The sequence below is a fragment of the Methylobacterium sp. AC832 genome (assembly GCF_979256025.1).
This window is the reverse complement of sequence record NZ_CEEDMV010000010.1, coordinates 54,547-110,801: the sequence shown is the minus strand read 5'-3', so window position 1 is coordinate 110,801 and position 56,255 is coordinate 54,547. Positions and strand designations below refer to the sequence as shown.

49 protein-coding genes, 1 tRNA gene and 1 pseudogene (1 of these 51 running past the window's edge) are annotated in these 56,255 nt (G+C 66.1%); 28 read left to right on the top strand and 23 right to left on the bottom strand.

Features of this window, described 5'->3' with window-relative positions:
- Positions 1-15: 15 nt before the first annotated feature.
- On the bottom strand, positions 16-252 hold the full coding sequence (locus tag AC0IXR_RS23215) for a DUF6894 family protein (protein WP_056422073.1): 237 nt from the start codon (positions 250-252) through the stop codon (positions 16-18).
- A 241-nt stretch (positions 253-493) separates the two neighbouring features.
- Positions 494-1,459 (bottom strand): calcium-binding protein, encoded by a 966-nt coding sequence (locus tag AC0IXR_RS23210; RefSeq protein WP_471762325.1) that lies wholly within the window; start codon positions 1,457-1,459, stop codon positions 494-496.
- A gap of 388 nt (positions 1,460-1,847) precedes the next feature.
- On the opposite strand from AC0IXR_RS23210, the gene AC0IXR_RS23205 reads away from it, so the two are divergent.
- Positions 1,848-2,120 carry a hypothetical protein gene (locus AC0IXR_RS23205; protein WP_207413372.1) on the top strand — a complete coding sequence of 91 codons (273 nt, stop codon included), beginning with the start codon at positions 1,848-1,850 and terminating at the stop codon, positions 2,118-2,120.
- A gap of 103 nt (positions 2,121-2,223) precedes the next feature.
- On the opposite strand, the gene AC0IXR_RS23200 is transcribed toward AC0IXR_RS23205, so the two are convergent.
- Entirely contained in the window at positions 2,224-2,583 is a 360-nt protein-coding gene (locus AC0IXR_RS23200; RefSeq protein WP_056422068.1) for a hypothetical protein, read from the bottom strand.
- A gap of 294 nt (positions 2,584-2,877) precedes the next feature.
- Between AC0IXR_RS23200 and AC0IXR_RS23195 the strand changes: the two genes are divergently transcribed.
- Together AC0IXR_RS23195 and AC0IXR_RS23190 are read left to right on the top strand one after the other, a co-directional pair.
- A complete protein-coding gene (locus AC0IXR_RS23195) occupies positions 2,878-3,765 on the top strand; it encodes an MBL fold metallo-hydrolase (RefSeq protein ID WP_471762324.1) in 888 nt (295 codons plus the stop codon).
- 266 nt (positions 3,766-4,031) lie between these two features.
- A complete protein-coding gene (locus AC0IXR_RS23190) occupies positions 4,032-4,925 on the top strand; it encodes a hypothetical protein (protein ID WP_471762323.1) in 894 nt (297 codons plus the stop codon).
- Between the two features lie 106 nt (positions 4,926-5,031).
- On the opposite strand, the gene AC0IXR_RS23185 is transcribed toward AC0IXR_RS23190, so the two are convergent.
- Together AC0IXR_RS23185 and AC0IXR_RS23180 are read right to left on the bottom strand one after the other, a co-directional pair.
- Positions 5,032-7,086: a PAS domain-containing hybrid sensor histidine kinase/response regulator gene (locus AC0IXR_RS23185; protein WP_419953014.1), complete on the bottom strand. Its 2,055-nt coding sequence runs from the start codon at positions 7,084-7,086 to the stop codon at positions 5,032-5,034.
- Complete coding sequence (locus AC0IXR_RS23180) at positions 7,083-8,600, bottom strand: ATPase domain-containing protein (RefSeq protein WP_471762348.1); 1,518 nt, start codon at positions 8,598-8,600, stop codon at positions 7,083-7,085. The genes AC0IXR_RS23185 and AC0IXR_RS23180 overlap by 4 nt, the downstream gene beginning before the upstream one ends.
- Positions 8,601-8,913: 313 nt before the next feature.
- Between AC0IXR_RS23180 and AC0IXR_RS23175 the strand changes: the two genes are divergently transcribed.
- Positions 8,914-9,825, top strand: a complete 912-nt coding sequence (locus AC0IXR_RS23175; protein ID WP_461222162.1) for an NAD(P)H-dependent oxidoreductase — start codon at positions 8,914-8,916, stop codon at positions 9,823-9,825.
- A gap of 169 nt (positions 9,826-9,994) precedes the next feature.
- Here the strand turns inward: AC0IXR_RS23175 and AC0IXR_RS23170 are convergent, their stop codons facing one another.
- The gene (locus tag AC0IXR_RS23170; protein ID WP_207413364.1) at positions 9,995-10,735 is read right to left on the bottom strand and encodes a 3-oxoacyl-ACP reductase family protein; all 741 of its coding nucleotides are present in this window, start codon (positions 10,733-10,735) and stop codon (positions 9,995-9,997) included.
- A gap of 81 nt (positions 10,736-10,816) precedes the next feature.
- On the opposite strand from AC0IXR_RS23170, the gene AC0IXR_RS23165 reads away from it, so the two are divergent.
- Together AC0IXR_RS23165 and AC0IXR_RS23160 are read left to right on the top strand one after the other, a co-directional pair.
- Positions 10,817-11,464 carry a TetR/AcrR family transcriptional regulator gene (locus tag AC0IXR_RS23165; RefSeq protein WP_056422058.1) on the top strand — a complete coding sequence of 216 codons (648 nt, stop codon included), beginning with the start codon at positions 10,817-10,819 and terminating at the stop codon, positions 11,462-11,464.
- Between the two features lie 218 nt (positions 11,465-11,682).
- Positions 11,683-11,865: a hypothetical protein gene (locus tag AC0IXR_RS23160; RefSeq protein ID WP_471762322.1), complete on the top strand. Its 183-nt coding sequence runs from the start codon at positions 11,683-11,685 to the stop codon at positions 11,863-11,865.
- 459 nt (positions 11,866-12,324) lie between these two features.
- On the opposite strand, the gene AC0IXR_RS23155 is transcribed toward AC0IXR_RS23160, so the two are convergent.
- The 6 genes and pseudogenes from AC0IXR_RS23155 to AC0IXR_RS23130 all read right to left on the bottom strand — a co-directional run bounded on the left by AC0IXR_RS23155 (position 12,325) and on the right by AC0IXR_RS23130 (position 19,695).
- A complete protein-coding gene (locus AC0IXR_RS23155) occupies positions 12,325-12,594 on the bottom strand; it encodes a DUF6894 family protein (RefSeq protein WP_471762321.1) in 270 nt (89 codons plus the stop codon).
- Between the two features lie 235 nt (positions 12,595-12,829).
- Positions 12,830-13,048 (bottom strand): annotated as a pseudogene (locus tag AC0IXR_RS23150) (nitrate ABC transporter substrate-binding protein); the annotation flags it as partial.
- A 131-nt stretch (positions 13,049-13,179) separates the two neighbouring features.
- A complete protein-coding gene (locus AC0IXR_RS23145) occupies positions 13,180-15,756 on the bottom strand; it encodes a TonB-dependent siderophore receptor (RefSeq protein ID WP_471762320.1) in 2,577 nt (858 codons plus the stop codon).
- Between the two features lie 119 nt (positions 15,757-15,875).
- Entirely contained in the window at positions 15,876-16,820 is a 945-nt protein-coding gene (locus AC0IXR_RS23140) for a FecR family protein (RefSeq protein ID WP_471762319.1), read from the bottom strand.
- A gap of 96 nt (positions 16,821-16,916) precedes the next feature.
- Complete coding sequence (locus tag AC0IXR_RS23135; RefSeq protein WP_471762318.1) at positions 16,917-17,426, bottom strand: RNA polymerase sigma factor; 510 nt, start codon at positions 17,424-17,426, stop codon at positions 16,917-16,919.
- A gap of 328 nt (positions 17,427-17,754) precedes the next feature.
- The gene (locus AC0IXR_RS23130) at positions 17,755-19,695 is read right to left on the bottom strand and encodes a methyl-accepting chemotaxis protein (protein ID WP_471762317.1); all 1,941 of its coding nucleotides are present in this window, start codon (positions 19,693-19,695) and stop codon (positions 17,755-17,757) included.
- Between the two features lie 577 nt (positions 19,696-20,272).
- Between AC0IXR_RS23130 and AC0IXR_RS23125 the strand changes: the two genes are divergently transcribed.
- A complete protein-coding gene (locus AC0IXR_RS23125; RefSeq protein WP_471762347.1) occupies positions 20,273-20,539 on the top strand; it encodes a hypothetical protein in 267 nt (88 codons plus the stop codon).
- Positions 20,540-20,800: 261 nt separating this feature from the next.
- On the top strand, positions 20,801-21,139 hold the full coding sequence (locus tag AC0IXR_RS23120; RefSeq protein ID WP_056422045.1) for a hypothetical protein: 339 nt from the start codon (positions 20,801-20,803) through the stop codon (positions 21,137-21,139).
- Positions 21,140-21,273: 134 nt separating this feature from the next.
- On the opposite strand, the gene AC0IXR_RS23115 is transcribed toward AC0IXR_RS23120, so the two are convergent.
- Positions 21,274-21,423 (bottom strand): hypothetical protein, encoded by a 150-nt coding sequence (locus AC0IXR_RS23115; RefSeq protein WP_471762315.1) that lies wholly within the window; start codon positions 21,421-21,423, stop codon positions 21,274-21,276.
- Positions 21,424-21,954: 531 nt separating this feature from the next.
- On the opposite strand from AC0IXR_RS23115, the gene AC0IXR_RS23110 reads away from it, so the two are divergent.
- The 8 genes from AC0IXR_RS23110 (at position 21,955) to AC0IXR_RS23075 (ending at position 27,047) form a co-directional block, all read left to right on the top strand.
- Positions 21,955-22,464, top strand: coding sequence for a ferritin-like domain-containing protein (locus AC0IXR_RS23110; RefSeq protein ID WP_056422041.1), 510 nt, complete (start codon positions 21,955-21,957; stop codon positions 22,462-22,464).
- A gap of 176 nt (positions 22,465-22,640) precedes the next feature.
- The gene (locus tag AC0IXR_RS23105; RefSeq protein ID WP_471762314.1) at positions 22,641-23,795 is read left to right on the top strand and encodes a zinc-dependent alcohol dehydrogenase; all 1,155 of its coding nucleotides are present in this window, start codon (positions 22,641-22,643) and stop codon (positions 23,793-23,795) included.
- A gap of 11 nt (positions 23,796-23,806) precedes the next feature.
- A complete protein-coding gene (locus AC0IXR_RS23100) occupies positions 23,807-24,328 on the top strand; it encodes a hypothetical protein (RefSeq protein WP_471762313.1) in 522 nt (173 codons plus the stop codon).
- A 269-nt stretch (positions 24,329-24,597) separates the two neighbouring features.
- Positions 24,598-25,458 (top strand): SDR family oxidoreductase, encoded by an 861-nt coding sequence (locus AC0IXR_RS23095; protein WP_471762312.1) that lies wholly within the window; start codon positions 24,598-24,600, stop codon positions 25,456-25,458.
- A 312-nt stretch (positions 25,459-25,770) separates the two neighbouring features.
- Positions 25,771-25,956, top strand: a complete 186-nt coding sequence (locus tag AC0IXR_RS23090; RefSeq protein WP_246748098.1) for a hypothetical protein — start codon at positions 25,771-25,773, stop codon at positions 25,954-25,956.
- Positions 25,956-26,174 carry a hypothetical protein gene (locus tag AC0IXR_RS23085; RefSeq protein ID WP_056422031.1) on the top strand — a complete coding sequence of 73 codons (219 nt, stop codon included), beginning with the start codon at positions 25,956-25,958 and terminating at the stop codon, positions 26,172-26,174. Before AC0IXR_RS23090 ends, AC0IXR_RS23085 begins: the two co-directional genes overlap by 1 nt.
- Positions 26,175-26,219: 45 nt before the next feature.
- Positions 26,220-26,540 carry a hypothetical protein gene (locus AC0IXR_RS23080; protein WP_056422029.1) on the top strand — a complete coding sequence of 107 codons (321 nt, stop codon included), beginning with the start codon at positions 26,220-26,222 and terminating at the stop codon, positions 26,538-26,540.
- A 147-nt stretch (positions 26,541-26,687) separates the two neighbouring features.
- Positions 26,688-27,047: a hypothetical protein gene (locus tag AC0IXR_RS23075; RefSeq protein ID WP_056422027.1), complete on the top strand. Its 360-nt coding sequence runs from the start codon at positions 26,688-26,690 to the stop codon at positions 27,045-27,047.
- Between the two features lie 37 nt (positions 27,048-27,084).
- Here AC0IXR_RS23075 and AC0IXR_RS23070 read toward each other — a convergent pair whose 3' ends face one another.
- Genes AC0IXR_RS23070 through AC0IXR_RS23060 form a run of 3 tightly spaced genes read right to left on the bottom strand, consistent with a single transcriptional unit; the run spans position 27,085 to position 29,529 of the window.
- Positions 27,085-27,579 (bottom strand): DUF2243 domain-containing protein, encoded by a 495-nt coding sequence (locus tag AC0IXR_RS23070; RefSeq protein WP_471762311.1) that lies wholly within the window; start codon positions 27,577-27,579, stop codon positions 27,085-27,087.
- Between the two features lie 27 nt (positions 27,580-27,606).
- Entirely contained in the window at positions 27,607-28,554 is a 948-nt protein-coding gene (gene egtD / locus AC0IXR_RS23065; protein ID WP_471762310.1) for an L-histidine N(alpha)-methyltransferase, read from the bottom strand.
- An 18-nt stretch (positions 28,555-28,572) separates the two neighbouring features.
- Positions 28,573-29,529, bottom strand: coding sequence for a methyltransferase (locus tag AC0IXR_RS23060; RefSeq protein ID WP_471762309.1), 957 nt, complete (start codon positions 29,527-29,529; stop codon positions 28,573-28,575).
- Positions 29,530-29,998: 469 nt separating this feature from the next.
- Between AC0IXR_RS23060 and AC0IXR_RS23055 the strand changes: the two genes are divergently transcribed.
- The 4 genes from AC0IXR_RS23055 (at position 29,999) to AC0IXR_RS23040 (ending at position 35,620) form a co-directional block, all read left to right on the top strand.
- Positions 29,999-32,005 carry an OPT family oligopeptide transporter gene (locus AC0IXR_RS23055; RefSeq protein ID WP_471762308.1) on the top strand — a complete coding sequence of 669 codons (2,007 nt, stop codon included), beginning with the start codon at positions 29,999-30,001 and terminating at the stop codon, positions 32,003-32,005.
- Positions 32,006-32,457: 452 nt separating this feature from the next.
- Positions 32,458-32,976, top strand: coding sequence for a Ros/MucR family transcriptional regulator (locus AC0IXR_RS23050; protein WP_471762307.1), 519 nt, complete (start codon positions 32,458-32,460; stop codon positions 32,974-32,976).
- A 206-nt stretch (positions 32,977-33,182) separates the two neighbouring features.
- Positions 33,183-33,869 (top strand): YoaK family protein, encoded by a 687-nt coding sequence (locus tag AC0IXR_RS23045; protein ID WP_471762306.1) that lies wholly within the window; start codon positions 33,183-33,185, stop codon positions 33,867-33,869.
- Between the two features lie 494 nt (positions 33,870-34,363).
- The gene (locus AC0IXR_RS23040) at positions 34,364-35,620 is read left to right on the top strand and encodes a sensor histidine kinase (protein WP_471762305.1); all 1,257 of its coding nucleotides are present in this window, start codon (positions 34,364-34,366) and stop codon (positions 35,618-35,620) included.
- 318 nt (positions 35,621-35,938) lie between these two features.
- Here the strand turns inward: AC0IXR_RS23040 and AC0IXR_RS23035 are convergent, their stop codons facing one another.
- From AC0IXR_RS23035 to AC0IXR_RS23025, 3 genes are all read right to left on the bottom strand, one after another.
- Positions 35,939-37,522 (bottom strand): UdgX family uracil-DNA binding protein, encoded by a 1,584-nt coding sequence (locus tag AC0IXR_RS23035; RefSeq protein WP_471762304.1) that lies wholly within the window; start codon positions 37,520-37,522, stop codon positions 35,939-35,941.
- Positions 37,522-38,736 carry a putative DNA modification/repair radical SAM protein gene (locus AC0IXR_RS23030; RefSeq protein WP_056422010.1) on the bottom strand — a complete coding sequence of 405 codons (1,215 nt, stop codon included), beginning with the start codon at positions 38,734-38,736 and terminating at the stop codon, positions 37,522-37,524. Before AC0IXR_RS23030 ends, AC0IXR_RS23035 begins: the two co-directional genes overlap by 1 nt.
- A 307-nt stretch (positions 38,737-39,043) precedes the next feature.
- Complete coding sequence (locus AC0IXR_RS23025) at positions 39,044-39,709, bottom strand: RecX family transcriptional regulator (RefSeq protein ID WP_471762303.1); 666 nt, start codon at positions 39,707-39,709, stop codon at positions 39,044-39,046.
- 89 nt (positions 39,710-39,798) lie between these two features.
- Here AC0IXR_RS23025 and AC0IXR_RS23020 point away from each other — a divergent pair, with 89 nt between their 5' ends.
- A complete protein-coding gene (locus tag AC0IXR_RS23020) occupies positions 39,799-41,229 on the top strand; it encodes a TAXI family TRAP transporter solute-binding subunit (protein ID WP_471762302.1) in 1,431 nt (476 codons plus the stop codon).
- Positions 41,230-41,510: 281 nt separating this feature from the next.
- Complete coding sequence (locus AC0IXR_RS23015) at positions 41,511-43,757, top strand: beta strand repeat-containing protein (protein WP_471762301.1); 2,247 nt, start codon at positions 41,511-41,513, stop codon at positions 43,755-43,757.
- A 407-nt stretch (positions 43,758-44,164) separates the two neighbouring features.
- Here AC0IXR_RS23015 and AC0IXR_RS23010 read toward each other — a convergent pair whose 3' ends face one another.
- Genes AC0IXR_RS23010 through AC0IXR_RS22995 form a run of 4 tightly spaced genes read right to left on the bottom strand, consistent with a single transcriptional unit; the run spans position 44,165 to position 47,162 of the window.
- The gene (locus AC0IXR_RS23010) at positions 44,165-44,383 is read right to left on the bottom strand and encodes a SlyX family protein (RefSeq protein ID WP_018045441.1); all 219 of its coding nucleotides are present in this window, start codon (positions 44,381-44,383) and stop codon (positions 44,165-44,167) included.
- 13 nt (positions 44,384-44,396) lie between these two features.
- Complete coding sequence (gene trhO / locus AC0IXR_RS23005) at positions 44,397-45,146, bottom strand: oxygen-dependent tRNA uridine(34) hydroxylase TrhO (protein ID WP_471762300.1); 750 nt, start codon at positions 45,144-45,146, stop codon at positions 44,397-44,399.
- 28 nt (positions 45,147-45,174) lie between these two features.
- Positions 45,175-46,185, bottom strand: coding sequence for an AprI/Inh family metalloprotease inhibitor (locus tag AC0IXR_RS23000; protein WP_471762299.1), 1,011 nt, complete (start codon positions 46,183-46,185; stop codon positions 45,175-45,177).
- Complete coding sequence (locus AC0IXR_RS22995) at positions 46,182-47,162, bottom strand: 2-hydroxyacid dehydrogenase (RefSeq protein WP_471762298.1); 981 nt, start codon at positions 47,160-47,162, stop codon at positions 46,182-46,184. The genes AC0IXR_RS23000 and AC0IXR_RS22995 overlap by 4 nt, the downstream gene beginning before the upstream one ends.
- Positions 47,163-47,433: 271 nt before the next feature.
- Here AC0IXR_RS22995 and leuC point away from each other — a divergent pair, with 271 nt between their 5' ends.
- The 6 genes from leuC to AC0IXR_RS22965 all read left to right on the top strand — a co-directional run.
- On the top strand, positions 47,434-48,849 hold the full coding sequence (leuC, locus tag AC0IXR_RS22990; protein WP_471762297.1) for a 3-isopropylmalate dehydratase large subunit: 1,416 nt from the start codon (positions 47,434-47,436) through the stop codon (positions 48,847-48,849).
- Between the two features lie 104 nt (positions 48,850-48,953).
- Positions 48,954-49,038: transfer RNA gene (locus AC0IXR_RS22985), tRNA-Leu, on the top strand.
- Between the two features lie 1,008 nt (positions 49,039-50,046).
- Positions 50,047-51,039 carry a TIR domain-containing protein gene (locus AC0IXR_RS22980; protein ID WP_471762296.1) on the top strand — a complete coding sequence of 331 codons (993 nt, stop codon included), beginning with the start codon at positions 50,047-50,049 and terminating at the stop codon, positions 51,037-51,039.
- 529 nt (positions 51,040-51,568) lie between these two features.
- Complete coding sequence (locus AC0IXR_RS22975; RefSeq protein WP_471762294.1) at positions 51,569-52,549, top strand: hypothetical protein; 981 nt, start codon at positions 51,569-51,571, stop codon at positions 52,547-52,549.
- 203 nt (positions 52,550-52,752) lie between these two features.
- Complete coding sequence (locus AC0IXR_RS22970; RefSeq protein WP_471762293.1) at positions 52,753-55,881, top strand: hypothetical protein; 3,129 nt, start codon at positions 52,753-52,755, stop codon at positions 55,879-55,881.
- A protein-coding gene (locus AC0IXR_RS22965) for an SWIM zinc finger family protein (protein ID WP_471762292.1) crosses the window boundary here: on the top strand, positions 55,878-56,255 show its beginning. Its footprint extends 1,287 nt past the window's final position; the window shows 378 of its 1,665 coding nt (coding positions 1-378); the start codon lies at positions 55,878-55,880; its stop codon lies off the right edge, out of view. The genes AC0IXR_RS22970 and AC0IXR_RS22965 overlap by 4 nt, the downstream gene beginning before the upstream one ends.

Below are 56,255 nucleotides of genomic sequence, written 5' to 3'. Positions count from 1 at the left end.
ACCGGGGGAGGGCCGCTAATCCAGCTTCAGGGCCTCCTTGAACGGCACGACGGCGCGCAGTTCACCCGAATCGTCCATGATCTCGAAGCACTGCCCGTCCACGAGCCGCCCGGCCCGGACGAGTTCGGCGAGGATGTCCCGTGCTGATGCCAGCGCTTCCAGGCGAGCCGCATCGACATCGACGAGAACGCTCCCCTCCTGATCTTCGATGAGATCGTCGCCGTCGCGAATGTTGAGGTAAAAACGAGGCATACCAGTCAACGGCAGGCTCTAGCCCAAGTTGCTGTATGAAAGAAGACATAGCTTCCTCCAGTCCGATGCTTTTGCGTCGCCGCACCGGATGCGAATGTCGGGATTCGGGCACGCGCCTCTCGAAAATCCTCCCGTCTCGCGCGGACAGGCCTCGATGAGGCGGGCTCACCGAGGCCAAGCGTCATGTCACAAGTCTCACATCACGAAAGCGGCCGGCCGTGGACGGACGCTCGTATGCCGATCACACGACATGCACATCCGTGTGGGTGAGCGTGGCGAGGTTCTCCAGCGTGGCGAATTGCTGTTGGGCCTGGCTGCCGCTGCCATCGGAATCGTAGTAAAGGGCGCCGGTGTTGCTGTCGTAGAGAACCCGGTCGTCCCCATCGACGGTCGAACCCGCCGTACCGATGTCCTTGAACGCAGACTCGGTGAGTTCGCCGGGGGCCAGCGCCTCGAAGATCTCCTGCGACAGGCTGATCGTATCCAGGTCGTGGGTGAAATCGGTGATCCGATCGACATTCGTCGAGCCCAGTCCCGTATCGAAGACGAAGGTGTCGTCGCCGCCGCCACCCGTCAGGATATCCCTGACCTGACCGCCCGCGAGCACGTCACGGCCCGCACCGCCTTCGAGCTGATCGAGGCCGGCGCCACCGAGGAGCTCGTCCCTGCCGGTGCCACCGAACAGCTTGTCGTTGCCGGCATCGCCGAACAGGACGTCGGAGCCGTCGCGACCGTACAGAATGTCGTTGCCGGCGTCACCGTCGACCAGATCATCGCCCTCGCCCCCGTCGAGACGGTCGACGTCAGCGCCGCCGGTGACGAAATCGTCGCCGCTGCCTCCGAGAACGGTGTCTCGCCCCAGCTCTCCGACAAGGAAATCATTGCCGGAGCCGCCGCTTATGTAGTCGTCACCCGCATTGCCGGCGATGTAATCGTCACCGAAGATACCATACAGGATATCGTTGCCGTCTTCTCCGATGATCTGGTCGTTACCGGCGTTTCCTCTGATCACGTCGTTGCCGAGGCCACCGGCTATGTAGTCGATACCGTCACCGCCCGTGATCCGGTCGTTGCCGTCCTGGCCGTCGATGCGATCGAACCCGCCATTACCATTGATGACATCGTCGCCTGAGAGACCAAGGATGATATCTTCATCATCCGTACCATTCAGAACATCACTTCCAAGAGTACCGTTCAGCTTAGCCATGGCGTTTGCCTCCGCTTCATGCGTGATCGCAGGGTTTTTATAGAGGTAGCTGAAAGATCGTCCATTGCTCATCATGGAAACAATTGTTTGCGGCGCCGCAACATGCTTTGCAGTATGGATGGATATTTAACTTCCATTTTTCTCATAGTATAAAGAAATATTGGGAATTCGACCTGTCTGGGAGCACATCGCTTCGCGCCATTCGAATGCCTGCGACAATTCATCCCGCATAGACTTCGATGATGCGCTCTACGTATTTCACCTTGGGACGATGGCACGCATCCGGGGAGCGTGACTTACGGTTATTCTGTTCGGACGGATCTTCACCGCAGGAACATTCGCCGTCGAACCGGATTGATGCGTCACTCTCGGAAAACAAGGACGTTCGATGAATAGCCTACGCATCGTCGTGAGCGCGGGAGCGCTCGCATTGTCGGTCATGCCCGCTTTCGCACAGGGGTTGATGTCTCCCAACGGGGAACGTGGCGTGGTGATCCAGAACCAGCCGAACACGACCGGCAACAGCCGCGATCGCGTCATCTCCTATGGGGCGACGGGGGCCGATACCGTGACGACCAATTCCGCCGCGGGCGGCAATGCGAGCCGACCGGAGCAGGCCATTCCGAATGGCAGTGCCGGTGGGGGTCAGGGCGGCCGCTGAGAACCGGCGACGCCCACTCCCTCCACGGTCTTTCAGGCCGCGTATCGGGGATCGGCGCTGAGGCGACCGGTCGCCGGTCGGGCCACCATCACCGAGCTTGGCATCAGCCCTTGGTCCCCTTGAAGGGGCGGAACAGCCAGGCCAGGCGCTTGGCGTCCGCCTCCTCGCCTTCGGCGGGTTCAGGCACGGCCTCCTCGTCTTCGCGGTCGGCCACCGGTTTTGCCGAATCCTCGTCCTCGAGCTTGCCGATCATCTGCTCCAGCAGCGGCGGCAAGTCCCGTTCGTATTTTTCGAGGATGATGGCGGCATCGAGCAGGGCGTGAATATGCGCTTTGGGAATGGGTTGACTGGCGATCTGTGCGCTGAGGACGCGGTCGGCCAGAAGACTGGCGAGCCGCGAGACTTCGGACAACCGACCGATGGGATCCGTGGCGTTGGCGGACGGGTCCGGGCTCTCGTTCATGACAAATGTTCTCCCCCCTCAGATGTTTAACCCATTATCCGCCGTCCCCCTACATGCGCCAAGCACTTCTGCCCCGGTCGACTATGCCGTGGTCGAGTGGGAGGCGCTGCCGGTGCCCTAGAGCGCTCACCGCCGAAGGGGATGCCGGTTCGGCGAAAAAGAGCGCGGCAAAACAAAGGCCTAGAGTTGCACCCGACCCAACGTGGTCGGGCGCAGCTCTAGGGGAACCGGCATCCGCGGGATCGATTGGCCTATCGACCGGGCAGCGATGCAAACCCTTTTACGAGGTGCCCCATGGCGCAACAGGTTCCCGTCGACGCGACTGCGCAGATCGAAACGCCTCTGGGTGCGGACGGTACCCACACCATCACGGAGGATCTCGTCTACCAGCGCCATGCCATCGTGAATGTGATCTTCCATGGTCCGCCGGGAGCGGGCGACCGTGGCTGGACGCTGATCGATGCCGGGATCATGGGGTCTAAATCCGCGATCCGGAAAGTGGCGGGGCAACGCTTCGGCCCGAATGCCCGTCCGGCGGCCATCGTGTTGACCCATGGCCATTTCGACCATGTCGGAGTCGTGGAAGACTTGGCTCGCGAATGGGACGTGCCGGTCTGGGCCCATCCGCTCGAACGTCCGTATCTCGATGGGTCCGCCGCCTACCCGCCGCCGGACCCCTCCGTCGGCGGCGGCCTGATGGCCCGGCTCTCGCCCCTCTATCCGCTCGCGCCGGTCGACGTGTCCGCCCATCTCCGGGACCTGCCGGAAGACGGTTCGGTGCCCTCCATGCCGGGCTGGCGCTGGATTCACGTGCCGGGCCATTCGGTGGGTCAGGTCGCCCTCTGGCGGGAGGCGGATCGCACGCTGATCGCGGGCGACGCCTTCGTGACGACCGCTCAGGAATCGGCCTACGCGGTCATCGTCCAGGAGCCCGAGATCCACGGTCCGCCGATGTATCTCACCACCGATTGGGAGGCGGCGGGCCGTTCGGTGGCGATTCTCGCGGCTCTCGAGCCGGAGCGGGCGATCACGGGCCATGGGCGCCCGCTGGAAGGGCCGGCCCTTCGCGAGGCGCTTCATCTGCTGGCGGATCGTTTCGATGCGGTCGCGATGCCGAGGCAAGGAATGTATGTCGATGAGCCGGCCCGAGCCGAGGACGGATCAGCCTACAAGGAACCCTGACGCGCCTGCGTGGCCGCGTCGGGTGACGGATCGGCGATGCGGGCTCGGCCCCATGCTGCTTGGGCGGTCGTGCCCGCGCGATCAGGGAGGACCGGGCCGGCACGACGAATCCCCACGTCTTATTCCCTCGAAAAAGCATTCGACCGGACCAGAAGCGTCTTTTCGCGCGTCCTGTGGCAGAACAATCGCAGTCATGGACCGGCTCGGCATGGTCTAACGGCCGAGCCCATTCGGCTCATGCAGCGTTGAGTTGCCAAGACATCATCATGCGACTTTCAATCTATTGCCTGCTGGCGGCCTGTTTGCTGGCGCAGCCCTCGCTCGTCGACACAGCCTCTGCCGAGGAGGTGGACACCGAACATCTGTTCGGCTTCACCGAAGGGGCCGATGTGGGCAAGAAGGGCGAACAGGAGGTGGTGCTCGACACCGTCACCCGTATCGGCAAGCGGCGGGCCGGACCGGGTCCGTCATCCTATGACGCGGTCGGCACGAAGCTCAGCTATCAGATCGATCTCGTCGACGGTTTCAGCGTCCAGGTCGGGCTCTTCGGCGACCACCATCGCGTTCGCAACATCCTCGATCTCGACGATAGGAACGCGGGCAATTTCGACGGCGTCTCGGTGGAGTTCAAGTATCAGCTCGTCAAAAGCACGCCCGAGCAGCCCTTCGGCCTGGCCCTGGAATCGCGGCCGCGTTTTGCCCGCGTTCTGCCCATCGAGGGGCGCGGAGCCGACATCTTCGACTTCGAGAATGTCGTGCACGTCGATTGGCAGATCGTGCCGAACAAGCTCTGGTATGGCACAAACATCAGCTTCGATCCGGCCGCCGGACGCCAGCGCGGCTCCGGGGAGGGATACCGCTCCTCGACATTCCTGTGGTCGAACGCCCTCGTCGGGGAGGTCGCGGACAAGACCTATCTCGGACCGGAACTGCGCTATCTGCTCAGCTATGAGGGAATTTTCCTGAACGGGCTGCAGAGCGAAGCTCTGACCCTCGGCCCCGCCCTGCATCACCGCTTCACCGAAAAGGCCTGGATCACCGTCGCCTATGCCGGTCAGGTCTGGGGCCGGGACACCGACAAGGCCCTCGCTAACCGGGGATTGGGTCTGAACCAGTTCGAACGCCATGCCCTTCGGGTGAAGCTGGGCATGGAGTTCTAGGGGGCGGTCCCGCGCCCTGGTGATGGCCGTACGGTCGCCGGTTCGTCGCGCGCGCTCGTCAACGAACCGCCTCTCGGATCGCCGGAATGACCCTGGCCCGGCTGGATCAGCCGGTTCCGCCCGTCAGGACCAGGCGCAGGGAGCGGGCGAGTTCATCGCGGCGGTACGGCTTGTTCAGGACGGTGAGTTCGCCCTTGCCGATGATCTGTCCCTCGTCGAGGTTGGCGACGTAGCCGGAGGTGAGGAGCACCTTCAGGCCCGGTCGCAGGCGCTGCGCCTCGACCGCCAACTGCGAACCGTTCATGCCGCCCGGCATCACCACGTCCGAGAACAGGATGTCGATGCGCTCGACCCCTCTGAGATGCTCCAGCGCTTCGGCGGCGTTGCGCGCGACGATCACCCGGTAGCGCAGTTCCTCCAGGCTCTCGACCGCCATGCCGAGGACCTGCTCGTCATCCTCGACGAGCAGGACGGTGTCGCCGTCCCCCGCCCGCTTGAGCGGGAGCGCGGTGCCGGAGCCCGTCCCCGCTTCCTCGCCGACCGGGTCCGAGGACCGCGGGATGAGAAGTCGGAACGTGGTTCCGGCCCCGACGGTGGATTCGATGGCGACGTAACCGCCGGCGCTGCGGGTGAAACCATAGACCTGGGAGAGCCCGAGACCGGTGCCCTTGCCCACCTCCTTCGTGGTGAAGAACGGTTCGAACACCCGGGCCAGGGTCTGGGGCGGGATGCCGCTGCCGGTGTCGGCGACCGAGACCTCGACGTAGTCGCCGGGGGGCACGCCTTTGTCGGCGACGGCGGCGGTGTCGAGGCGGACGTTGCGGCTGCGTACGTCGATGCGGGCCGCGCGGTCGCTGCCCTCCATCGCGTCGCGGGCGTTGACGACGAGGTTCAGCACCGCGGCCTCGAACTGGGCGGGGTCGATGCGGATCGGATCGAGCGCCGGGTCGAGATCGAACGTCATCTCGATGGCGCCGCCGGCCGCGCGCTGGGCCAGGGGCCGGAAGTCGAGGAGCAGGCGGTTCGGGTTGAGGGTCTGGGGTCGCAGCATCTGCCGCCGCGAGAAGGCCAGAAGCTGCTGGGTGAGCTGCTCGCCCCGGCGCGCCGCGTTCATCGCGGCCTCGGCCAGGCGCACCACCCGCTCGGTGTTCTCCGGCTTGCGGATCACCATGTCGAGGCCGCCGACGATGACGGTGAGCAGGTTGTTGAAATCGTGCGCCACCCCGCCGGTCAATTGCCCGATGGCCTCCATCTTCTGGGCCTGGCGCAAGGCGTCCTCGGTCGCCCGCTGGTCGGTGCGGTCCATGACGATGCCGGCGAGGCGGACGGGATTTCCCTCGCGACCGTATTCGGCGCGGCCCCTCGCGGCGATCCATCGGATCGCGCCGTCCGGACGCCGGATCCGGCATTCCATGTCGAGGTTTCCGGTCTCGACCGCCTGCGCGAAGGCCGCCGCGACGATGGAATGGTCCTCCGGGACGACGTGATGGAGGAAGTCCGCCCATCCCCAGGAGGGCAGAGGCTCGTCGTAGCCGAAGATGGCGTCGTGGCGTCTCGAACGCCGGGAGGTGTCGTGGACGAGGTCCAGGTCCCAGGAGCCCATGCCGGCGGAATCGAGGGCGAACAGGAGGGTCTCGCGCGCCGCATCGACTTCGCGGGTGCGCTCGGCGACCCGGCATTCCAGCGTCTCGTTGGCGTGCCGGAGGCGCTCCTGCGCCTGTTCCCGCTCCAGGATGTGGCCGCGGGCCTGATATTGCCGGCGCCGGCCCCGAAGCGCCGACGCGACGGCGCTCGCCAGAGTCTCGGCGTTGATGGGCCGTTCCAGCAGCACGACGTTGCCGAGCCGCTCGATGATCGCGGCCGCACGCGCGGGACGGCGACCGACCTGTCGGGTCGCCAGCATGATGAACGGGAAGTCCGACCAGGGCGGCTGGGTCTCGACCCAGGCGTCGAGGGCGGCCGTATCGGCCTCGGCCAGGGCCTCCTCGGTGACGAGGGCCGCGGCCGCGCCCGCGCGCAGGCCGGCGATCAATGCCGGCGCATCCGCACAGATGGCGGCCGGCGTGCCCGATTTGGCGAGCAGCTGCTGGACGACCCCGGCGTCGCGCCCGCGCGGCGCCAGGATCAGCACCCGCTCCTCGATCTCCGACGATGGCGTCACGCGGCGGGTCCGGACGTCTCGGCATTGCCGTCCAGCATCGCGACCTTGCCGCCATAGGCCGGCAGCCCGGTGAGCACGCCCTGGAAGTCGCTCAAGGCCTCGCCGACCTGCAGGCCGGTCGGGGAGATCCGCAATTCCCGGATGGTGCGCTCGTGTGCGTTGACCCGGCTCTTCACTACGGAGATCGCGGTCCGGACTGCGCCTTGGGCCTCGAAATACCGGAACAGCACGATGCCGTCGCTGAGATAGCTCAGGTCGACGTCGGTGCGGACCTCGCCGATGACCCCGTGCTGGCCCAGCACGAGGACGGTCGTGGCGCCCTTCTGGTTGAGGTAGCTCAGGAGCTCGTGCATCTGCAGGACGAGATATTGCTCGCCCGGCATGGCGTGGACGTAGGCGTTGAGGCTGTCGATGGCCACGAAGGACGATCCCTGCGCCTCGACGGCCTCGCGCACCCGGCAGGTGAACTCGCCCGGCGAGATCTCGGCCGGGTCGATCTGCATCAGGTCGAGCGCGCCGCTCGCGATATGGGGACGCAGATCCATGCCGAGGAGCGCGGACCGGGCGAGCAGGGTCGCCCTGCCCTCGTCGAACAGGAAGTAGGTCGCGCGCGATCCGCCCTCCAGGGCGGTGAGCATGCAGCGGATGGCGGTGGTGGTCTTGCCGGCGCCGGACGGCCCCATCAGCAGCGTGTTGGTGCCCGGCACGAGGCCGCCCCCGAGAAGCAGGTCGAGCTCCACCAAACCGGTCGAGGTGGTGCCCGGGTCGAACTCGTCCGCGTGCTCGGCCGCGACGAGGCGCGGGAACACGGTAAGGCCGCCGGTGCGGAGCACGAGGTCGTGGAAGCCGCCACGGACCTTGACGCCGCGCATCTTGACGACGCGGATGCGCCGACGCTCCGACCCGAACTCGCGCTCGATCTGCTCCACGACGATGACGCCATGGGCGATGCTGTGGAGCTGGACGTCCGCCGTGTTGTCGTCGAGCAGCAGAACCGTGCAGCCGCGCGACGCGAAGAACTGCTTCAGGGCAAGGATCTGACGCCGGTAGCGCAAGGGGTTCTGGGCCAGGAGCCGGAGCTCGGACAGGCTGTCGAACACGATCCGGGCCGGCTGCAGCGCGTCGACGCGTTCCATGACCTCGCGCACGGTCTCGCCGAGCTCCACATCCGACGGGTGCAGGATCGACTGCTCGCTGTCGGGGTCGAGGCCGAGTTCGCTGACGAGTTCGTAGACGTCGATGCCATCCAGGGACCAGCCGTGGGACGCCGCACCGGCCCGGAGCTCGTCGGCACTTTCCGACAGCGTGACGTAGAGGCCCTTCTCGCCCCGGGCGACGCCTTCGAGGAGGAACTGCAGCGACAGGGTCGTCTTGCCGGTGCCGGGCCTGCCCTCGACGAGGTAGAGCCGGTCACGGGTGAGACCGCCGGCGAGGACGTCGTCGAGCCCGGATATGCCGGTGGAGAGCGCGTTGCGGGAGCCGGTCGGGGCGGTAGGCTGACTGTCGTCTGGCATGGTCACCATGATGCGGGAGAGGCGCATCGGGCGGCCGCCCATCGAGGGGGCGGCCCATGGCCTTCTGTCGGAATCCATCATGCATCAGCCCGTGTCACCGCGATAGGTCGGATTGGACACATCGCCCGGAACAATGGTGGAGGCTCTGTCGTCCTTCACACCAGGACATGGCGTCGGCACGTCGAAGATCAGGCATAGGTTGAAGGCGATCAGGAACCTGCCATTGCGCCTCCTGTTTTTGTTGGACGGGGTCGCGGCTCGGTGCCGGGACCGTATGGACACTTCAGCCGGTGAGCGGAAAACGTTGGATAACTTGCAAGCCGAAGTCGAAACGTTGCCACTGGAGACGCGCCCATTCCAGGTTCTGGTGGTCGCCGGATCGGCAAGGCGGCTCGATGGATGCCCCGGCATGGACGGCAAGGCCCGGTTTCTGATGCACCGGATGCTCGGGCGCCTGCCGGCGCGCTGGCAGGTCGACCACGTCGATATCGGTAACGAGCACGGCAAGCCCAAGATCCAGGGCTGCAATGGCTGCGTCGGCTCCTCGATGGCGCTCTGCGTCTGGCCCTGCAACTGCTACGGGCCGGACAGCGACCACCAGCCCGACCTGATGTGGAACGAGAAGCTCTACCAGCGCCTCGCCCGTGCCGATGCCTGGGCGATCATAGGGCCGGTCTGGTGGTATGGTCCCTCCACCAACCTCAAGGCGATGTTCGACCGCCTCGTCTGCATGAGCGGCGGCAACCCGCGCCCCGACCTCATCGACAAGAAGAGCACCCTGAAGGCGCAGGCGCTGGAAAAATCACCGCTCTGGAGGGAGCTGACCCGGAACCACCTGGAGGGACGCACGGCCGGGTTCTTCTGCTACGGCAACGAGGGCGGCAACGAACTCGACGACGATCGCCGCCCCCGCATCCTCCGGCAGAAGGACTGGTTCGACCCGGCGCGGGAGCCTTATCAGGGCGATGAGCGCAAGGCTTACCAGGGCCTGGTCTGGCAGTGCCGCTACAGCGGCATCGAGGTGCCGGACGAGCTCTGGCGGCATGCCTCGGTCGGTCTGGAGCGGCCCTATGCCGACGATCAGGCCGACGACATGGTTCAGGAACGCGACGCCATGGCCTGCTTCGACTCATGGGTCGACGCGTTCGTGCGGCACGTCTCGGCCAAGGGCATCGTGCCGGGGACGACCGAGGCCGAACGGGGCGCGCGATCCACGACGGATTGATGCCGGCGGCCTCGGTCTTTCCGCTAGAGCTGCGCCCGACCACGTTGGGTCGGGACACATCTGCAGGCCTTTGTTTTGCCGCGCTCTTTTTCGCCGAACCGGGATCCACTTCGGCGGAGAGCGCTCCAAGGCCGTGTCTCGGATGCGCGAGGTGGGGTCGGATCCCCGCTCAGGCGTTCACGCCGCCATCCACGGTGACGACCGATCCGGTGATCTGCCGCGCGGCCGGGCTCGCGAGAAAGCCCACGGCGGCGGCGACGTCCTCCGGCGTACCGTAGCGGCCGAGCGGCGTCAGCGCGCGGATACCGTCGGATTGGGGACCGTCGGCGGGGTTCATGTCGGTGTCGGTTCCACCCGGCTGGACCAGGTTCACGGTGATGTCCCGAGGCCCGAGTTCGCGGGCCAGCCCCCGGGTGAAGGCGAGAAGCGCCGACTTGGTCATCGAGTACACGGTCACGCCGGGAAACGGGACGCGCTCGGCGAGGCACGAGCCGATCGAAATGATGCGCCCCCCTTGTCCGAGATGCGGAATCGCAGCCTGGGAGGCCAGCACCACCGACCGTACGTTGACGTTCAGGAGCGCGTCGATGTCGACGAGGCCGATCTCCGCGACCGCGCCGTAGCGGGCGATGCCGGCATTGTTGACGAGGATGTCGAGACCGCCCAGTCCCGCCACGGCCTCGTCGACCGAGCGTTTCACGGCCGCCGCATCGGCGCTGTCGGCCTGAATCGCGAGCCCGTGCCGGCCTTTCGCCTCGATGGCGCGCACCAGCTCGGCCGCGCGGTCGGCCGACCGCTCGTAGGTGATCGCCACGTCCGCCCCTCTGTCCGCGAGATCGAGCGCGATGGCGGCGCCGATACCTCGTGAACCACCCGTGACGAGTGCGCGCTTTCCAGCCAGTTCCTGCATCACTCAACCTTTATGTATCGATCGACACAAAAATACCTAGGCGTGTTGGTGATCGGGGTCAAGAGATTTATATATCGATCGATGCAGAAATCAGAGCAGAAACCGGGACGCGTCGCGGCAGGGTCGGTCCGGGGGCGCGGACGCCCTCGTGCCTTCGACCGCGAGGCCGCCCTCACGCAGGCGACCCACCTGTTCTGGCGCAAGGGCTACGAGGCGACGTCCATCGCCGACCTCACCGAGGCGATGGGGATCGGATCGCCCAGCCTCTATGCCGCTTTCGGATCGAAGGAGGCGCTCTTCACCGAGGCCCTGCGCCACTACAACACGACCTACGAGGCGCTGGTCTGGGGCAGGTTCCGATCCGCCGGGACGGCGCGTGAGGCGGTGCTGTCCTTACTCATGGACTCGGCCGCGGCCCTGACCGGATCGCTCGCCGACAATCCCCTCGGCTGCATGGTGACGCTCTCGTCCGTCGGCGGCGAAGGGCGATCGGACCTCGGCGATCTGGTTCGGTCGGCGCGTGCCGTGACGCTGGAGCGTCTGGAGGCGTGCCTGGCCGGGGCCGTGTCCTCGGGCGAGCTTGCGGGCGAGACCGACATTCACGCCCTCGCCCGCTTCGTGCAGACCGTCCAGAGCGGCATGTCGATCCTGGCCCGCGACGGCGCGAGCCGGGCCGAACTGGAGGGCGTGGCGCAGGTGGCGATGCTGAGATGGGACGCCTGCGGCTGAACTTCGCCGGACCGTGCCAGGGCTGCGCCCGACCGCGTTGGGGCGGGGCACAGCACAAAACCTTTGCTTGGCGATCGTACCGTTCGCCCATACGGCCTGACGGTCTGGCTTCCTCTTCATAGAGTTGCCCCGATATCCGCCCATTCCGCCAAGTTCTTTCACGACGAGGCCGCAGCTTTCGAGACGCTGGAGGGACTCTTTTAGGCGGAAGGCCCCGTGTGACCTCATCACGGCGGCATGTCGGCAGCGGTGGCGGCCTTGTCGAGGGCGATGAGACCTTCGTCGGCAACGACGGCACCGTGAAGCCGAAGGGCGAGAAGACGGGCCGTGGCTACGCTGGCGGGCACAGGGCGACGAGCCAGGCTCGCCGTAACGTGTCCTCCCGAGGCGGCACGTCATGAATCGCGGAACGCGGATACTGCAAATGCGGGGCTGCCGGATCGGGTGCGGAGGCTTTTTGCTGTCCGCCGCGTTGGCTCTACATTCCTCGACGATGCAGGAGCCACTGTCATGACCGCCGACACCCCCCCCCAAAGCCGGGACGGCCAGGACGCCCGCTGACGCCAGGACAGGCCATGCAAGTCAGTGACGCCGAGTTCCTCGACTTCATCGTGCAATCGGCTGCGGACGCCCGACAGTCTGTCGCGAGATCCAAAGCGGTGGTCGAAGAGACGAGGGCGATTCTGGACGAGCCTGAGACCGCACCAAAACCGCCCGCAAAGCGGGGCGGGGTCGTCGACGCGTGAGGAACGGAGGCGCCGCTTCATCGAAGCCGCCCGTGACGCCGGGGCGAGCGAGGATGAAGCGGACTTTGTTCGTTTGTTGAAGCCGATATCGAAGCCGTGCAGATCAGATGAAAGTCATGATTGATAGCTTGGCCGTCTTCTCATGGTTTCGACGATGGGCGACTCGATCATCGTAAAATCCAGCCAGATCAGCAAAAGCCCATTTTCATCCGCGACCTTGAGGCGCCACTCATCGCTCGAGCAAATGTGCTTGAAGTTTTCGAGAATGATCCTGCCGGCTAGGCACACTGCCGCAAACTTGGCTTCCTCGAAGCTATTGAGCTCTGTCCCATCCTGATCGAGGGTGCTCTTTCCATCGTACACGTTGAAATGATAGCGCGGCATATCCCGCCTCGTCCTGGTGGAGGCGGGAGCGATGACGCTCTCACTCACGGGCATGCCTAGGATAGGGCGCGCGATTGCCCTGACATTAAGCAACTATATTTGTTGCTGCTATTTCTTGCGTTATTTTTTGACGGCGCTCGACCACATGTCGCACCCGTCTGTGCGATCCGACCATGCCGATGGGGATGATCGGGGGGACGATTCCGGCGCGGGGCGGGAGGGAGGCTTTCATGGCTCAGCCCGCCCGCTTGATCGCGAAGGAGTTCAGGTACTCCTCGGGTTTGGCCGGATCGAAGGCCTTGCCCATCACCGAGAAAGTCTTGGTGGTCGCCGTCGGCGGGGTGAGGCCGGCCTTCGTCATCCATCTCGCGGCATCGGTGGCGAGATAGACCTTCTCGGCCACCGCCTTGTCATCGACATCGCCCTTGATCTGACCCCAGCGCTTCATCTGCGTTCATCGGTCACGCGGTGCACCTCGGATTCGTGATCGACCGCCCGACGGTTTGCAAGCTTCGTACACATTGCCCGACGCGCCGACGCGCCGACGCGCCGACGCGCCGGCGCGTCGAGCAAAGGGCACGGCCTCTAGAAATCGACGGAGGCGGAGACGATGACGGTTCGGGGTGCGCCGACGGCGAGGAATCCGCGTGCGGCGGAGGCCCAGTACGAATCGTCGAACAGGTTCTCGACGGTGGCCCGCAGCACCACGGGTTTGCCCGAGACGCCCTCGAAGGCGTAGCGCAGGCCGGCATCGAAGCGGGTCCAGTCGGGGACCGACTGGGTGTTGGCCTGATTGTAGAACTGGCGGCTGGTATGGATGGCCCGCCCGGTGAGGGTCAGGCCCGGGGCCAGCCACGGCGGCAGGTCGTACTCGCCGTAGAGGTTGATCGCCATGTCGGGGACGCCGGGAGCGGCGTTTCCGTCGAACTGCCCTCCGAGCGTCCTGACCAGTTCCGCGTCGATGAAGGCGATGCCGCCGAGCAGGCGGATCCCCGCGACGGGCTCGCCGAACACGGTGAACTCGGCGCCCCTGTTGCGCTGCAGCCCGCTCACGGAGAAGCGCCTCGTGCCGGGATCCGTGAAGGCGCTCGGCTGCTCGATCTCGAATAGCGAGGCTGTCACCGAGACGGTGCCGAAATCGTATTTGGCGCCGACCTCCTTCTGCCGGCTCACGGTGGGGGCGAAGATCTCGTTGGCATTGACCGCGGTGACCGGCGCGCTCGGGCCTGCGTCGAGGGACTCGATGTAATTGCCGTAGAACGACAGGTTCTCGAAGGGGCGGATCACCAGGGCGATGGCGGGGCTGAACCGGCCCTGGTCGTAGCTCGATGCCAGCGACCCCTGATTGGCCACCGGGCGGGTGACGTAGCTGTTGACCGCGATGTCCTGGAAGCGCCCGCCGAGCGTCAGCATGAAGCGATCCTCACCCAGCGACAGGGTGTCGGCCACGGCCACGCTGCGTGCGCTCAGCTCCGTGAAGAGGGGTTGCCGGCTGGAGCGGGGATAGACCCCCGTGGCGACCGATCCGAACGGCAGGTAGGTCGGAGCGTAGATGTTGGTCTGGAAGCTCGGGAGGCTCGGGGGGAAGTAGCCGCGCGAGAAGTTCTTGTTCACGGCCTCGGTCGCCGAGACCGAGACCTGGTGCCCGATGAAGCCGGTGTGGAAATGCGAGCGCAGCCCGATCTCGCCGGTCAGGCCCTGCAATTCGAGGGGAGCGATGGCGAGCGTGTTGGTGGCCTGCCCCGAGGCTCCCGTGATCAGGTAATAGGAACTCAGCGAATCCTCGCGGTAGCGGCTGATGCCGCCCGCGGCGTAGATCGTCGTCTCCGGCAGGATGTCGAATTCGACCCGGCCGGCGGCCATGCCGTAGGTGGTGTCGATATATTCGTTCGTGTTCGCCGTGTTGCGCCGGTTGTTCGGGGCGCGGGGCACCGCGATGTTCGGTGCGGCCGCGTTGAACAGCGATGTCGGCGCCGTGATGTTCTGGTTGGAATGGTTGAGGTCGAGCGAGGCGCGGAACCGGTCGCCGCGATAATCGAGGCCCAAAGCCGCGATGCCCACCTCGATGGCGTTCTTGTCGAGGGGCGTGCCCCCGTTGCGGTAGGCGCCGTTGAAGCGGATGCCCCATTCCTTGGCGGCGCCGTAGCGGCGTCCGAAATCCAGATGGGTTCCGACCTGGGAATCGCTGAAATAGCTCGTCGTGATCCGCGTGAGCGGTTCGTCGAAGGCGCGCTTCGGGATGAGGTTGATGGTGCCGCCGACACGGCCGACGCCGCCGTTGAGGAAGGCGGTGGGGCCCTTCAGCACCTCGACGCGCTCGAGGCCTTCGGTGAAGGTTCGGCGCGCATTGGCGATGTAGAACAACCCGTCGAAGGCGGTGTCGAGGTTGGTGACCGAGAAGCCGCGGATGAAGAAGGAATCGCGTTCGCTATAGGGCGGCGCGTCGTTGCGCACCGAGGGATCGTTCTGCACGACGTCGCCGACCGTGCGCGCCTGCTGATCCGTGATCAGCTTTTCCGTGTAGCTCGTCACGTTGAAGGGCGTGTTCAGCACGGAGCGGTTGCCGAGGAGGCCGAGCCGGCTTCCCGTCGCCACCTGGCCGCCGGCATAGGGAACGGGAGGCTGGCCCACCGTTCCGCTCGACGGGGGCAGCCCCGCGAGCGACGCGCGGTTCAGGCGCTGGGCCTCGACGCTCAGCTCGGCGAGGGTCACCGCCCCGGCCGGCTCCGGGCCGAGCTGGACGTAGCTCGGATTGACGAGGGTGATGGTGGAAGGGCCGACCGCCCGGTGGGTCAGGCCGGTGCCTTCGAGGATCCTGGCCAGGCCGTCGAGGGGCAGGAACGCGCCGTCGACGCCGTTGGTGTTCAGTCTCGCCGTCAGCTCGGTGGCGTAGACCAGCTTGACCTTCGCCTGTTCGGTGAAGGTGACCAGGGCCGTTTCCAGAGGCCCTTTCGGAATCGACAGGGACACGCTGTCCCCCTGTCGCGGGGCCGAGGCTTCGGGAGCGAGGGCGATGATGCTCGCCTTTCGGTCCTTGGCCGATGGCGGGCGCTTCGCCTCCTGGCTCTGCGCGGCGGCGGGGACCATCACCAGCATCGACACGCCGGCGAGGAACACCCTCGTGCGCCGCTCCCCTGCAAACCCAAGCTCTCGCGCCGCCATTGCACGCCCCATCCGTCAGTTGAACAGGACGGTGCGCTTCGCGCTCTCTCGTCCCTTACCGATTGAGATCAACGGGCCCGCGATCTCCTGACGTCCGAGAGCGGAATTATTTCGGCCTCCTATAGCGGCGACCCGACCAGGACGAGGAGGGGCGTGAGACGGGTGACGCGCACGTTCATCGTCGTCGCGATCACGTCCAACGCCTCGTCCGTATTGTGGGGGTCGAAGGCCCCGGTGACCCGCCGCTCGCCGGCCTTGGCGTCGATGAGGACGACGCGGCCGTGGCGGTAGCGGTCGAGTTCCCCCAGGACGGCGGAGAGCCGTTCGCCCGAGAAGACGAGGCGCCCATCCCGCCACGCCACGCTCCGGCTCGGATCCGCCTGGACCACGCCGAAGGGCGCCCCGTCCTCGCGGCGCACCGCCTCGCCCGCCGATACCAGCATGTGCCGGTGCTCATCCGCCACATCGACGCGTCCTTCGGTGACCCCGACGGGGCTGTCCGCACCGTCCGCGCGGACGAAGAAGCGCGTGCCGATCGCCCGCACGCTCAAGCCGTTGCCGCGCACCACGAAGGGGCGCCGGGAATCCGGGACGACGTCGAAGAACGCCTCGCCGCGCAGGAGCTCGATTCCGCGTTCGGTGTCCGTGAACCGCAGCGCCACCGCCGTGTCGGTATTGAGGTCGATGCGGCTCCCATCGGCCAGGACGGAATGGCCGATCTCGCCGACGCCGCTCCAGAGGTCGGAGCGGAACCGGTCGATGAGGCCGAGTTGATGGATCAACGCCGCGCACAGGATGGCCGCCACGGCGAGGGCGGCGAGTCCTGTCGGCGAGGTGCGGCGTCTGCGTGGGTCGGGCACATGGCCGAGCCTGCGCCAGAGCGCATCCATCTCGGCGTGAGCCTCGGCATGGGCGGGGTCGGCATCGCGCCATTCCGTGAAGGCGTCGCGGTCCTCGTCCGTCGCATCGGGGGAGGAGAGCCGCGCGACCCAGCCGGCCGCGGCCTCGAAGACGGGATCCTCGTCGTCGCGCGCGTCCGCGTCTGTGGTTTTGTCCTTGGTCACGGTTCTGCTCTCCGGACCCGATCCCGGCTCGGATCGCCGAGCCGTGTGTCCCTACCGTCTCAGATCAACGAGGCGGCCGATCCCTGACGTCGCGTGTCACGAACGTTCGCGGCTCCGGCTGCGGCAATGCAGGAGGGCCTTGATGAGGTGCTTCTCTACCATGTTGCGGCTGATGCCCAGGCGCGTGGCGACCTCGCCGTTGGAATGGCCGTCGATGCGGACGAGGAGGAACACCTCCCGGCACCGGGGCGGCAACGCGTCGATATCGGCGGCGAGCCGCCAGAGCTCCTGGCGCGCCATCACCTGCCGTTCCGGCAGCGCATAGGCATCGACGATGTCCGACATCTCCGCGTCGCTGACGGAATGGAACAGCGTCCCTTCCAGCCGCTGCCGGTTCCGCATCCGCAGGGCGACGTTGTTGGCGACCTGGAACAGGAAGGCGGAGGGGTTCTCGACGCTGGTGCGCGAGAGCGCCGCGAGCATGCGCAGGTAGGTCTCCTGGTGGGCGTCGGCCGCGTCGGCGGAATTGCCGAGCAGGCGCAGGAGGAAACGCTGAAGCTTCGCGCCTTGGCTACGATGCAGCGCATCCATCGATACCGGCTGCATAAAACCAGCTCCCACCACCTTGGGATCACCGCGGGACCGCACGATCTCTTGGCGTTGAAACAAGCGGGTGGATTCAAAATTATGCAAGCACGTCAATAGTTTATATGATTTCTAAAATGTCCTGCCCCCGACGGATCAAGCCCTTGTGTTTCTGTCGGAAACATCTTGCCGGCCGGCCTTGCCCGCCGGGACACCGTACTTCTCACTGGGCGCGAAAGCCCCCGTCCTGTTGCGCTGCGGACACAGATATTGGCCACCCGCCGCCGGACGGGCCCCCGAAGCGTGTCGGGATGGCCGGCCCGGCGAGGAACGCCCTGAGGCGTCGGCGTCACGCCACGCGGTCGAGGCTCGTCTCCGTGACGTCGCGGAACTGAACGTTCAAGCCCGCGCCCGAGCGATGCCGGACTTCACAGTCGAACCGGCGTCCGTCCTCGTCGATGGTGACGGCGAACCGGTCGGGAACGTCGGCGCGTCGCGACACATGCAACCGCGCGCCTCCCTCCGACAGGTCGCGGACCGAACACGCGATGCGTTCGCCGCCGGGGAGGTGGATATGGGCCGGCAGCAGGACGCGCCTCCGGCGCTCTCCGCGGCGTTCCTCCATGCCGACGGTCCAATTGTCGAGGCCCGTGCTGATGCTCGACACGCCATCGGCTGCCTGCCGCATGCTGACCAGGATGTCCCCCGTCGTCCGTGCCTGCTCATTCACCGACTCGGTGACTCCGGCCACATGCGTGCTGATCGTCCCGATCGCCTGCGTGATGGAGGCCAGGGTCGCCGCCACTTCGGTCGAAACCGCCTGCATGCCGGCGATTTCGCTGCTGATCCGGTTCGTGGCGGAGGCCGCCTGACTGGCGAGGCTCTTCACCTCGGTCGCGACTACCGCGAAGCCGCGCCCCGCGCTGCCGGCCCGCGCCGCCTCGATCGTCGCATTGAGCGCCAGCAGATTGATCTGCTGGGCGATGCCGGCGATGACCGAGGCGACGCCGCCCATGGCCTCGGTGGCGGTTCGCAGCCGCTCGGTGGCGGCATCCGCTTCGCCGGCCCGCCCATGGATGTCGTCCACCACCGTCTTGGATTGGGCCATGCTGCGGGAGATGGCCTCCGCGGAGGCGTTCATGGCGTCGGCGGCGTCGGTCACCGACTGGACGTGGTCGAGGGTCCGCTCCGCCGCCTCGACCGCGACGGATCGCGCATCCATGTTGGCGGTGACGTCCGAGGCGTATTTGACGATCTTGGTCAGCCGGCCGCTGGGATCGAAGATCGGGTTGTAGCTCGCCTGGATCCAGACCGAGCGGCCTCCCTTGCCGAAGCGCTGGAACATGCCGGAGGAAAATTGTCCTGCCCGCAGGCGGTCCCAGAAGGCGGCGTAATCCGGCGTCCGCGCATAGCTGGGCTCGACGAACATGGCATGCGGGCGCCCTCGGATGTCATCCAACTGATAACCGACCGCGTTCAGGAAGTTCTCGTTGGCGTCGAGGACCGTGCCGTCCGTCGCGAACTCGATCACCGCCTGGGACCGATTGACGGCCTCCAGCTGCCCCATGGCATCGGCGGTCTGCAGCTTCTGCCGAGTGATGTCGGTGGCGAATTTCACCACCTTGATCGGGACCCCGTTCCGGTCGCGGATCGGGTTGTAGGTCGCCTGGATCCATACTTCGCGGTCGCCCTTGGCGATCCGTTTGAACTCGCCGGAACGAAACTCGCCACGGGCGAGCGACGTCCAGAATTCGCGGTAGGCGGCGCTCACCCGCTCCGACGGGTCGACGAACTGGCTGTGATGCCATCCGCTGATCTCCTCGAGCGTGTAGCCCATCGCCGACAGGAAGTTCGCGTTGGCGGTCAGGATGGTACCGTCGAGGGCAAACTCGATCACGGCCTGCGAGCGATGGAGGGCGTCGAGTTGCCCGTCATGTTCGATGTTGCGCAGAACTTGAGCGGTGACGTCGGTCGCGAACTTGACAATCCGGCTGACCTTACCGGCCCGGTCCAAGACGGGATAGTAAGTCGCCTGGATCCACACCTCGCGCTCATGCTTGGCTAGGCGTTTGAACTCGCGTGTCTGTGCTTCGCCGCGGCGCAAGGCCTCCCAGAACAACCGGTAATCGTCGCTCTTCTGATCTGCAGCAGACATCAGAAGTGAATGATGGCGACCCTTCAACTCGGCCAGAGAATACCCCATCGCATCGAGGAAAAGCGAATTAGCGTCCAATACTATGCCGTCAGGGCTGAATTCGACCCGAGCGCTGGACTCGTCTATCGCGGTCATAAGCGCGCGGCGGTCTGTATCGAAAAATAACACAGGTCTCATTCCCTGTAGCATCAGTGGCGTTCCGCTACCCTTGGCACGACTTGGTTAAATGAAAACAAGTCATCCCTCAGCTTTTGGGCGCGGCGCTCGCCAGAGATGGACGGGCCGCGTGAGGCATTTTGTACCAGGGAATCTCCGTTCGACGTTTGATGGAGACGGAACGCGAGACCCTTCCTCCGCAGGCTCGTGACCGATCCTCGTCGTCGCGACATCCGGCTCTCCTTCGAAACCGTCCGGCTCGCTCCTCCCGGTCCGGTCCGCTGGGGCCACGGTGCCGATGTCGCGCTGTCGGCCGACATTGTCGAGCCTTTTCGACCTCGCGCCCCGCTTGTCCTGCTCGATCTCCGGTCGCACACCGGCCAAGCAGTTGTTCTGTCTCTGGTATATCACCGGCAGAAGAGTGGCCGAGTCTAATCCCCGATGCTGAGTGCGGCTCAGCACGTCAGGAATGAGATTGCTGCCCCATATTCAACTCACACAAGACGAACGAGCCGAGTTGTTCGGCATCGACGTCAAGAAGGAGCTCGTAATACAGATGAAGACCCGTATCGCCGCTATCGCCACTGCGTTTGTTCTTGGCGCTGCTTCGATCTCGTCCCCGATGGCTTTCGAGCGCCCGACCCGTTACAGCTCGTTCAATGCCTACGACGTCGAGGCCACGGGGTCTCTCGGTCTCCGCGACGGCAATGCCGGGCGCAACCCGGCCACCTGTCCGATGAGCTCCGCCGCCGAAGGCAATGCGAACCAGCAGAACTTTCCGGTCCAGCAATATGGTCAGACCTCGGGCGGGAATCGCTGCTGAATGAAGATCTTCTCATACGCCATGGCGGCCGCCGCCACCCTCATGCTGGCAGCGACGCTGGTGAGCTCGGCAAGCGTTTTGATGAGCGTCTGAGCTCCGGCTCGAACACGGATCGTCGCGCAGAAAGGCCGCCCCTCGGGCGGCTTTTTTTGCTTTCTCGGATGAGAATGTGAACTAAGTGAAAGATGGGGACTTAAGCAGTTTCGCGGGCAGATGGACTGCCCGTCAGCGAACCGGCGCCGTAGCCGACAGTTTTACCCCATGAACGACAACCCGCTCAATATCTGGCAGCTTCGCAGCCATGCCAGCGAGGCTATGCCGTTCAGGGACGGCGTCGACCGGGCCATGGCGAAGGCCTTTCCGCCGGTCGAGGGGGAAATCCCAGACCGTATCGCGAAGGCCCTGCAGGCCTTGGAAGCCGCGATGGGCGGGACGCTGGCGAGCCGACCGTCGTCACGATGCGGATCGAGCGGGACCCCTCGGGATGCGGCGCATTGGCATCTGATGTCGCCCATGGCGGCGATGACCAGCTCGGCCTTCCTGCCGAACGGCATCCGCCACGGCCTGCGCCATCCCTCCGAGATCGGTATCCGTCCGTAGAACTCGGAGGGTTGTGGGGCGCACCTTTAGACTGAGCGCCCCGGTGACCGCAGGTCGAGCGAATGTGAGGAAGCCCCGGCGACCCGAGAGGTCCGGGGCTTCGCGCGTTGAACACACCGATGAAGGATGCGGGGTCAGCTCGGCTGCTCTTCGGTCTTCTCGATCTCCGGATCGTCTTCCTCCGGGATCGAGGGCGGCTGCCGCTCAGGCTTTTCGGGGGCAGCCGGCGGAGTGTCGATGGGCTGCAGATCGGCGCCAGGCTGCTGTGTGTCGGCTGTCTTCATGGATGTGCTCCCTCGTCGTTGCAGGGAGCAAAGCCCCTTGGATCGGAAGCGTTCCAGCGCGCGCCCGGCGTCATCCCCCGCGCGAGCCTTACTGGTATTTGAAGCCGGGCTAAGCCGTTGCGCGATCACGGAATGCGCGCTGACGTCGCGAGTCCGATCGACACCGCCGGCCTCCGTCTCTCCTGAGCCATTCCGACCTCTTCGCCGATCCGATGCGGGTCAACTGTCCGCCTCTGGCTGTCGGCGCAAGTCGTCGGCGCATGTGCCGCCTTCCTGCTCGCTTTCGGAGCGAGGTGGCGAGACCGGTGATGTCGCAACGACGAACGACCCCGATCGGGCCCGGCCAAGCTCGATCCGCTCAAGCGTGTCTCAGGAAATGAGATCGCATTCGCTGCGGCTTATGGGCGCCGAGCAAGCGTATCCGCATTTTGAGCGAGGCTTTAAGCAACCGGCTGCAGCGTTAACAGTTAGAGAGACAAGGATTTCGTCCAATCGAGACATAAAACAGTTTAATATTCGGAGACAGTCTACATGGCACTCGACCCGCGCTCCATCTATGTTACTGCCCTGAAGAACACGCATGCCCTGGAGTTGCAGGCGCTTCAGATCATGGAAAGGCAGGTCGAACGCCTGCAGCGCTATCCTGAAATGGAAGCGGCGTTGCGTCGCCATATCCAAGAGACGCATGGCCAGCGTGACCGGCTCGAAGAGGCGCTGTCATCCCTCGGCGATGGCCCCTCGGCGATCAAGGAAGGGTTCCTCGGTTTCGTCGGCAACATGATGGCGCTGGGGCACGTGCCGGCTCAGGACGAAATCCTGAAGAACACCTTTGCCAATCATGCCTTCGAGAATTTCGAGATCGCGGCCTATACCTCCCTGGTGACCATCGGGGATGCGGCTGGGCAGAGTGCGCACCGCACGGCGTTCGAGCAATCCCTGAGGGAGGAGCAGGCCATGGCGAAGACCGTCGCCGAGCTCATCCAGCCGACGACGTTGCGCTATCTGGAACTCAGCGCAGCCGACGAAAAAGCCGACCGCTGAATACTGGGCGCTGAGTATTCGCCGGGCGCCATGGTGTCGACGATCACCATGGCGAACGGTGGAAGCTCGGCGCCAATCCGTGTGAGCCGAATACCGTCCGGCTTGGCTGCGAACTGTCGCCGCGGGGAGCCTCCGCGGACGGTCCAGGGATCAGGATTCAGGGGAGGATCCGAGACATGTTGGCGATGAACTATCGCGGGCCCTACAGGGTTCGGGTCGATAGGAAGCCGGTTCCGGTCTGCGAACATGTCCAGGATGCCGTCGTGCGGGTGACCCGCACCTGCATCTGCGGCTCGGACCTTCATCTCTACCATGGTCTCGTTCCCGATACCCGGGTGGGCATGACCTTCGGCCATGAATTCATCGGTGTCGTCGAGGAGGTCGGGTCGCAGGTAGGCAACCTCTCGGTCGGCGACCACGTGATCGTCCCGTTCAACATCGCCTGCGGCCAATGCCATTTCTGCCGGCAGGGTCTCTTCGGCAATTGCCATGAAGCCAATCCGCAGGCGAGCGCGCTCGGGGGCATCTACGGCTATTCGCACACGGCCGGCGGCTACGATGGGGGCCAGGCGGAGTATGTCCGTGTCCCCTATGCCGATATAGGCCCCTGCAAGATCCCATCGACGATGGATCTCGACGACGCGGTGCTTCTCACCGATGTCGTGCCGACCGGGTACCAGGCGGCCGAGATGGCCGGCATTCAGCCGGGCGACACGGTGGTGGTCTTCGGTGCGGGTCCCGTCGGGATCATGGCGGCCCGGTGCGCGTGGCTGTTCGGTGCCGGACGTGTGATCGTCATCGACCACATCGACTATCGGCTCGATTTCGCGAGGACTTATTGTCCGGCCGAAGTCTACAACTTCCGCTCGATGGACGACCCCGTCGTCTTCCTGAAGAAGACCACCGATTCCCTCGGTGCCGATGTCTGCATCGATGCCGTCGGCGGCGATGCGGCGGGCAGCGCCCTGCATACCCTCCTCGGTACGAAGTTGAAGCTCGAGGCGGGTGCCGCGACCGCGCTCCATTGGGCGATCAATTCGGTGAAGAAGGGCGGCGTCGTGTCGATCGTGGGCGTCTACGGTCCCACGGGCAACCTCATCCCCATCGGCAATGTCGTGAACAAGGGCATCACGATCCGGGCCAACCAGGCCTCTGTGAAGCGCCTCCTGCCGAGATTGATCGAGCATATCGAGGCCGGACGCCTGAACCCGAAAGCCTTGATTACGCACAAAGTGCCTCTGGAGGAGATCGCGGACGCGTATCACATCTTCTCGGCCAAGCTCGACGGATGCATCAAGCCCGTACTCGTTCCCCCTTCGGCGCGCGGGTGAGGAAGACCGACATGCGAAACCTTCCGATCGACCCATCCAAGATCCCCGGCTGGGGTGCCGATGCCAATCCGGAGAACGACCCGACCTACCCGATGCGCGACCGATCGCGCGACGATAAGGGCGGGATGAACTGGCCGCGGCCGCCGCAACAGCGACAGACGGTCGAGATCCTGCAATCCATCGAGCGGAACAACCTCACGGCGGTGTTCGGCACCTCGACACGGCCGAGCGGCGTCAGTGGCGCCATGCGGCGTCAGGCCTTCAAATACAGTGAGTCCGAATGGGCCCATTGGTTGATGTTGATGGCGGCCGACCGGGTGAATGTCGTCGAAGGTCTGGTGCAGGATTTCGGTCGCGGCACGGTTCCGAACATCCCCGCCGAAATGGGTTTCCGTTCGGAAATCCGACACAACCGTGCCGGGCTGGTCAGGAAAGCCGCGGTTTCAGGGGCCGTTCTGGCCCTCGGTGTCCTGGCCTTCCGCCTGCTGTCGTCAAAGGACGGCAGCCGCCATACGCGGCGGCGTGGTGGTTGAGTATCGATAAAACGGCCTGACTTTTAAAACCGTCTTCGCTTTCGAAACAATAGCCTTCGCCATGAATTGTCCCATCGAGTGAGGTGATCGACAGCAAGGCCCAAGGCAACATAGCTATTACGTTTGTTAATGCTGTATGTTCTCGCCATCATTTCTGAATAAGAATGGATAATGTCTTTTCATGGCTTTACCGCTCTGACGGATAAAGCTTGCGGTCACCTCATGCGCCGCCAACGCAGATATGACTATTCTTGCAAGGATCGCTCGAGATGACCGATTTCCCGAAGCCGCCATTCGAGAATCAGCGGCTCCTGACGCCACCGGGCCGCGATGCCGATATGGACCCGCGCCCGGATTACGGCGAGGCGCATTACAAAGGGTCGGGGCGCCTTTCCGGTCGCAAGGCGATCATCACCGGCGCCGATAGCGGCATCGGGCGGGCCGTGGCCCTGGCCTACGCCCGCGAAGGGGCGGATGTTCTGGTGAGCTATTATGACGAGCACGAGGATGCCGACGAGACCTGCCGGCTGGTCGAGTCCGCCGGCCGCAAGGCGGTGCGGATGGCGGGTGATGTGAAGGATCCCCGGCATTGCCGCGCCATCGTCGAGACAGCCGTCTCCGAGTTCGGCCAGGTCGATATTCTGGTCAACAACGCGGCCCACCAGAAGACATTCGCCAGCCCCGAGGAGATCTCCGACGAAGAATGGGAGATCACCTTCGCGACCAATATCCACGCGATGTTCTACCTGGTGAAAGCCGCACTCCCGCATATGAAGCCCGGGAGTTCCATCATCAACACGACCTCGGTCAATGCCGATACGCCGAGCCCGCAGCTCCTGGCCTATGCGACCACCAAAGGGGCGATCCAGAACTTCACCGGCGGTCTGGCCCAGATGCTGGCCGAACGGGACATCCGGGTGAACTGCGTGGCTCCAGGTCCGATCTGGACGCCGCTCATCCCCGCCACCATGCCGTTGGAGAAGGTGAAGAGCTTCGGATCGCAGGTGCCGATGAAGCGACCGGGGCAGCCCTGCGAACTCGCCCCCGTCTATGTGATGCTGGCAGGCTCGGAAGCGAGCTACGTCTCCGGCGCCACCGTCGCGGTGACCGGAGGCAAGCCGATCATCTGAGACGCACCCCGTCGCGAATGGACCGGACTTCGGAGGTAGCCCCCAAACGCTGCCCGGAGGGTTTTGCCGTTCGCAAGGGCCACGAAAGATCCCTGCCGCCTTCGCGGCAGCAGCAGGCGGCTTCGTCGTGCCGCCTGCATTCCTGCGTCAGTCGATGAACCCACGGCTGGATCCTGTTGCCTGTCTCTGACAGTAAACATGCAGACAAATACGGTTCAGGCTTCGCGATAATTTGCCATCGATAAATATCGGAACTGACAATGCGATGAATCGTTCTCTCTGCAAGGCAACGCTATTCGATAGGTGTACCGAATGACTGCTAAGCCGCCACCCGTTCCACCTGCCAATCAATCCGACAAGGGGCCCGGCAGCGCGCCGGAGGCGCCCGTGTCGACGGCACCCAAGGGCTCCGCACAGACGCAGAATCCCGACAAGATGGGACAGGCCGGAAATTCCAAGGTCAACACGACGCATCAAGGCTATCAACAGGACCGCTGATGAGCACCTCGAAGAAAACTCCGGCTGCCGATCGTCATCATGGCGGGCCCGGTAGCAGCCACCAGGATGCCACCGAACCTCGGTCCGAACCGGATCGCGGCCCGCGCCCGGGCAGTCCCACCAACGATCCCATCTCGCATGTGTCGGGCGGCGGCGGCGAGCGCGACCGCCACCATGCGCATGACGCGGAAGGGAAGGGCGGTCACCGCTCGCATTGAGCGGCGGCATAGGGCTTCGAACTCGGACACAGGAGGAGATGTTTCATGGCCAAGGCCGATCGCCATTCCATGGGGCCGGGTGCTCAGGGCAAGGGCACCGGAACGGGCGCGATGACGGATCTGCCCGAGGGAATCCTCGAAGAGAACATGGTCTTGAGTAACCGCGACAAGTCTCGGCATACCGACCAGCGCGGATTGGACAGCAAGACGGTCCAGACCGAGCAATACCAGGATCACGCGGCCAACCGCGAAATCCCCCCGGATGCCATCGAATCCGGTGTTTCCGGGAACACGAGCGGCCTAGCCAATCCGAAGACCGATCTTTCGGGCGGGGAAAGCAGCCTGAAAAGCCAGGACCGGGACTAAAACCCGTTTCGATCGTTCACCTAGCCAATGGTGCTCCGGTCTTCACGAGGCAGCGGGGGCGATCCGACCCCGCTGCCCTGTCGCTGGGACGTCGAGCACGAGGTGGCGTCGCGTGTGCGGGCCATGAACCGCCAGTGGAGTTCTCTCATGGGCCTACGATCCGAGACGCCTCCGCCGCCCGCCGACCTCGCGGTCGAATCGCCTGCGGATTCCGATCGCCCCACCAGCGCGATGCTGAAAGCCGACATCGATTCCGGCAGGACGGGTGACAAGATCCCCCATTACGATGTCGGCCTTTCGCCGCTTGGCACCGATGACGAGGCCGCCGGGAATACGCCCTCGAAGGAACGGATCGCGATGGCGCGGGGCACGGAGGCGGCCTCGCCTCGGGTTCAGGCCACCGCCCGAGCGACGGGACGCGATTCCTGGGTCATGCCGCTCTATATCGGCCTCGTGGTGCTCGCGGCCGTGGTGATCGGCGGTTCGCTGTATCTGTTTCGGGCCTGACGCGACGACATCGACGGAAGCTGAGGCACCCGCCTGCCTACACCGCTGCGCGAGCTTGGCCGCGCCGGTACAGGGTCCAACCGGCGATGAGCATCGCCGCGCCCCATAGCAGGAAGCCGACGTCCCAATAGACCCACTGCGCCCGTGGCACGGTCTCGTTGACGTGGTGAAGGCCGAGGAGATGGTGATTGATCGTCCCCTCCACGAGATTGAAGATCCCGAAGCCCATCAGGATGCCGCCCGGAAGCAGCCAGCCCGACCACCGGAGATGGTTCTGCCTCGCGTAACGCCACAGCACGAACAGCCCGGCGAGGGTGAAGAGATAGGTGCAGGCGTGAAACAGACCGTCCCAGAGCGTATTGATCTGCAGGTTCTCGACGCTGTCCGCGGGATATCCGGCGCTGCTGAGCATGTGATGCCATTGCAGGATCTGGTGGAGCACGATTCCATCGAAGAACCCGCCGATACCCAGGCCGAAGAGAATGGCCGCCGAGAGCGGGAAGCCGGTCGGACGCGCATCGTCGGTTGTCATGAGGATGTCCGGGTGATCTGGGGGAAATCAGGCGGCGAACAGGTGAAGGCTGAAGAGGCCCGCTTGGTCGAGCCAGACCCGGTCCGGCCGCCACCCGGCGCGCTCGGCAAGTGTCCGGAACGTATCGGGCGCGTATTTGTGCGAGTTGTCGGTGTGGATGCTCTCGCCGGCCCTGAACCGGATCTCCGACCCCGCGAGCCGGTAGCGGCCCGGCTCCCGCGCCACGAGATGCGCTTCCACCCGGAAAGGATCGGGCAGGATGCGGGGTTCGTGCCGGAAGTTGTCCAGGTCGAAATCGGCGTCGAACTCCCGGTTCAGCCTCTCGAGAAGGTTGCGGTGCAGGGCCGGCATCAGCCCGTCGGCATCGCCATAGGCGCGAAGCAGGCGGGCCGCGTCCCGGTTCGGGTCGGCCCCGATGAGGAAGCGGCTGGGCCCCAGGGTGGTGCGTGCCCGCTCCAGGAACAGTTCGGCCTCGGCGGGCGTGAAATTGCCGATGCTGGTGCCGGGAAAGAACCCGAGCACCGGCCCTCCCGACAGGTCGACCGGTAGCCGGACCGGTTCGGAGTAATCGGCGCAGACCGGGATCATCTCGATCTGCGGATAATCGCGAGCGAGCCGCCGGATCGCGGCGTCGAGATAGTCCCCCGAAATGTCGATAGCGATGAAGCGCGCCGGCCGGTCGAGGGCGTCGAGCAGGGTACGGATCTTGCGGCTCGCTCCGCTGCCGAATTCGACGATGGTGGCGCCGGGTCCGATCAGGGGGGCGATTTCGGCCGATACGGCCGGCAACAGCGCCATCTCGGTGCGCGTGGGATAGTAATCGCCGCTGCTGCAGATGCGGTCGAACAGGTCGGAGCCGGTCTCGTCCCACAGGAGCTTGCCGGGAAGACGCTTCTGCGGCTGCGCCAGTCCCGCCAGAACCTCCCGCAGCAGGTCGGCCTGGTTCGGGGACAGGGCGGCGTCACCATCGATCATGGAAGGGCCTTCCTCGGTTCAGGCTGGGCGCGTCGCCGTCAGCACCACCAGGGCGATGCGATCGGCCTCGGCATAGGCCGGGTCCTCGAGTTCCTCTCCGTAAGCATCCGGATCGAACTCGCGATACTGCGTGCGCAACCCATGTCGTTCACAGGTCGCCAACGCGGCGTCGCGGAAGGGATCGGCGCCATCGACGATGACGGAGCCGGTGAACAGAACGAGGCTGCCCCCCGGTGCCAGACGTTCGGCCGCCGCCTCGACCACTGCCTGTGACAGCCCTTCGCCGAAGGCGCCCCCACCATGGCGGTAGGTGCGGCCGCTCCGGTCGATCATGAAGGGCGGGTTGGAGACGATGAGGTCGAAATCGCCCTCGACGTCGTCGAGGAGGTTGCTCCGTCTCGGCTCGATGCCGGCGACCCCGGCGGCCCGGGCATTGATCCGCCCGGCCTGCAGGGCGGCCGGATTGATGTCGACGAGGAGTACTTCGGCGCCCGCGGCGCGCTTGGCGATGGCGATCCCGGCCGCTCCCGATCCCGAGCCGATATCGACGGCCCGGTGAACCGGTTTCTCGCGTTGGGCGAGATGAGCGATGACGGCAGAGACGAAGCGCATCGTATCGGGGCCGAAGAAGACCGCGTCCGTCGAATCGGGCGGATAGGCCGAGTGCAGGAAGAGTTCGTCATCGAGGCTCGAGAGGCGGATCGTGGCGCGCCGGAACTCACCCTCGCTGTCGACGACGCCCGCCCGTTGCAGGGCGGCGAGAACGTCCGACGGCACGGCGTCGTCCGAGAACGGGCGGCTCCAGCCGAGGACGTCGCGCAGGTGGCGGGCGCGCGCCGCGTCCGGGCGTGCATTGACGCGGGCATGGCTCGCCGGCGTCACGGTCGTGAACCTGTAGCCCGTGTCCCGCACCGTGCGGATGAGATCGACGAGGGCGTCCTCCGTTTCAGGTCCCACACTCTGCACTCCGGTCATCTCCCGTGGTCTGTTTGCCGGGTTCGGCCCATCTTTTCGCGTCGGAGCCGGATCGTGCATCCGCCCGTGTCGGGTTCCTCGTTCGCTGGCCGTCGGGCTCGTCGCGCGGCTGGACGCGCTGGCCCCCTCTTGGGCGGCGTAGATCTCGGTTCACCAGCGGGCGGCGTCCGAAAGGAAAGGCGATCCGTGTTCGGCCAATGTTGCGTCGATGGGGCTTGATCCAGGCTGGATATACGCGACCACAACCGGGCTTGACTGTGGTTGTTCCTAGTTATGGCGGCGTTGCATTGGTAACCTCGGTTAAAACTAACTTCGATCAAGCATTATGCAGATGTTAATCAAGGCGCCTTGCCTGATACTGGATTGGTTCGGGCGAGGCCGATGCCCCGAAGAGCGCCATCCCGGACGTATCGCGCGCCGCCGCTTCACTCACCGATGACGAGCCCGATGGGCCGATGAGGCATGATCGATGGACGCGCGGACCGGCCGACAGCTTCACGGAGAAGAGCGGCGTTTCCGGGAATTGACCCTCCGAGGCCTGGTGCTCGGAGCGGCCATCACAATCGTGTTCATGGCCGCCAACGTCTATATGGGCCTGAAGACCGGCATGACGTTCTCGTCATCGATTCCCGCCGCGATGCTGTCGATGGGCCTGCTGCGGTTGTTCGGCGAGACCTCGATTCTCGAGAACAACATCGTGCAGACGCAGGCCTCGGCCGCCGGCACGCTCTGCAACGTCATCCTGGTCCTGCCCGGCCTCGTGCTGATCGGCCATTGGCAGGGATTTCCGTTCTGGCAGACTGGAGGGGTCTGCCTCGTCGGCGGCTTGCTCGGCGTCGCCTTTTCGATCCCGCTGCGGCGGGCGCTCGTGGCCGAGGCCGGGCTGCCGTTTCCCGAAGGCGTGGCCGCCGCCGAAGTGCTGAAGGCCGGTGCCGGAACCGAGGACGGAGACGGCAGCCGGCACGGTCTGCGCGATCTGCTCCGCGCCGGAGGGGCGGCGGCCCTGATCGCAGTCGCGACGAGCGGCTTGCGCGTTCTCGGCGAGGGCCTCCACACGACCCTGCAGGCCGGTGGGGCCGTGTTCCGGCTCGGGAGCGGCTTTTCCCTGGCCCTCGTCGGCGTCGGCTATCTCGTCGGTATCGGTGCCTGCCTCGCGTTGCTGACCGGCGTGATCATCGCCTGGGGTGTGGCGGTCCCGGTCCTGACGACCCTCGGGCAGGGGGAGGGGATGGACCCGGGCGCTGCCGCCGAGGCGGTGTGGTCGGACCGCGTCCGTCTGATCGGAGCCGGCATCATCGCGGTCGGCGGCGCCTGGACCGTGGCGACGCTGGCGCGGCCGATCCTGGCGAGCATCCGCGCCGCCCTGACATCGGCTCGCGGCAGCCATGGGGGCCTGCGCGACCTGCCGCGCCAGGAGCGGGACATTCCGATCACCTGGGTCGGCGGAGCGGCCGTGACCCTCATGCTGCCGATGGCGCTCCTGCTCGGCCAGTTTTCGGCCGGGGCCGAACTCGGCGCGCTCTATCCCGTGCTGATCGTGGTGGCGACCGTGTTTGCCGCGGGGTTCGGCTTCCTGATGGCGGCGGCGTGCGGCTATCTCGCGGGCCTCCTCGGCTCGTCGTCGAGCCCGATCTCGGGGATCGGCATTCTCACCACCATGCTGGTGGCTCTCTTGCTGCCGCTCCTCATCGGACGGAGCGCGGGACCCGAAGGCGACCGTTTCGTCATCGGCCTGGCACTTCTGGTCGCCTCGGTCATCGTCACCATGGCGTCGATCGCCAACGACAACCTGCAGGATCTGAAGACCGGCCAACTCGTGGACGCCACGCCCTGGCGGCAGGAGGCGGTGCTGGTCGCGGGCGTCGGCGTCGGCTCGCTCGTGATCGGTCCCCTGCTGGCGCTCCTCTACAACGCTTACGGGTTCGTCGGCGCCCTGCCGCGAGACGGCATGGATGCCAGCATGGCCCTGCCGGCGCCTCAGGCGGCGCTGATGACGCAGATCGCCAGCGGCATCGTTCACGGCGAGCTGCCCTGGAACATGGTGCTGACGGGTATGGGGCTGGGCGCCGCCCTCGTCGCCGTGGAGGCGCGGCTGCGCCGAAGCGGGCGCGTGTTCCCGGCCCTCACGGTGGGCATCGGCATCTATCTTCCGCTGAACGTGGTGGTGACGATCGCGATCGGAGGCGTGATCGCGTGGCTGAGCGAGCGGTCGTTCCGGAAGCGCTTCGAGGGGGAGGGGGCCGAGCCCGCCTATGAGGCCGTGCGTCGCCGTGGAATCCTGCTCGCATCGGGCTTTCTCGTGGGCGAGAGTTTCGTCGGCGTCCTGCTCGCCGCCGCCGATACTGTCACCGGACGCAGCGCCTCCCTGACGATCGCCGGTCCCGAGTTGTCCACCGTCACCGAAGCGGCGGGCCTCGCCGTGTTTCTGATCGCGATCGGGATCTTCTACCGGGTCGTATCCCGCTCTCCGCGCTGACCGGCGCGCTCTCGTCATCGGGATCCCGTGCCGCACCGGGCCCCTTTTCGAAACCTCGCCGCCGGACTTGCGGATCGACCATTATCCAGGGCGGTCCGGCGCAGTTTTACTTGTGTGTCATGTTTTCCACTTCACCGTGCGATCAAGGCTATCATTTCAATCGCATTGTAATTCAATATGCATTCTGGCGGCTTGCTTTTGTGCCATGATAGAATTGAAAAATATGGAAAAGTTTTTTCCGGCAAAAATCAGTATTATGGGATGGGCACTGATTATATGAGGCGAAAATAAGACGTTCGTTAATAAATGATTGTGTGCGATGACTGAAAAACCGCGCTCTGTCCGGTTTTATACCAACGGTTCCTGCCCAGGGAATTATAGCTCTTGAAAGATTGTCATTCTCGCCGAAGTCAATCTATAGCCGTTGATGGATTGGCAGGAGTACCTACCACATGAGCGATGATGCCCAAGAATTTCAGGCCGATTATATCGAACTCACGGCCGACCTCGTATCCGCCTACGTCTCCAACAACTCGATACCTGCAAGCGCGCTGCCTGATCTGCTAAACAACGTTCACGCCGCGATCAGTGGTCTGGCTTCCAGAGGATCTGAGGCAACCGAGACCGACAAGATCGAAAAGGCGACACCGGCGCAGATCAAGAAATCGATTTCCCCGGACGCTCTGATCAGCTTCGAAGACGGTAAGCCCTACAAGACGCTGCGCCGCCATCTGACCCTGCGTGGTCTCAGCCCCGAAGCCTACCGCGCGAAATACGGCCTGCCGCCGGATTACCCGATGACCTCCGCGAGCTACTCGGCGCAACGCTCGGAACTCGCCCGGTCGCTCGGCCTCGGGCAGCCGCGCCGGGCCCCTGCGCCCGAACCGGAGGAGACGGTCGTTCAGGACGAGGCTCCGGCCCCCGAGAAGCCGAAGCGGGCGGGCCGTCCGCGCAAGGCCGCTACCGCCTGAGGGACACGTTCGGCCTGAGCCGAGGCCCGGTCGAAGCCGATCCGCACGCGACAGGCCCGAGCCGGTTGCGCGATCGGCTTCGAGTGACGCCGATCCGAAGGTGAGCGCGCTCACCTTCGGCAGGCCTTGCGCACGGGGAAGATCAAAGGCCCAGGAAAATCAAAGGCCCGGGAAGATCAAAGGCCCGGGAAGATCAGAGGCGCGGAATGCCTGTTCGGGATCATGGGGACACCTTGATCGGTGCCGGCCTCGCCTTCACTGCGGGGTTCGTGGACGCCGCCGCCTTCATCGCCCTCACCGGCCTCTTCACGGCGCATGTGACCGGCAATTTCGTGCTCATCGGTGCGGAGCTTGTTTCCACATCGAGCGGCGTCATCGCCAAGCTGCTGGCGTTGCCGGTCTTCATCCTGGCCGTCGCCCTGACGCGACTGGTCACCCTGGTCCTGGAGCGGAGAGGGGTGGCGCCGCTTCGGCCTTTGCTGGCCCTCGAGGCTGCCGTTCTCATCGCCTTCGCGGTTGCGGGCATCGCGCTGTCGCCCCTCGGATCGCCGGACGGCATCGCGGCGATCACCGTGGGTATGCTGGGCGTCGCCGCCATGGGCATTCAGAACGGGATCGGCCGTCTCGTCATCGGTCATCTGGCGGCGACGACCGTGATGACCGTGAATGTCACGCAGGCCGTGATCGACCTGACCGATCGCTTTTGCGGCGCGCGCGCCACGGCTCAGACCAATACCCGCCTGAAGCGGACGCTCTCGGCCGTGCTGGCTTTCGCCGTTGGGGCGTTGGCCGGGGCTTTCGGCGTGGCGGCCCTGTCCTTCTGGTCGATCTTCGTGCCGGCCCTCATCCTGACCGGGTTGATGATGATCTCCGCGCTAGGCCCGAACGCGTGAAAAGGCGCGGCGGCTGTATGGTCAGGGGCGAGGTCGACGGTCGTCTTATCCTGAAGCAGCCCCGCCGCCCCGATCTGCTCACGGGGTCGGCGGGGTGCATCGTGTCGTGTCCACACGACGGGAGCCGATACGCAACTTGGCTCGACATCAGGATGCACCGCTTCGGTTAGCAGAAGGCAAACTCCCCGTCGGGCGACTGGCCCGGATCGGGAATGCGGGGTCGTCCCGTCTCGAACCCCCTCGGGTCCGGCCTTCGCGACTTTTCGCAATCCCGAATCCTCGCGGAAACAATCCAGGCGACGGCGCAAGCATGCCTGCCCGTGGAAACCGTCTGTCCGCCACCATGCATCCCCGCGGCGTCTGAAGAGTTTGATGGAGGCACGACCGCGTGAATCGAGGGCGCTCGACGAGTCACATCTCGTGAGATCACACTGGGATCGCAGGGAAAGCCTTGGCTGTTTGAGGCCGCGGCCCCGCTGGGAAGAAAGCCGGACATGACGGCAGATCGATCGATGCCTCCGGGGGTGCCCATGGAGCAGGGAGGCGGAGCCGCGGAGCAGCTGGCCTACCGGCTTCGCCAGCAGGAACTTACCGCCGAGTTCGGGTTGTTCGCGCTCAGGACGCGATTCATCGACACGCTCCTGCAGGAGGCGACGCGTGTCTGCGCGCAGGGGCTCCAGAGCCGGTATTGCAAGATCATGGAATACTTGCCCGCCGAGCATCAGTTCGTGGTGCAGGCGGGGATCGGCTGGAAACCCGGAATCGTCGGTATCGCAAGGACGGGGGCCGATGCGGCGAGCCCATCCGGTTACGCCTTTCAGACCGGGCAACCGGTCATCTCGAACCATCTCGGGGGCGAAAGCCGCTTCCGCACGCCCAAAGTGCTCGAAGACCATGGGATCCAGCGGGCGATCAACGTCATCATCCGTGGCGAGGGCGAGCCGTTCGGTGTCCTCGAAGTCGACAGTCCGACGGAGGGGCGCTTCACCGAGGCCGATATCGCGTTCCTCCAGGGGTTCGCCAACCTGCTGGGCGGCGCGATCGACCGGCACCGCAAGGAAGAGGAGCTGCAACAGACGGAAGCCCGTCTACGGCAGGCCTTGGCGCATCAGGAGGTTCTCACGCGGGAAATCAGCCACCGGGTGAAGAACAGCCTTTCGATCGTGGCGAGCCTGCTGAACATGCAGGGCGACATGGCGACCGATCCCGTCTTGCGCGCCGCTCTGGGAGACGCGCGGAGACGGGTCCTCACCATCGCGACGGTGCACGACCGGCTATGGCGCACGGACGAGGTCCAGGTCCTCGATCTGGCCGAGTTCCTGGCGGAGCTCTGCGAACATCTGGGCGCATCGGTGGGGCCGAACCACAGACTGACCTGCGAGGTCGCGTCGGTCATGGTGGCGACGAACCATGCCGTGCCGTTGGGGCTCATCGTCAACGAGCTCGTCACGAACGCCTTCAAATATGCCTATCCCGACGGGGCCGGCGAAGTGCGGGTCTCGGTGACGCGGGAGGAGCCGGGACGGCTCCGGCTCGAAGTCTGCGACAGCGGCGTCGGCCTGCCAGCGGGCTTCGACCCGTCGCGGTCGAAGAGCCTCGGCATGACGGTGATCACCGGGCTCGGTCGCCAACTCGGCGGTCAACCGGAATGGCAGGATCTGCAGCCCGGCACACGGGTCGTGCTCGCATTTCCGTACCGGGAGGCCAGCGTACGAGAGGGGGCCGAGGACCCGGACACCCTCTCTTCCTGAAGCCTCACAATCCTCAGAGATCAGGCATGAGGAGCCAAGATCTTTTGGTCGGCAAGGTCTCTTGGTCGATATGTCCCGATCTCGCATCTCGTCATGCTGCCGATCGTCGGGTGACGGTCCGGCACGCCATGCTCTGGCTGGGTCGCTGCGTGACGTCCAGCAACGCGGACGATCCTTCTTCCGGGGTCGCTACGGTCATCAGACTTTTCTATCCTACCCGAGGCATCTCAGGCGGACCCGTGACACCCGAATGCGCAGGTCGTACCCGCAGCTAGGGGAAGGTCATCGATCGTAGCGCCGGATCCCGTGGCCAAGCCGCTATCCCCCCAGCGTGCGCGCCAGATCCCCGACCCGTTTCAGGTCGGCCACGAAGGCCGCGTAAGCGTCTTCCTTGGCTTCGTCGGGGAGGCGCAGGAGGTAGGAGGGGTGCACCGTGATGAAGCCCTCATAGGGCTTGCCGAAAGAAGCGGGGCCGCGGGCGCGGGTGATGGGGATCGCCTTGCCCGTCAGGGCCAGGACGGCGGTGGCGCCGAGGGCCACGACGAGTTTGGGGGCCACGAAATCCAGCTCCCGGTCGAGCCACCAGCGGTAATGGCTCACCTCGCCGGCGGTGGGCTTCTGGTGGATGCGGCGCTTGCCGCGCTCCTCGAACTTGAAATGCTTGACCGCATTGGTGAGGTAGGCCGCGTTCCGCTGGATGCCCGCATCCGCCATGGCGCGGGACAGGAGCTGCCCGGCCGGTCCCACGAAGGGGCGGCCCTGCCGATCCTCCTGGTCGCCCGGCTGCTCGCCGACGAAGGCGATGGCGGCATGGGCAGGGCCTTCGCCGAGGACGGCCTGGGTCGCGCCCGGTACCAGGGGCTCCGAGCGCCGGATGATGGCGTTGAGCTCCTCCAGGGAGGTGGGATCCTGGTCGGACATGGCGGCGACGGCCTTGGCGGGGTTACGCTTCGTCGGCATCTGCGGCTCCCGTTCGATCATGGCTTCCGTGCGGGCTGAGGCGGCGCGGACGAGGCCGGGAATCGCTGCTGTTTCCGGCATGTTGCGCCAATACTTCTTCGGCATCTCCGCCCGCATGGCGGCAAGGTTGGTGCGGGCGGGGTTGAACGTGCTCTCATAATAATCGCGCCAGCCGGCCTCGAACCCGTCGGCCTCGGGCGCATCCTCGCGTCGCCCCGGCGGGCCGAAGGTCAGGGTCTCCCCGTCCCAATGGGCGGAGCCGTCCGGCGTGAGGATCGTCCAGTGCAACGACCGGAAACGCGAGACGAAGAACGTGGTTGCCGCCTCCAGGATGTGATGGTCCGGCTCGAACCAGGCGACGAAGCGCTCGACGCCGTCGGCCTCAGTCCGCCGGAACCGCAGGAAGGCGTGCATCTTGTGCAGGTCGCGGGCGATGGCCTTGCGCATCCGGTCGAGCCGATGGACCAGCGGGTCGCTTCCCACTTCCAGCAGGCCACGCTCGCCGTGAGTGATGCGCCAGATCAGAGTGTAGAGCAGGGCGTAGCGCTCGGGGTCGCGGTGCGGGACGACCATGCGGATCAGGTCGGCCACCGCGCGCGGCAGGCTTAGTGGCGCATCGGAGCCGGATTCTGGCTGGGAGACCTGTCCGAACAGGCCGGGGGCCTGCCCGATGGACCAGATGACTCTATCGGGCGGGACCGATGCGGCGGCGAGCCGGCGCGCTGCGGCGCGGAACCCGTCGAGATCGGCACCCTCGTGGAGGATGACCGTTTGGAGTGATCCGCCCGACCCTCCCCCCTCTGCGGGGGAGGGTGGCCCTCGCGTGAGCGAGGGTCGGGAGAGGGGAGCGTCATCTCCAGAGAGGTCGCCCCCTCTCCCGCCTGCTCCGCAGGCACCCTCCCCCGCAGAGGGGGGAGGGTGGTGCTCACCATCGCGGTCCATCAGAACAGGCTCAGCTGCCGCGCTGGCTCGACGAGCTTGGCGCGCAGGTCCAGCCGGTCGGTACCGCCGGGGCCCGGGTGATAATCGGCGGCGATCAGGAACGGGCGGGCCCGTTTCAGGCCGGAGGTGAGACGGGCGACGTCGTCCAGGCGCAGCCGTGTGTGGCGGCGCGCCTTCACGATCTTGTCGACGGCACGCGCACCGAGGCCCGGCACCCGCAGCAGCATCTCGCGGTCGGCGGCGTTCACGTCCACGGGGAAACGCCCCCGGTGCTTCAGGGCCCAGGCCAGTTTCGGATCGATGTCGAGGGAGAACATGCCGTCCTCGGCGGCATCCGCCACGTCGTCGGCGGAGAAATCGTAATACCGGATCAGCCAATCGGCCTGGTAAAGCCGGTGCTCGCGCTGGAGCGGCGGGGATTTCAGCGGCAGTATGGCGGAGCCGTCGGGGATCGGGCTGAAGGCCGAGTAGTAGACGCGCTTCAGGTTGAACGAACCGTAGAGAAGGGCGCTCTTGCGGATCAGCGCCTCGTCGGTGGTGGTGTCCGCGCCGACGATGACCTGCGTCGACTGGCCGGCGGGCGAGAACCGGCGCTTCTCGGCCTTCGCCTCGGTGATCCGCGCGCCGATCTGCTTCATCGCGTTCTGGATGACCGGGCCGTTCTTCTCCGGCGCCAGCCGGTGCAGGCTGGCATCGGTGGGGAGTTCGAGGTTGATCGAGAGCCGGTCGGCATAGAGCCCCGCCTCTTCCACCAGCCAGGGGCTCGCCTCGGGGATCGATTTCAGGTGGATGTAACCGCGAAAGCCATGGTCGCGCCGAAGGCTCTTGGCCACCCGCGTCAGCAGTTCCATCGTATGGTCGGGCGACTTGATGATGCCCGAGGAGAGGAACAACCCTTCGATGTAGTTGCGCTTGTAGAACTCCACCGTGAGGGTCACGACCTCTTCGACGGTGAACTTGGCGCGAGCGACGTTGGAGGAGCGCCGGTTCACGCAATACGCGCAATCGAACAGGCAGTAATTGGTCAGCAGGATCTTCAGGAGCGAGATGCAGCGCCCGTCCGGCGTGTAGGCGTGGCAGATGCCGGCGCCCGTGGTCGAGCCGAGTTCGCCCTTGCCCGCCACCCGTTTGGGTGCCCCCGATGAGGAGCAGGAGGCGTCGTATTTCGCGGCATCGGCCAGGATGCGCAGCTTCTTGGCGAGGGTCTCGTCCATGACAAGGACATGCGCGTCGTTCGTGTTTCGTTCAAGTTTTTGTCGGGCCGGGTCGGAAATGCCGCAGGGTGCTGTCCCCTCTCCCCGCCGGGCGGGGAGAGGGCCGCATGGACCTTGTCGTCCATGCGGCGAGCGCAGGCGAAAGCCGAAGCGGGGGTGAGGGGGTGAATCCGGATGAGGCTTGTACGGCTCGGCCCCCTCACCTTCGGCTGCCGCCTCGCTTCATGCCCCGACGAGGGGGCATGAAGCCCTCTCCCCGCACGCGGGGAGAGGCGGAAGCACCGCTCGGCTGACGGAGATACCTCCATCACCGGTAGAGCCCGTCCTCCGCATTCACCTCCTCGTCGACGATCGTCTTCGCCAATCCGTACGAGAACCCGGCCCGCGCCATCGAGGCGAGATCCTTGTCGCGGTGGGCGGCACGGAGGTCGGGGCGGCGGAACGGGCCGAGGCGGCGGCGCTTGGCATAGGCGCGGGCCGCCACCTCTTCCGCATTGGTGCCTTCCTCCTCGCCCCGGTCGCGCTCGGTCTCCAGGGTTTCGGCGATCAGCGTCCGGTCGACCCCCTTGGCGGCGAGCTTGGCCGCGAGGCCGCGGGCGGAGGTCCCGCGCCGGCGCAGGGTCGCGGCCCGCGCGGCGGTGAACCGGGCATCGTCCACGAGGCCGGAGGAACGGGCGCGCTCCACGATGGCGGCGACGGTCTCGGCGAAGGTGGAGGGGTCTTCGTCCCGGAGCCGGCACCTCTTGGCGACCCTGCGCTCCAAGGTCTGGCGCAGCATCGCCACGGAGGCGCTGTAGCGTTCCAGGTATTGCAGAGCGACGCGCTCCAGATACGCGGCCGTGACCGGCGGCGTAGCTTTTGCCTCGCGGGGCGTGGGTTTTGCCTCGCGGGTATTAGGTTTTGCCCCGCGGGGCGTGGGTTTTGCCTCACGAGAGGGCCCAGGCCGTCCCGCTGCAACGTTTCGAGCGTTCATCGGTTCATCACGCTTCGGACAGGTTTCAGGATCATGTCGCGCATCGTCTCGACCGTGAACCGGTTTCCTGTCTTACCCCGAGAGGACGCATGCATGTCATGCCGGCATTCCTCCTGAAGCGCGAGTGGCTCCTGGTCGCGCTCGGCCTCGGCTTCGCCGTCCTGGCGGCCGCCGTGGTCTACCTGTCGCGCCCGACCGTTCTCACGGTGGCGGTCGGTCCTCGCGACGGGGCCGAGGCGCAATTGCTCGAAATCTACGCCCAGGCCTTGAGCCGGGCACGGGAGGACGTGCGCCTCAACGTGCGGGCCTATGACGACGTGCGCGACAGCGCCGCGGCGCTCCAGGCGGGTCGCGCCGACCTCGCCGTGGTCCGGCCCGACGTGTTCCTGCCCGATAACGGCCTGACCTTGGCCCTCCTGCACGAGGAGACGCTGCTCATCGCCACGCCGGAAGCGAGCGAGATCGAGAGCTTCCCCGATCTTGCGAAGAAGCGCCTCGGCATCGTCGAGCGCCACGCCGCCGACCGGCCCTTCGTCACCAATCTCCTCGCCTTCTACGATTTCACGGCCGTGCCGGCGCCCGAACCCGGTCAGACGCTCGCCACCAGCCATATCGCCCTCGTGCCGCTCAAGCCCGGCGAGGTCACGGCCGCCCTGCAGGCCGGCACCGTGGACGCCGTCGCCGTCATCGCGGCCCCGACCTCGAAGGCCGCGATTTCCACGGTGCGGGCGGTGGAGATGGCCTCCCACGAGAAGAAGATCACCATCGTCTCCGTGCCCGATGGCGACGCGATCGTGCAGCGGATGCCGGAACTGCAATCGGCGACGATCCCAGCGGGTACGTTCGGCGGCCGGCCCAAGCGCCCCGATGAGGACGTGAAGACGGTGGGCGCCTCCTACCGGCTGATGGCGCGGGGCGCGGTGAGCCGCTACTCGGTGGCGTCCGTGACCCAGCACCTGTTCGAATGGCGCTCGAAACTCGCGCCCAACGCCCCCATCGCCAACCTGATGAAGGCCCCGGATTTCGAGACGTCGGTGGCCGCCACTAGCGCCCGCCTGCCCAACCATCCGGGCGCGGTCGACTATTTCGAGCGTGAGCAGCAGACCCTGTTCGAACGCTACGAGGATTACGTCTACCTCCTCGCCTTCTTCGGCGGCACGATCGGCTCCGGCATCGCCTGGCTCGGCCAGCGCCTCGCCCGCCAGCGCCGCGAGCGGGTGGACGTGGTTCTCGACCGGCTGCTCGACATCCTCAGGGACATCCGCTCGGCCACCACGAGGGAGCAGCTCGACGGCCTCGTTCGCGAGACCGACGATCTCGTCACCGACGTCGTTCAGCATGCCCGCGAGCGCAATGTCGACACCCGCGCGATGAACGCCCTGATCCTGGCCATCGACGCCGTGCATGGCGCCATCGCGGATGCCCGCCGTTCCCTCGTCACCGGCGCCGAGCCCGAGCGCCGACCCCTGCGGACGCGGTCCGCGCGTCTCCTCAGGCTGGATCGGCCGGCGGCAGAATAGCGGCGGTGACCATGTGGTTGGTCCGCTGCCGGCGGAACACGGGGAACGAGCGCTAGCGGCTGCCGTTCGTGAGCAATCTTCGTTTTAATCCATCCAATGCGTAGAATTCATCTCATTCTTTCGTGGGAGTAAACTGCCACGCTTAACAAGAGATAAGATCAGGGATCGCCGGATATTATTTTCGAATTCTGAAACCTTCGTGGTTAGCCATCCGTACCTGCCCGACCGCAAGCCTGCGAGCCGCACACGCATCTCAGGCAGCGCGTAAGGGAGACGACGCAATGGGTACGATCAATGGCGATAACGGCGACAACGTCCTGAACGGCACCGAAGACGAAGACACCATCAATGGCCGCGGCGGTAACGATACGATCGACTCGGTCGATCGTCCCGCAAACATCTTCGCAGGTTCGATCAATCCTGTGCGTGATGAAGTTCGCGCCGGATCCGGCGACGACACGGTGACCGGCGGCAAGCTCGATCGGCTGGTCGGCGGCGAGGGCGATGATTTCCTGTCGGTGAATTTCAATTTCAACGGACCGGTCGTCGGCTCGGGAACCCCGATCAGCTTGACGCTCGATGAGAATGGCACGGGCAGGGCATCCGACGGTACCGTGATCTATGGCTTTGAGTCGGTGAACTTCAACCTGTCCGACACCGGCGACAATGTCGTCGATACCGGAAATGTCCGGGCGCAGCTGACGGGTGGAAACGGAAACGACACGCTCACCACCGGATCGGCCGACGATGTCGTCTATGGCGGCGGCGGCGACAACGTCATCTCGACGGGCGGCGGCAACGACACGATCGGTGGCGGCTCCGGGATCGACACTGTCTTCGGCGGCGACGGCGACGATACTTTCGGCGTCAGCATCTCCACCGATGGCAGTGACCAGGTGAATCTCGGCGACGGCAACGACACCGTCCGGTTCGATCGCGCCGACGGTGGTGCCGGCAACGTGCGCCTGACCTTCACCTCGGCCGAGGTGGGCAACGGCAACACCAACGATGCCGGCAGCCTGACCAACCAGGATGGCGGGCTCGCGGTCCGCGTCCAGGCGGAGGATGCCGACGGCAATCTGACGGGGCCCATCTCCCGCTACGACGATGAGGGCATCACCTTCGTCGCCGGAACGCAGGGCATCACCTTCGACGTCCGCGACCTCGTTTCGGGCACACAGCGCGGTAACACGTTCGAGGGCGTCGTGCTCGGGACCAACGGTGACGACGCGCTGACGTTCTTCCCGCCCTTCCGCGCCGGGCAGGACTTCTATTACAACGCAGGCCAGGGCAACGACACGATCACGGCCGGCACCGGTAACGACTTCCTCGTTGGCGGTGCCGGTAACGACACCATGATCGGCGGTCTCGGCAACGACAGCTACATCGTCGATTCCCTCGGCGACACGGTGGTCGAAGGCGCCGATGAAGGAACCGACACCGTTCTGTCCTCCATCACCTACACCCTGCCCGACACGATCGAAAACCTCGTCCTCACCGGGATGGGCGCCGTCGACGGCACCGGTAACGCGCTGGACAACAGCATCACCGGCAATATCGCCGGCAACCGGCTGGATGGGGGAGCCGGGAACGATCGTCTCACCGGTGGCGCTGGCAACGATCTTCTCATCGGTGGCGCAGGCGGCGACGTCATGGACGGTGGCGTTGGTGATGACATGTTCCTCGTGGACGATACGGGCGATCAGGTCATCGAGCTGGCGGGCGGTGGTAACGACACGGTTCGCTCTTCTCTGAGCTATACTTTGTCCGCTGATGTCGAAAACCTCGTCCTAAAAGAGAATGGCGAGCTGAGCGGCAGCGGCAACGATCTGAACAATCGTCTCACCGGCAACGACGCAGACAACCGTCTGAGCGGCGGCGGCGGGGACGATACCCTCGTGGGTCGTGATGGCGACGATACGCTGCTGGGCGGTACCGGAGCCGATACGATGCTGGGCGGCATCGGGAACGACACGTACGTGATCGACAGTGAGGGCGATCGCGTCATCGAGGAGTCGTTCGAAGGCTTCGACACGATCCGCTCGTCTGTCAGCAAGACGATGGACGCCAATACCGAAAAGCTCGTGCTCACTGGGACCGACGATCTGACTGCCAACGGAAACGAGATCCGGAATCAGATCTTCGGCAACTCTGGCGACAACGTGATCGACGGCGACGATGGCCGTGATCTCCTCTACGGCCGTGACGGCGCCGATACCTTCGTGTTCAATGCCATCACCGACAGTGACGTCGCGGTTTCCGGACGCGACATCATCAAGGACTTCGATTTCGCCGAAGGCGATCGTATCGACCTTAGCGGGATCGATGCGGACTTCGGACAGGTCGGAGATCAGGGCTTCCAGTTCGTCGGAACGGACGCCTTCTCGGGTCAGGCAGGCGAACTGCGCACGAAGTTCGGTGGCGGCAACACCCTCATCCAGGGTGACACGAACGGAGATGGAGCGGCGGACTTCGCCGTTCTGCTCCAGGGCCAGCAGACCCTGGACAACGGATCGTTCGTGATCTGATCCGCTCTCGATCCAGGCTACTGGATTCACCCATCCGCTTTTTCGGGCGGACCGCGTCCCTCTCCCCTTGTGGGGAGAGGGTAGGAATGGGGGTGGCTCCGCCAGCCTCGGCGGCAGGAGGGGCACCCAACCACCCCCACCTGCAGCTCCTCTCACAAGCTCGACGGATTTCGGGCAGGCCCGAGATCCGCCGGGGAGGAGGGCAAAGCTGTGCAGCCCGCGAAATCTGTGAATGCCGTAGCTCGATCCAAGGAAGGGGCTGCTGTCGAGGCAGCCCCTTCTCATGTCCGAAGGCTGCTTTGTCGGCACTGGTGCCGGCGGCTTGCCACCCGATTCGGGCGCTCGGGGCGGATGCCCGACGATGGAGTCCCGCCACGAGGACCGTGCGGCCAATACCGGGCTGGTTCTCAATAATGCGGCGGGGGCGGTTCCGGGGCGCCGGTGCCGGTGCGGGCGCCGGCCTCCTCGACCTGCTCAACGAGCTTGGCCAGATGCCGCGTCAGGGCATCGATCTGGCGCCATTGCGCGGTGATCGTCGCGTTGAGGTCGTCGATGACCACGTCCTGCTCGGTCAGCCGCATCTCCAGGGCGTCGATGCGGGCGGAGAGCGTGTCGTCGTCGGTCATGGCTGGCCCCGCCTCATCGCAATGTCTCGGGATCGTGGTCGGGCCGCTCGACGAGGCCGGGTCCGAGCGCGATGCGGTGGTCGAAGACGAAGCAGTCGCCGCGCCAGCGGCTCTCGGCCTCCGGGATCGTCTCGAGATAGCGCAGGATGCCGCCCTCGAGATGGTGGACCGTGCCGAACCCCTTGGCGCGCATGTAGGCCCCGGCCTTCTCGCAGCGGATGCCGCCGGTGCAGAACATCGCCACCGCCGGATGCTCGGCAGGGTCGAGGCCGTCGACATAGGCCCGGAAATCCGAGAACCGCGACAGATGCGGGTCGGTGGCGCCTTCGAACGTGCCGAGATTGACCTCGAAGGCGTTGCGGGTGTCGAGGAGGAGCAGGCCCGGCGTATCGAGCAGCGCGTTCCATGCCTCGGGCGGCACGGGTGTCCCGGCCTCGCCCGCATCGGTGGCGCCGTCGTCGAAGGTCACGATCTCCCGCTTCACCCGCACCTTGAGATGAGCGAAAGGCGCGGCCTCCGCGCTCGAAAGCTTCACGTCGAGATCCCTCAGGCGCTCGCCGAAGAGCGGGCCGTCGCGCAGCTCAGACAGGAGCGTGGCCATGCCGGCCGCGCTGCCCGCGATGGTGCCGTTGATCCCCTCGCGCGCCAGGAGGAGCGTGCCGAGGATGCCGAGTTCCACGCAGCGCCTCTCCAACGCGTCACGCAGGTCTGCGGCGTCGGGCAGGGGAACGAAGCGATAGAGGGCGGCGACGGTGTAGGGCATCGGCGGCAGGGTCTATCAGGCGTGGTCGTCAGGGGGAACCGCTCGGCGCGACGCTCTCGATCCGGCGCAGGATGAAGGTGGTGCCGACCTCGGGCTCGCGCCGCCAATGGTTCTCCCCCGCCGGCACCAGCCCCACCACATGGCCGCGCCGTGCCACCAGGGTGAGCCGGCCGGGAGCCGCCAGCCATGCGGCCGGATCGAAGGTCGTCAGCCCGCTGTCGCGGCAGCCCTCGAGCAGGTGGACCGTGGCGGTCCCTCCCCCCTCCGCCGGTTTCAGTTCGAGGCGGCAGACGTCCTGCTCGCGGTAGCGGTCGAGGGCGTAGATGCCGGCCGTCGGCCGCGGGCCGGCAGGCGTCGCAGCGCTCGTCTGCGCCCCAATATTCTGGCCGCCTGCCGCCGTTGGATCGTCCCGCTCGAGCTTGTACCCGGAGCCGCCATCCGGCGCCGGCGCGGGAGGGGGCGCCATCGCCACGATCTGGAGAGGAACGAGGCTGTAGACCTCGCCTCCTTCGGTCTTGGCCATGAGGCTGCGCCGGTCGTCCCGCGCCTTAAAGATGAGGACCGGCCGGACGTTCTTGTCCACGAGGCGGACGACGCCGTCCACGAACAGCCAGGCGGCGACCTCGTTCAGGATCGGCAGGGCACGGCGGCACCCGGCGGGAAACGACAGGCGCCGCCCGCTCTCGAAGCTCTGCGACGCGAGGGTCATGACGCAGCGCCGCGTGCTGCCGTCCCGTGACAGGTCCCAGGTCCCCGGAACGCCTTCGATGGTGGGCGGCAGGGTCTCCACGAAGCCGGTTGGTGGGCTCACCGCAGCGGGCGTCTCCGAGAGGCCTGGAGCGGCTGGGGGCTCCGCCGGTGTCGGGGCGGGCGTCGCGGCCGGGGGCGCGGTCGGTGTCGAGGGCGCCTGGGGAGCGCCCTGAACCATCCCCTGGCCCCCATTCTGGGTCATAGTCTGGGCCTGCGCCGGACCGGCTAGGGCCGCTGCCATCAAGAGACCGGCGAGAAGGCCGGCGAGGGAGCGTGCGAGACGGATCATCGGGCCGCTCCGGTGCTGGGCGCGTTCGCCGGCGTTTCCGGCACCGGCGTCAGCGGGCCCTTGCCGGAGAACCAGGAGAGCAGGTTGTCGACCACGAGCCGGCCCATGACCTCGCGGGTCTGGACGGAGCCGGAGCCCACATGCGGCAGCAGGACGACGCGTTCCAGGCCGAGGAAGGCCTCCGGCACCTCGGGCTCGGCGGCGAAGACATCGAGCCCCGCGCCGTGGATCGCGCCCGATCGCAGAGCTTCGATCAGCGCCGGCTCGTCGATGAGGCTGCCGCGGGCGACGTTGACGACGATCCCGTCGGGGCCGAGCGCCTCCAGGATCTCGGCATTGACGATCCCGTTCGTCTCCGGGCCGCCGGGCGCCACGATCATCAGGACATCCACGGCCCGCGCCATCTCCAGCAGGGTCGGGTGGAAGGCATAGGCTACGTCGTCCTGCCGGCGGCGGCCGTGATAGGAGAGGGCCACGCCGAACCCTTCGAGGCGGCGCGCGATGGCCCGCCCGATCCGGCCGAGGCCGAGGATGCCCACATGCCGGCCGCGCAGGGTCGCGGTGAGCGGGTAGGTCCGTGTCGGCCAGTGCCCGGCGCGCAGGTGGCGGTCCGCCTGCGGGATCTCGCGCACGGTCGCCAGGAGCAGCCCGAGGGCGAGGTCGGCCACCTCGTCGGAGAGCACGTCGGGCGTGTTCGTGACCACCACACCCCGCTCCGCCGCGGCGCCGACATCGATCGTATCGTAGCCGACGCCGAAACTCGCCACGATCTCGAGTTGGGGCAGTTTCTCGATGAGGGCGCGGTCGACGGGGGCCTGCGCCCCGGTCGCCATGGCGCGGATGCGCGGTCCGATCTCGCGGTAGAACGCGTCGGGATCGGGCGCGGTGTCGGCGCGGTGGAGGGTGAAGGCGCCCGCCAGCGCCTCCATCACGCTGGGCTGCATCGGCTTCAGGAGCAACAGGTCGGCAGGCTGCATGTCGCGCTCGTCATCCGTCCCCGGAACCGGCCATGGAAGGAGAGGCCATGAGAGGATACGGCTGTAATCCGCCGTCCGGGCAGGGTCCAGCCGTCGCGGCGGGTCCGCATCGGCCAAGGTCGCCATGCGGCGCGCGGGCGGCAGTCATGACCGCGATGCGCCGTGTGCGCCGGCCTACTTCCAAGCGGGCCTTTCGAACATTACTAAAGAGGGCGAGAGTCACATATCCGCCCGTGATCCGATCAACGACGAAAACCGAAACAGCCACGCCATGACTGCCCCGCGCACCCTCTACGACAAGATCTGGGACGACCACGTGGTCGATGTCGAGCCGGACGGCACCAGCCTCCTCTACATCGACCGCCACCTCGTCCACGAGGTGACGAGCCCACAGGCCTTCGAGGGGCTGCGCGTGGCCGGACGGCGCGTGCGCCACCCGGAGAAGACCCTGGCCGTGGTGGACCACAACGTCCAGACCTCGGACCGCCGCTTCGGCATCGAGGATCCGGAGAGCCGCCTCCAGCTGGAGACGCTGGCCGAGAACGTGCGCGACTTCGGCATCGAGTTCTACGATGCCCTCGACCGCCGCCAGGGCATCGTCCACGTCATCGGCCCCGAACAGGGCTTCACCTTGCCGGGCCAGACCATCGTCTGCGGCGACAGCCACACCTCGACCCACGGCGCGTTCGGGGCGCTGGCGCATGGCATTGGCACCTCGGAGGTGGAGCACGTGCTCGCCACCCAGACGCTGCTGCAGCGCAAGGCCAAGAACATGCGCGTGACCGTGGACGGCACCCTGCCGCCGGGCGTCACCGCCAAGGACATCATCCTCGCCATCATCGGCGAGATCGGCACCGCCGGCGGCACCGGCTACGTCATCGAATATGCCGGCGAGGCGATCCGCGCCCTCTCGATGGAGGGGCGCATGACGATCTGCAACATGTCGATCGAGGGCGGCGCCCGCGCCGGCCTGGTGGCGCCGGACGTCATCACCTACGACTACGTCAAGGACCGCCCCAAGGCCCCCAAGGGCGAGGCGTTCGAGCGGGCCCGCGCCTATTGGGACAGCCTCGCCACCGACGAGGGCGCCTTCTTCGACCGCGAGGTCCGCCTCGACGCGGCGAGCCTGCCGCCCCTGGTGAGCTGGGGCACCAGCCCCGAGGACGTGGTCTCGATCTCCGGTCTCGTGCCCGACCCGGCCGCCATCGCCGACGAGAACAAGCGCCAATCGAAGGCCAAGGCCCTCGATTACATGGGCCTCACGCCCGGCACCAAGATCACCGACATCACCCTCGACCGGGTCTTCATCGGCTCCTGCACCAACGGCCGCATCGAGGATCTGCGCGCCGTGGCCAAGATGGTGGAGGGCCGCAAGGTCCACCCGTCGGTCTCGGCCATGGTGGTGCCGGGCTCCGGCGTGGTGAAGGCGCAGGCGGAAGCGGAAGGCATCGACCTCATCCTCAAGCAGGCCGGGTTCGATTGGCGCGAGCCGGGCTGCTCCATGTGCCTCGGCATGAATGCCGACCGCCTCAGCCCCAACGAGCGCTGCGCCTCCACCTCGAACCGCAATTTCGAGGGCCGCCAGGGCCATCGCGGGCGCACCCACCTCGTCTCCCCCGCCATGGCCGCCGCCGCCGCCGTGGCCGGCCGCTTCGTCGACATCCGCGAGTGGCGCGGCGAGGCCTGAGCGCCCAGCTTAGGCGGAATCCGCGAAACGGGCCGGAATCGCGATTGACGCGGCCGGCCCGTCCGCCTAAACGAACCTCCGCGTCGGCAAACATCTGCCGACCGGCCCAGGTGGCGGAATTGGTAGACGCGCTGGTTTCAGGTACCAGTCTTGCAAGAGGTGAAGGTTCGAGTCCTTTCCTGGGCACCATCAGTTGGCTAAGCCGCTGATCCGCAAAAAAGCATTTCATCTTGAAGGGTTTTCTCCGCATCTGACTGTTCAACAGATGCGTTCAACATGCCCCTTCGGATGCCACGCCCGATGAGGCGCAAGTCAGCACGACCCACCAACTTATCCAGCGTATCCCAGCTGACGTGCTCGATAGAAAGCGTAGCCTGACGTTGGCTATCCCTATCGGTACTCGTTCGTCACAAAGGTGATCTCAGCGAAGTACGTTCGCGTCTCGCTGCGCACTCGCGAACCGCAGGAAGCCAAGGTTCGGCAAGTAGTAGCAGTGGCGTACCTGGAGGCCGTATGGCGCTCCGTGCGCGAAGGCCCCAAAGGGCTGATTCTTAAAGAGGCTCTGGCGCTTGCAGGCGAAGTCTACTGCGCCCTTGCTGACACCCTGGAGGATGATCCGGGCACAGCGGAGCGGTGGCTCCGGGCTGAAGTGGGAAACCTGAAGGCGAAGGTGGGCAGTTCGGACGTGCCGCACTGATGATCATGTCAGACGTTGAGCGCCGTGCCAGGAGCATCAAGGAGCGGGCAGGGGGCTTCTCTGGTGGGATGCTCGGTCGCCGTGGTCTCATCATCGACCAACACAGCTGCCGTAGGCTTAATGAGCACATTCTGGCAGCTCTACGACAGGCCAGCCTTGTGCTGGGGCTTGGGTTAGAGGTTGGCCGAGCGCACCGAAGAGACCCGTCCCATGTTTGGCGGCACCGCTTCACGACCCTCGCTCGGTCTGCAAGGATCAACGACAGCGTTGCGGATGCAATCGTGGGGCACGCTCCTAACAGCGCGGCGAAGGCGTATGGTACGGTGCCCCTAATGACGATGACGATGACGATGACGGAGGCGCTGGAGCGCATCGCCATCGAACTACCCCTGACGCATTTTCGAGTTAGCGCGAACAGGGGAAAGGCTTCTGTAGTGCTTGGCGGGTAGCTCTGCGAATAGCTAGTATGATGCCCCGCAGCGCTTGGTTTTAACGAACGAATGGCACGTCTCACTCCTTCCGCTTTTATCTCATACTCTTGGGATGATGATGATCATAAAACATGGGTGAGAGAGTTATCTGAGCGTCTTGTGATCAATGGCGTCCAAGTTTTCTTGGATCAATGGCATGTTAAACTTGGAGATAGTCTGACGGAATTTATGGAAAGAAAGCTTTCCGAATGTGACTTCGCGCTCGTGATTTGCACTCCTAATTATCGATCGAGATCACAAGCGAGAAGGGGCGGTGTAGGTTACGAGCAACAGATTATTTCTGGAGAGCTTGCTGCTGGAATCCCCCGACGAAAGTTCATCCCTCTTATTCGCTCTGGTGAATTCGAAGCAGGAAACGACTGCGCAATTCCGTCCCATTTTCAAGGCGTCAGGGCCTTGGACGTTAGATCAATTTCTAATTTGGATGAAAGCTTCGAGGAGTTGCTCCGAACGATCTACGATGTGCCACGCTACTCGCCGCCGACTTTAGGGAGCAGGCCGACCTTTATTCTTGAGCAATCAGAGCCTAGTCACGAGAAGCCATTCCGGCTTGCTACTGCGGAGCTCGATGGCTGGTACTTAGAGAGCGGGGTAGCAAAGAGTGAACTCTATCCCAAAACATTCAAGATACCCACTGAGCAAGAACGCAGAAATGTGATCAAAGGATATCTGGTCAAGCTAGTTTTTGAAATCGCACTATTAGACGAAGAAAACGATAATCAAGAGATATTCTTTGGTGAGCGTATGTGGGTTGAGGTTTCCCACTCCGATGGTCCATATATAATTGGCGCTCTGAACAATACTCCCGTCTCATTCGAGGGCGATCACTATCTGCAGCCAGGTGCAGAAATTGTATTTCTGCCTGAGCATATCATTGATATTATCGATCTAGATGAAAAAGAAACCATGATCGAGGAGCAGTCGAGGGGCGTAGATAGAAAAAACGATAACAAGAAAGGCAAAGTTAAATCTAGTCGGTCAAAAAAAATTAATAATACTTAAGGTTTAATTATAATTATAATTTTGCGGCGCTCGCGTATTCGTTGGTGTGAGCGCTAGATTGCTGGGCCTCCTCGCTCGCGACCTCGACCACGCGCTCGTTCAGTCTTTGTCCGGCGTGACCCTTCCTCACACCTACCTCACGCTCTGATGTTGCGATGCGGCCATCTCTAGCGTCTGCTATAGGTCCTTGTTCGCCACCGACTTCCCGCCGGCTGCCTTCCAGCCCTTGGCCTTCCAGCCAGGAAGCCCTCCGGTGATGCCCTGGATGACATACTTGCTATCACCCAACATGGTGACCACGGCACTGAGGCTGAGAGCTCCACAGGTGACCTAGCGCGCGATGCCAAGGAAGCGCGGGCGCGCGTTGTGCGGTGTCAGCGGCGAAGCGGGTCAGGGCGGACGGTTCACGCCCGGATCCCGGCGACTTGACGCTCCGAGCCTCCGCCGGCCAAGCTCTCGGGAATTGCGAGCCGGCGTCGGGGCAAGCCCCGCAGACGCCGATGTCCCACTCTCGAGAGACCCTTCCAGAATGGTTCTTCCCCGTTTCCGCCGCGCCACCGGCCGGCTGCTGGCCCTCCTCGGCCTTGTCGTGTCCTTGCTCGTCTCGGCCCCGCTCATGCCGGCCCGTGCCGCCGAGGCGGTCTTTCCGCCTGCCGGCGGGATCGGTCTGGTTCCGCCCGCCGGCATGACGTTGGCCAAGAGCTTCGCCGGATTCGAGCATCCGTCCGGCGCCTCCATCGTCATCGTCGCGATGCCGGCCGAGGCGTATGGGCAGCTCGCCGAGAAATTCACCCCCGATTCCCTGCGTTCGACGGGCTTTGCCGCCGTGGGAGCGGCCGAGCCGCTGTCCGTCGCCGGCGGCGAGGGGCGGGTCCTGCGCGGCAGCCAGTCGGCCAGGGGGATCGCCTATACCAAGTGGGTCGCGGTGGTGCGGGGCGGGGATGGCACCGGCCTCGTCACCGTGCAGGTTCCGGAAGCGGCCCGTGGGCAGGTGCCGAACCAGGCGGTGGAGGCGGCGCTGGGCACGATCGCCTTCCGCTCCCCCGGCAGCGTCGCCGACCAGATCGCGGCCATGCCCTATTCGGTGGGGGACCTGGCCGGGTTCCGCCCGGTGCGGACGCTGATGGGAAACACCCTCCTGCTCACCGATGGCCCCAAGGACGTCGATCCCGAAGGCACCCAGCCGCTCGTCATCGTGGCGCCTTCCCTGGGGAAGGCTCCGGTCGCGACCGGCCAGCAGAGCGCCTTCGCCCGCAAGGCGCTGGGCACCATCCGCGAGGTGAAGGACATCGCGGTCACCGACGAGAGCCGCACCACCGAGGGCGGCGCGGTCGTCATCCGCCTGCGGGCCACCGGCAAGGACGTCCGGTCCGGCCGTAAGGTCGGGGTGACCCAGACGATCCGCTTCGAGGGCAAGACCTACCTGCGCGTCATCGGTCTCGCCGGCGCGGACCAGCCGGATGCCCTCGCGCGGGCCGAGCGCGTCGCCGCCTCGGTGGTTCCGCGCTGAGCAGGCGGGGCGATATGGGGGACGCGCCCATCACGGTCCGCCCCGGCCCGCCAGGGTTGCCCCCGCGATCCCGGGGCGGCTAGACATCCCTGCGACCGGAACGCCGCACGTCACCGGGCCAGTCGCCGCCTCTTCCCCGTCTCGCGAGGAGCCACGATGCAGAGACCCAAGGATCGCAGTGTCGCCCTCTCCGGGTCCGCTGCATGAGGGTCGTCCGCGCGGCGCGCCTCCACCTGAAGGAGGGAGCCTCCGACAAGGTCTACGAGGTGGACCTCGTGGAGAACGACGCGGTCGCAGCACCGGAGCGGTTCCTCGTCAACATCCGCTACGGACGACGCGGCGCGGTCCTGCGTGAGGGATCGAAGACGGCGCAGCCGATCTCGGCCGATGCCGCCGCGAAAGTGTTCGACAGTGTCGTCGTCGCGAAGATCAACGGCGGCTACCGCCGGAGCGACCAGCCCGTAGCATCATCCGTGACGGGCGCGGCCGGGGCCCCGGCCGAGGGCCGCGACGGCATCCTTCTCGCGCGGCTGGCCTCCTGCCGGCGCGGGCCGTGGCCGGAGAAGGATCGCGAGCGCCTGCTCTGGCGCATCGGCCAGCTCCGCATCGCGCAAGCGGAGCCGGATCTCGTGGCGATGGTGCGGGACGTCGGACCGGCGGGGGCGAGCTACGCCCTGGTCTGGGCGCTGGCCCGCGCCGTGGGGGGCAAGGCGGCACCGATCCTCGAGGCCGTGGCGGCCGAGACCGGCAGCGTCGTGATCCGCGACCTCGCCCGCTTCGCCCTGGTCTCGCCGCTGATGGGCGCGCAACGACGCCGCTCGGGCGATGAGGCGGACCTGCCGGAGGCGGTCGCCCGGCCGGCCCGCGCCGGCGACGCGGACGGCCTCGTCGCCGCGCTGACCGCCCTCGCCAGGGCCAAGCCCCTCGCCGTCGGGCCGGCGCTGGTGGCGCTCGGCCGCTGCGCGCAGGACGATGCCGTGCTGCATGCCTGCCTCTGCGCCGCGCTCCCGCGCTTGGCCCCCCGGCCTCCCTACCTCATCGGCCTGCGCCGCCTCTTCAAACATGCCGAGATGGCCGACGATGCCGGCCTCTTCGGCGCCACCGCGCTGCGGCTCGAAACCGCGAAGGCGATGTACAAATCCGGCGACCCTCTGGTCTACTCGGCCGAGTTGCGGCGGCAATTCGTGGTACGCGATGAACGGGGCGGCCCGGACGCGCGGATCGGCCTGTCCTCGGCCACCTCGCTCTACCTCAAGCGCCGGATCTGGCGGGCCCTGCGCAAGCGCGGCGAGGTCGGCGATCCGGCCTTCGCCGAGATGGCGGCCGGCCTGCTGCTGAGGGTGCGGCCCGAGGATTTGGGTCCGCGCACGGTCTCGACCCTGTGGCGGCCCCAGGCGAACGGCACCTGGGGCCGCGAGCCCCGCCTGCGCGGCCCCCTCGCGACCCAATGGGCGGCGAGCCATCTCCTGTTCCGCCATGCCCCGCAGGCACGGCCGCGCTCGGGCTCGGCCACGTTCTTCCTCAATGCCGATACCGACCTCGACTCGCGGGACGAGGCCTTCCCCGACCTCTGGAGCGCCCGGCCCGACCTTGCCCTCCGTCTCGCCACGGAGGGGCGGATCGACCCCGTGGCGATACTGGGGCTGCGCGTCCTGCGGGCCGACGCCGCCGCCTGCGCCGCCCTCGATGCCGCCGCGGTCGGTCGCCTGCTCGGCGCGACTCTGCCCGCCGTCGCCGCCCTCGGCCTGGAAATCGCGCGGGAGCGGCTCGCCCGGGGCGGCGCCGATCCCGAACTCCTCGCCGTCCTGGTCCAGGCCCGGTTCCCGGAGGCGCGAATGCTCGCCCTGCGGCGGATCGAGGCCGAGGCGGATTTGCCCTGGTCGACCGTGGCGCTGGCCTTCGCGCTGCTCACGGGTGCCGCGCCGGAGGTCGAGGCGGCGCTCCTCCAACTCGCCCGCGAGCGCGGCCTTCCAGCCGGCGTCGCCGGGCCTTTGGCCGAGCGGCTGGTGGCGTGGCTACGGGCGATGCCGCCGGTCCTCGACGCGGATGAGGCGGCATCGATCCGGGCCATGCGCGCCGGCCTCCCGCTGCTTTGGCCGAACCACGACATGCCGGTGGCAGGGCACGACATCGGCGCGCTGATGGCGCATCCGGCCCCGGAGATGATGGCTGCGGGCGTCGCGCTGCTGGCCTTGTCCGGCACCGATGCCGATGGCCTGCCCGCCGAGCAATGGTACGCCCTGATCGGATCGGACTCCCTGGACGTGCGGGACGCCGCCATCGGCCTCCTGTCGCGCCTCGACGACGCCCGGCTCGGCCGGCACGCCGACCCCATCCTCGCCTTCGCCTCCGGTCCTTCGCCCGTCCTGCGAAAGGCGGCGCGGCCCCTGGTGAGGCGCCTGGTCGATGCCGATCCGGCCAGCGCCGGCCCGCTGGCGAAAGCCCTCATCGCGAGCCTGTTCCGCACCGCGCCGGACGACCGGTTCGTCGCCGACGTTGTCGCGCTCCTGGGCGAGGCGATGCCGAGGGAACTCGCCGCCCTGGATTCCGGCACCCTGTGGCGCCTCCTGCAGGCGCAGGCCAAGGGCGCGCAGCGCCTCGGGGCCATCGTGCTGGCCGAGCGGGAGCCCGGCCTCTTCAGCGTGCGCCAGATCGCGCGGCTCGGGGGCCATTCGCATCTCGCCGTGCGGCAATGGGCGATGGCCGCTTATCTCGCCGAGCCTTCCCGCTTCCAGGCCGAGGCGGCCGAGGCCGTCCTCCTCGTCGAGAGCGACTGGCCGGAGACCGTCGCCTTCGCGGAGAGCCATTTCGCGACCTGGCCGGAGGAGGCCTGGACGCCGGAGGCGCTTTCCGTCGTCACCGACAGCGTCAAGCCGGAAGTCCTGGCTTTCGCCCGCCGGCTCCTGCGCAGCCGGCTGGGGCCGGGGGAGGCGGATGCCCAGATCCTGCGCCTCCTCGAACATCCCTCGCCCTCCATGCACCTCCTGGTGACGGAGCTCCTGACGGCGCAGGCGGTGGAAAGCGAGGAGGCCTTCGCCCGTCTCGTGCCGCTCGCCCGCATCGTCATGCTGCAGGTGCTGACGGGGCGGACCGCCAAGGACAGGATGGCCGCCTTCCTGAAGGGGGAGGCCCTGCGCAGCCGCGAGCGGGCGCAAGGTTTGCTGCCCCTCTTCGCCGACCTGTCCCTGAGCGTCACGGCGCGCGACCGGAACGCCGCGATCCTGGCGCTTCGCGACATCGCCGACGCCTATCCGGATCTCGATACGCCCCTCGTCCGGCGCCCCTCCGTGGCACGGCCCGCCCCCGGATCCCTGTCGGAGGGTGCCCGATGAACGTCGTCCACCGCTATCTCGGCGAGAGCCGCGCCGTCACGGAAGGGGGAACGACGCGGCTCGGCTTCGCGCCCGATACCTTGCGCGCGCCGACCTTCTTCAACGGAAGAGTCGCCCGCCACCTGCCGTTCCGCGAGGCGATCTCGGCCCTGCACCACGTCGTGGTGTCGGACCTGCGCTTCAAGCCGAAAGACCGCAGCGCCTATTTCGCCTGGCTGCAGGCCAACGAGCAGCAGCTTCTCGCCGAGGCGCTGGCCGGGCGGGACGAGCTGGAGGCCGAGATCGAGTCCCTGCGCCGCGAACTCAGGGACATCGATGCCGCGTCCCAGACGGTGATGCGGCCGTTCTACAAGGCCCGGCAGCTTTATTTCGAC

What these genes read in the sequence shown, in the direction of transcription:
- AC0IXR_RS23215 (WP_056422073.1), bottom strand. Translation starts at nt 252, where the DNA reads ATGCCTCGTTTTTACCTCAACATTCGCGACGGCGACGATCTCATCGAA.
- AC0IXR_RS23210 (WP_471762325.1), bottom strand. Translation starts at nt 1,459, where the DNA reads ATGGCTAAGCTGAACGGTACTCTTGGAAGTGATGTTCTGAATGGTACG.
- AC0IXR_RS23205 (WP_207413372.1), top strand. Translation starts at nt 1,848, where the DNA reads ATGAATAGCCTACGCATCGTCGTGAGCGCGGGAGCGCTCGCATTGTCG.
- AC0IXR_RS23200 (WP_056422068.1), bottom strand. Translation starts at nt 2,583, where the DNA reads ATGAACGAGAGCCCGGACCCGTCCGCCAACGCCACGGATCCCATCGGT.
- AC0IXR_RS23195 (WP_471762324.1), top strand. Translation starts at nt 2,878, where the DNA reads ATGGCGCAACAGGTTCCCGTCGACGCGACTGCGCAGATCGAAACGCCT.
- AC0IXR_RS23190 (WP_471762323.1), top strand. Translation starts at nt 4,032, where the DNA reads ATGCGACTTTCAATCTATTGCCTGCTGGCGGCCTGTTTGCTGGCGCAG.
- AC0IXR_RS23180 (WP_471762348.1), bottom strand. Translation starts at nt 8,600, where the DNA reads ATGCCAGACGACAGTCAGCCTACCGCCCCGACCGGCTCCCGCAACGCG.
- AC0IXR_RS23170 (WP_207413364.1), bottom strand. Translation starts at nt 10,735, where the DNA reads ATGCAGGAACTGGCTGGAAAGCGCGCACTCGTCACGGGTGGTTCACGA.
- AC0IXR_RS23165 (WP_056422058.1), top strand. Translation starts at nt 10,817, where the DNA reads ATGCAGAAATCAGAGCAGAAACCGGGACGCGTCGCGGCAGGGTCGGTC.
- AC0IXR_RS23155 (WP_471762321.1), bottom strand. Translation starts at nt 12,594, where the DNA reads ATGCCGCGCTATCATTTCAACGTGTACGATGGAAAGAGCACCCTCGAT.
- AC0IXR_RS23145 (WP_471762320.1), bottom strand. Translation starts at nt 15,756, where the DNA reads ATGGCGGCGCGAGAGCTTGGGTTTGCAGGGGAGCGGCGCACGAGGGTG.
- AC0IXR_RS23135 (WP_471762318.1), bottom strand. Translation starts at nt 17,426, where the DNA reads ATGCAGCCGGTATCGATGGATGCGCTGCATCGTAGCCAAGGCGCGAAG.
- AC0IXR_RS23130 (WP_471762317.1), bottom strand. Translation starts at nt 19,695, where the DNA reads ATGACCGCGATAGACGAGTCCAGCGCTCGGGTCGAATTCAGCCCTGAC.
- AC0IXR_RS23125 (WP_471762347.1), top strand. Translation starts at nt 20,273, where the DNA reads ATGAAGACCCGTATCGCCGCTATCGCCACTGCGTTTGTTCTTGGCGCT.
- AC0IXR_RS23120 (WP_056422045.1), top strand. Translation starts at nt 20,801, where the DNA reads ATGAACGACAACCCGCTCAATATCTGGCAGCTTCGCAGCCATGCCAGC.
- AC0IXR_RS23115 (WP_471762315.1), bottom strand. Translation starts at nt 21,423, where the DNA reads ATGAAGACAGCCGACACACAGCAGCCTGGCGCCGATCTGCAGCCCATC.
- AC0IXR_RS23110 (WP_056422041.1), top strand. Translation starts at nt 21,955, where the DNA reads ATGGCACTCGACCCGCGCTCCATCTATGTTACTGCCCTGAAGAACACG.
- AC0IXR_RS23105 (WP_471762314.1), top strand. Translation starts at nt 22,641, where the DNA reads ATGTTGGCGATGAACTATCGCGGGCCCTACAGGGTTCGGGTCGATAGG.
- AC0IXR_RS23100 (WP_471762313.1), top strand. Translation starts at nt 23,807, where the DNA reads ATGCGAAACCTTCCGATCGACCCATCCAAGATCCCCGGCTGGGGTGCC.
- AC0IXR_RS23095 (WP_471762312.1), top strand. Translation starts at nt 24,598, where the DNA reads ATGACCGATTTCCCGAAGCCGCCATTCGAGAATCAGCGGCTCCTGACG.
- AC0IXR_RS23090 (WP_246748098.1), top strand. Translation starts at nt 25,771, where the DNA reads ATGACTGCTAAGCCGCCACCCGTTCCACCTGCCAATCAATCCGACAAG.
- AC0IXR_RS23085 (WP_056422031.1), top strand. Translation starts at nt 25,956, where the DNA reads ATGAGCACCTCGAAGAAAACTCCGGCTGCCGATCGTCATCATGGCGGG.
- AC0IXR_RS23080 (WP_056422029.1), top strand. Translation starts at nt 26,220, where the DNA reads ATGGCCAAGGCCGATCGCCATTCCATGGGGCCGGGTGCTCAGGGCAAG.
- AC0IXR_RS23075 (WP_056422027.1), top strand. Translation starts at nt 26,688, where the DNA reads ATGGGCCTACGATCCGAGACGCCTCCGCCGCCCGCCGACCTCGCGGTC.
- AC0IXR_RS23070 (WP_471762311.1), bottom strand. Translation starts at nt 27,579, where the DNA reads ATGACAACCGACGATGCGCGTCCGACCGGCTTCCCGCTCTCGGCGGCC.
- egtD (WP_471762310.1), bottom strand. Translation starts at nt 28,554, where the DNA reads ATGATCGATGGTGACGCCGCCCTGTCCCCGAACCAGGCCGACCTGCTG.
- AC0IXR_RS23060 (WP_471762309.1), bottom strand. Translation starts at nt 29,529, where the DNA reads ATGACCGGAGTGCAGAGTGTGGGACCTGAAACGGAGGACGCCCTCGTC.
- AC0IXR_RS23055 (WP_471762308.1), top strand. Translation starts at nt 29,999, where the DNA reads ATGGACGCGCGGACCGGCCGACAGCTTCACGGAGAAGAGCGGCGTTTC.
- AC0IXR_RS23050 (WP_471762307.1), top strand. Translation starts at nt 32,458, where the DNA reads ATGAGCGATGATGCCCAAGAATTTCAGGCCGATTATATCGAACTCACG.
- AC0IXR_RS23045 (WP_471762306.1), top strand. Translation starts at nt 33,183, where the DNA reads ATGCCTGTTCGGGATCATGGGGACACCTTGATCGGTGCCGGCCTCGCC.
- AC0IXR_RS23040 (WP_471762305.1), top strand. Translation starts at nt 34,364, where the DNA reads ATGACGGCAGATCGATCGATGCCTCCGGGGGTGCCCATGGAGCAGGGA.
- AC0IXR_RS23035 (WP_471762304.1), bottom strand. Translation starts at nt 37,522, where the DNA reads ATGGACCGCGATGGTGAGCACCACCCTCCCCCCTCTGCGGGGGAGGGT.
- AC0IXR_RS23030 (WP_056422010.1), bottom strand. Translation starts at nt 38,736, where the DNA reads ATGGACGAGACCCTCGCCAAGAAGCTGCGCATCCTGGCCGATGCCGCG.
- AC0IXR_RS23025 (WP_471762303.1), bottom strand. Translation starts at nt 39,709, where the DNA reads ATGAACGCTCGAAACGTTGCAGCGGGACGGCCTGGGCCCTCTCGTGAG.
- AC0IXR_RS23020 (WP_471762302.1), top strand. Translation starts at nt 39,799, where the DNA reads ATGCATGTCATGCCGGCATTCCTCCTGAAGCGCGAGTGGCTCCTGGTC.
- AC0IXR_RS23015 (WP_471762301.1), top strand. Translation starts at nt 41,511, where the DNA reads ATGGGTACGATCAATGGCGATAACGGCGACAACGTCCTGAACGGCACC.
- AC0IXR_RS23010 (WP_018045441.1), bottom strand. Translation starts at nt 44,383, where the DNA reads ATGACCGACGACGACACGCTCTCCGCCCGCATCGACGCCCTGGAGATG.
- trhO (WP_471762300.1), bottom strand. Translation starts at nt 45,146, where the DNA reads ATGCCCTACACCGTCGCCGCCCTCTATCGCTTCGTTCCCCTGCCCGAC.
- AC0IXR_RS23000 (WP_471762299.1), bottom strand. Translation starts at nt 46,185, where the DNA reads ATGATCCGTCTCGCACGCTCCCTCGCCGGCCTTCTCGCCGGTCTCTTG.
- AC0IXR_RS22995 (WP_471762298.1), bottom strand. Translation starts at nt 47,162, where the DNA reads ATGCAGCCTGCCGACCTGTTGCTCCTGAAGCCGATGCAGCCCAGCGTG.
- leuC (WP_471762297.1), top strand. Translation starts at nt 47,434, where the DNA reads ATGACTGCCCCGCGCACCCTCTACGACAAGATCTGGGACGACCACGTG.
- AC0IXR_RS22980 (WP_471762296.1), top strand. Translation starts at nt 50,047, where the DNA reads ATGGCACGTCTCACTCCTTCCGCTTTTATCTCATACTCTTGGGATGAT.
- AC0IXR_RS22975 (WP_471762294.1), top strand. Translation starts at nt 51,569, where the DNA reads ATGGTTCTTCCCCGTTTCCGCCGCGCCACCGGCCGGCTGCTGGCCCTC.
- AC0IXR_RS22970 (WP_471762293.1), top strand. Translation starts at nt 52,753, where the DNA reads ATGAGGGTCGTCCGCGCGGCGCGCCTCCACCTGAAGGAGGGAGCCTCC.